Below are 57,195 nucleotides of genomic sequence, written 5' to 3'. Positions count from 1 at the left end.
GCGGCGCAGCACTACCTGGCGACCCGCAGTGACGGTTCGCGAGATCAGCCAGCCTGCCGTTTCGACGTGATTGCTTTCGACAGCGGCCGGCTTGTCTGGCTGCGCGACGCGTTTCGCGCCGACGAAGTCTGACGCCTTGCGCGGAGAACGCGTGTGAGTGCGATAAACTTGCGCTCGCGTGCGGGCCGTGAGGCAACGCCGACAACACAGTAACAGCGCATTACGCAATGCTTTTTGCGCTCGGGCACTGCGTTGCCGGCGAGGTTCATCGGCATAACGCGACTTCTCAATACGACTTCACAACACGGCCGCGCAGTGCGGTCCATTCGCGGTAGAAGATAGAGACTCGATGTCAGTCGAACGCATTCAACAACACTTCCGCGACAGCGCGGCAGTCAAACTCGAAGCCCTCGAAACCCTGTCGATGCCGATCGCCGCTGCGATCGACACGATGTTCGCCGCGCTAGCCAACGGCAATCGCATTCTTGCATGCGGCAACGGCGGCTCGGCGGCCGACGCGCAGCATTTCGCAGCAGAGCTGATCGGCCGGTTCGAGCGCGAGCGGCCCGGCTTGCCGGCAATCGCGCTGAGCACCGACACGTCCGTGCTGACCGCCATCGCCAACGACTATTCGTTCGAACAGATTTACTCGAAGCAGGTCTGGGCGCTCGGCCAACCGGGCGACGTGCTGCTTGCGATCACCACCTCGGGCAACTCCGCGAACGTGCTTGCCGCGATCGAAGCCGCGCACGAGCGCGAAATGATCGTGGTCGCGCTGACCGGCAAGGGCGGCGGGCGCATCCAGGAAGTTTTGAGCGATACGGACATTCATGTATGCGTGCCGTCCGACCGGACCGCGCGCGTTCAGGAAGTGCACTTGCTGACCATCCATTGTCTATGCGACGGCATCGATGCCATGTTGCTGGGCGAAGACTGAGACTGATTCCGAAGGAGAGCTAGTTGATGAGCGTATTCCGCATCAAGAAGACACTGGTGAGAACCGTGCTGGTGGTTGGGTTTGCGGCGGGGCTGTCGGCAACGTTGCAGGGCTGCTTTCTTGCCGTCGCCGGCGCGGCGGGCGGCGGCGCGCTGGTGGCGACCGACCGGCGCACGCTCGGCGCGCAGACCGAAGATCGCGAGTTGCAAGTGAAGGCGATGTCGCAGATCAGCCAGAATTTGCCTGATAGCGCGCATGTCAACGTGGCGGTGTTCAACCGCCGTGTGCTGCTGACGGGCGAGGTCGCGGGCGACGCGTCGAAGCAGCGCGCCGAGAGCATCGTGCGCGGCTTGAACAACGTCAATACGATCGTCAACGAACTGGCGATCATGCCGGCCAGCTCGTTCTCCTCGCGTACCAACGACACGTATCTTGAAACGCGTGTGAAGACCGCGCTGATCGCCGAGAAGAATATTTCGGCGAACAACTTCAAGGTGGTGGCCGAGCGGGGCTCCGTGTATTTGATGGGGCTCGTCACGATGGATGAAGGCAATCGCGGCGCCGACGTCGCGAGCCGCGTGCCGGGTGTCGTCCAGGTCGTGAAGGTGTTCCAGTACATTCAGCCGCAGGAAGCCGCGGCGGCGGCCACTGCGGCAGCCACGGCACCGGTTGCCGCTTTGCAGCCGGATGCGGGCGAGCCGACGGTCGGCGCGATTCCTGATTCGTCGGTGAGTGCGCGGCCGTTGGAGCAGCAGGCGCCTGCGCCGGTCAGCAATTCGAACTCGGTGCGTCCGGGTAATCCGAAGGCTGCGCCATGAGACGTGGTGTTGTTGTCGCCGCCGCGTTGATGGTCGGCGCGGTGGCGGGTCTCGTTGCGACGGCGGCATGTGCTGCTCCCGATGCGCAGCGCGGGAGGACGGTCGCCACTGCGAATGCCTGTATGGGATGTCACGCGGTGGACCGCAAATTGGTCGGTCCGTCGTTTCAGCAGATCGCCGCGAAATACAAGGGCGATGCGCAGGCGCAGGTGAAATTGGCTCGCAAGGTGAAGGAGGGCGGCTCCGGCGTGTGGGGCATGATTCCGATGCCGGCACATCAATCGATGAGCGATGCGGATATTCGTGCGGTGGTGGATTGGGTGTTGGCAGGGGCGCCAGAGAAGTGATCCGGAGGGTGTTTGCCAGGCGTTGGGGCTTGGCAAAAGAGAAAATGGCTGTGCTAGAATTGTTCGCACGTTGGGGGGGTAGCTCAGCTGGGAGAGCGTCGCGTTCGCAATGCGAAGGTCGGGAGTTCGATCCTCCTCCTCTCCACCAATAAGATTTGTTCAAACGCAAAAACCGGCTTTTAGCCGGTTTTTGCGTCTCTACCCCAAGCTCGCAAAGCTAAATCTAGCCCCCAAGCATCCAGCCTACGTCCTCTGCAATAACCCCATCCCCACCCCCCCACCCGAAACCCGAAAAAACGCCACCGCCTCATTCAACTGCTGCCCCTGATCCTCCATCGACCTCGAAGCCGCCGCCGCCTCCTCAACCAGCGCAGCATTCTGCTGCGTAACATTGTCCATCTGCGTAATCGCCAGGTTCACCTGCTCGATCCCACGGCTTTGTTCGCTCGACGCTGCCGCGATCTCCGACATGATGTCCGTTACCCGTGCGACGGCGTGCGTGACCTCGCTCATCGTCTTGCCCGCTTCACCGGCCAGCGTCGACCCGTCGCGAATCTTGCCGACAGAGTTGGCGATCAGATCCTTGATCTCCTTCGCCGCGCTCGACGATCGCTGAGCCAGGCTTCTGACTTCGCTCGCGACCACCGCGAAGCCGCGTCCCTGTTCGCCCGCGCGCGCGGCTTCGACCGCCGCGTTCAACGCCAGAATGTTCGTCTGGAACGCAATGCCTTCGATGATCCCCGTGATGTCCGCGATCTTCGTCGAGCTATCGCTGATGTCCTGCATCGTGTTGACCACCTGGCCGACCACCGCGCTGCCTTTCTGCGCCACCGACGAAGCATTCGCAGCAAGCGCGCTGCCTTGCTGCGCATTGTCGGCGTTCTGTTTCACGGTGGACGTGAGCTGCTCCATGCTCGACGCCGTTTCCTGCAGCGACGCGGCTTGCTGCTCGGTACGCTGACTCAGGTCCATGTTGCCCGCCGCGATCTGGCGTGCCGCGCCCGCGATGCTGGCACTACTGTCGCGCACGCGTCCAACAATCGCCGTCAACCGTTCGTTCATCTCACGCAAGGCGCCGAGCAGTTTGCTGGTCTCGTCCCTGCCGTCGACGACGATGCGCGTGCGTAGATCGCCTTGTGCCACGGTGCGCGCGACATCGATCGCGACGCGCAGCGGCCCGGTCACCGCGCGCGTGATCAGCACGCATGCGCCGATCGCGAGTGCGACCGCAGCCAGGCTGATCGCAATCAGCAGATTGCGCTGGGTCTGGAAGTGCGTCGCGTAGTTGTTGATCAACTGTTCCTGTCGGCCGTGCGTGTAGTCGGCGTATGCGTCGGTCGCGCGGACCAGCGCGGCAAGCAGCGGCCGGCACTGCTCGTCCATCTTGACGATCGCGTCGTCGCGCTTGTTGTTGAGCGCGAGATTGACGATGTCGGTTGCCACCGGCCCGTACGCAGCCTCCACGCGATTGATCCCGGCGACGAGGCTGCGCGCTTTGTCCGACGTGTCGGTCGCGGTCGCAATCATCTCGTTGAGTTTTTTCAGATTGGCTTGCACGTCTTCGTGCGCACGCATCACGTCGGCTTTCTCGATGTCGATATCCTGAGGTTTGGTCACGAGCACCAGATTGCGCGCCGCGATTGCGCGGCGGTCGACGGCAGTTCGCACCTGCATCGCCATCTTCGCGCGTGCGTTGATGCCGCGCACGAAGCTCGAAAAGCCTTCGGTCGAATCGCTCAACGCCTTCAGGGATAGGCCGCACACCACGACGACGATGAGTGACAGCATACCGAACCCGGCGATCAGCTTGTTTTTGATGGTGAGGTGCTTAAGTGTCACGATTTTATTTTCTCCAGTAACGAAACGTGAAAGCGTTCGCATGGACTCTCAGGTCCGGGTAGGGAACGTCTATCTGGCCGTCGAACCCCATGGCGGCCTTGCGCGTCGATCCCAAGACTGATTGCCACGCGCACCATTAACCGCAGCGCATTGACATCAGCCAAATGGGTACCCCATCTACTGGATATCGGACCGAATGAAGCCCGACTGAAGGGAGTCGGGTATTTGCTCATAACCTTGCACGCGATCACCGAAGAAAAAGGAATTTTTGCTACTTTTCGCGTACTTAGGCGCGTGATGAAAACATCGGGTTGTCGAATGTCATTTCATGGCGACCGCAGTAGCCAGACTATGAGTCTTACGCGGAAATCCGAAAAAAGCTTGGCCGGCACGGCGTTCATCGTTATGATTGAGCAATCACTCATTTAATGCCGTCAATTGAGGCAAACCCAGCATGGCCCGTCCGAAAAGCGAAGACAAACGCAACGCCATCCTTGCGGCCGCCGCCGAGGTGATCGCCGAACAGGGGCTGGGCGCGCCCACCGCGCGTATCGCGAAGCTGGCGGGGGTGGCCGAAGGCACGCTGTTCACTTACTTCGCCAACAAGGACGACCTGCTAAACGCGCTGTATCTGGACATCAAGGCCGAACTGCGCGACGTGATGATGAGCCGCTATCCCAGGCATGCGAGCGTGCGGGAACGTGCGCACTATGTATGGAACCAGTTCGTCGATTGGGGCGTGGCGCAGCCGCAAAAACGTCGTGCGATGGCGCAGTTGAGCGTGTCGGAGCGCCTCACCGACCATACGCGGGCCACCGGCATGCAGTCGTTCGCCGATATCCACGACATGATTCAGACGAGCGTCGCGAGCGGCGCGTTGCGGGATCATCCCCCGGCTTTCGTGTCGGCGATCATGAGCGCATTGGCGGAAACGACGATGGACTTCATCGCACGGGAGCCGGCTGACGCCGAGCGCTATCGGGAGGCTGGCTTCGACGCGTTCTGGAACGCGATCGTTCGGCACTGAAGTTTTTTTGAGCAGTTAATGAGTGATTACTTACTCAATAAATGGAAAGGAGTACAGTATGGCCAAGGTCTGGTTGGTTACCGGTAGCGCCCGCGGACTCGGGCGCGAAATTGTCGAAGCCGCTTTGCAGGCAGGTGAGCGGGTCGTCGCGACGGCGCGTGATCCGCGTCGGCTGGCGGATCTGTCGGCGCGCTATGGCGAGCGGGTTTGCGCGCTCGCGCTCGACGTCACCGATCCGCAGGCTGCGCGTCACGCCGTGCAGATGGCGGTCGACACATTCGGCCGGTTGGACGTGGTGGTCAACAACGCGGGCTTCGGTCACCTCGCGCCGTTCGAGCAAACCACCGACGACGACTTCCGCGCGCAGATCGACACCAATTTCTACGGCGTCGTGAACGTAACGCGAGCGGCGTTGCCGGTTCTGCGGCAGCAGCGGGCCGGCCATATCATCCAGATTTCGTCGGTGGGCGGGCGCGTGGGGATTGCGGGGCTGAGCGCGTACCAGGCCGCGAAGTGGGCGGTCGGGGGCTTCACTGAAGTGATCGGCCAGGAGCTCGCGCCGTTCGGCGTCCATGTCACCGCACTGGAGCCGGGCGGCATGAAAACGGAATGGGGCACCGAGGCGGCCGGCGCGACGCCGGAATTATTGCCGGACTATGTGCCGTCGGTCGGCGCGGTGACGAAGATGTTGCAGCAGTACGTGGGCCACGAAACCGGCGATCCGGCTAAGGTCGCACAAGTCGTGCTGAAGCTCGCATACCACGACGCGTTGCCGGCGCATCTCTTGCTCGGCAGCGACGCATTGCATTTCTGCGGTGAGAGCGACAAGGCGCGCGCCGCGAGTGCCGACGCGTGGCGCGCGGTCAGCGCGGCGACGGATTTCTCCGCGCCGGCGCCGCTGCCGGTTTTTCCCGGCAAGGCATCGGCGTAAGCCTGAGCCCGCCGGCCCCAACGCAACCCGAGGACGAACGAGATGACGAGCTGGACCACGGCGGACATTCCGCCCCAGAACGGCCGGCGGGCGGTGATCACCGGCGCGACCGGCGGGCTGGCTCTGGAAACGGCGCTGGCGCTGGCATTGCCGTGCGCCTGTGGGACAGATCGGAAGCATTGACCAACACGCGCTGGACCGGCGCGACTCTGGAGCACGCATCATGAAGGTTCTTATTTTTGGCGCGACCGGCATGGTCGGGCAGGGCGTATTGCGCGAATGTCTGCGCGCGCCGGACGTCGAGGTGGTGCAGACCGTGGGACGCACGCGTAGCGGCCAACTCGATCCACGCCTCGTCGAAGTGATTCAGCCGGACATGATGGACTATCGCGCGATGGACGCGTCGCTCACGGGGTTCGACGCGTGCTTCTTCTGCCTCGGTGTTTCCTCGGCGGGGATGCGGGAGGCGGACTACACGCGGCTCACCTACGATCTCACGATGGCGGCCGCGCAAACGCTCGCCCGGCTCAATCCGCAGATGACCTTCGTCTACGTGTCCGGCGCGAGCACCGACAGCACCGAACACGGCCGCAGCATGTGGGCGCGAGTGAAGGGACGCACGGAGAACGCGTTGCAACGGCTGCCGTTCAAGGCCGTGTATCTGTTTCGTCCCGGCGTGATTCAACCGCTGAACGGCGCGCGTTCGAAGACGCGTTCATACCGGTTGTTTTACGCGCTGGCGAAGCCGTTCCTGCCGACGCTCCGCGCGTTGTTGCCCAACCTGGTGCTGAGCACCGAGGACATCGGGCTCGCGATGCTGGCGGTCGCACGCAATGGCGCGCCTAAAGCGGTGCTCGAAACCGCGGACATTCGCGCGCTTAGTCGCGGGGCATCCGCGCCCGCGCTCGATTTGCGCGCGGGTTGATGCATCATCGGTAGCTGCGGGCAAAGCTGACTCCGCGCGGTGTTGCATGCTCATGCAACACCACGGCACACGCCATCCCCAGACTTTCTTCGCTCCGCCAACCCCATCCGCGCAAGCTTCTCGCCACGCTTGCCAGGCCCAATAGCACTCCGTACACTCGCGCGTAATTCCCGGACCACGCCCGACCACGCGCCGTCCGGCACCCATCCCCGTCACGCCGAACAGAGGAGAACCCCCGCCATGGCCGATTCCTATTTCCCCCGCTGGCGCCGCCAGTCCGCTGCGGCCGAGGGCAGCGTCGTCGGTACCGACGAGCGCCTCGCCTGGCCGCAAATGTTCGCGATGGGCATTCAGCACGTCGTCGCGATGTTCGGGTCGACCGTGCTGGCCCCGTTGCTGATGGGCTTCGATCCGAACCTCTGCATCTTCATGTCAGGCATCGGCACGTTGCTGTTCTTCGTGCTGGTGGGCGGGCGCGTGCCGAGCTATCTCGGTTCGAGCTTCGCATTCATCGGTCTCGTGATCGCGGTGACGGGGTACGGCGGGCATGGTCCGAATCTGAACATTCCAGTGGCGTTGGGTGGGATCATCGCGTGCGGCGTGGTGTACGCGATCATCGGTCTGATCGTGTCGGCGGTCGGCACCCGCTGGATCGAGACGCTGATGCCGCCGGTCGTGACGGGCGCGATCGTCTGCGTGATCGGTCTGAACCTCGCGCCGATCGCGGTGCGCGGCGTGAGCGGCAGCAACTTCGATTCGTGGATGGCGCTCGTCACGGTGCTGTGCGTGGGCGCAGTCGCGGTGTTCGCGCGCGGCATGCTGCAGCGCTTGCTGATTCTGATTGGCCTGCTGATGGCGTACGTCATTTACGCGATCGTCACGAACGGCCTCGGCATGGCTAAGCCGATCGATTTCTCAGTCGTCGCGAACGCTGCGTGGTTCGGCATGCCGCACTTCACGGCGCCGGTCTTCGATCCGCACGCGATGGCCCTGCTCGCGCCGATCGCGGTGATCCTCGTCGCGGAGAATCTCGGCCACATCAAGGCGGTGAGCGCGATGACCGGCCAGAACCTCGACCGCTACATCGGCCGCGCGTTTCTCGGCGACGGGCTCGCGACCATCGTGTCCGGTTTTGCGGGCGGCACCGGCGTGACGACCTACGCGGAAAATATCGGCGTGATGGCCGTGACCAAGATCTACTCGACGCTGGTGTTCGTGATCGCCGCGGTGATCGCGCTGGTGCTGGGCTTCTCGCCGAAGTTCGGCGCGGTGATCCAGACCATTCCGGGACCGGTGCTGGGCGGCGTGTCGATCGTCGTGTTCGGGCTGATCGCCGTGACCGGCGCGCGCATCTGGGTCGTCAACAAGGTGGACTTCTCCGATAACCGCAACCTGATCGTCGCCGCGGTGACGCTCGTGCTCGGCGCGGGGGACTTCTCGCTGAAGCTCGGCGGTTTTGGCTTGGGCGGGATCGGCACCGCGACGTTCGGCGCGATCATTCTGTACGCGTTGCTGCGCAGGAAGCCGACGCAAGGGCCGGTGGCCTGATTTTCATTCGTCGATAGGCGCTGGCTGACGCAGCGAGGCGACCTGCGTCGCTTAGCGCCAGGTGGCCAGCGGCGCCGGCTTCATGTGTCATCTCATGACCGGGAAAAGCCGGGGCCTCGCCTGCCGCAAAACTCGCTCTATTTTCTCCGCGCCGTCAGCGCCGTCTCCGACAAATCCACCTCGCGCATCAGCTTGTTCCACGTCTCGTCGTTGATCTCCTGAGTCTCGCGCAACGCGAGCAATGCCTTGCGCTCGGCGCGCATGGCCGCCAGCTTCATTCTGAACTCAAGCGCATCGGCGCGGCGTGCCAGTTCGCGTCGCTCCTGCTCGTCGTCGAGCGTGGCGAGGCGGCGCCGGTACAGATCCATCACCCGCGCGGTCACGTCCGCCGCATACGCCGATTCCGATTCATCCAGATCCGCGCACTCCTTGTCGTGCATCTCGTCGACCGCGCGAATCGCGGCTTGCGCGGCCATCGTGCGGGCGAGTGCTTCCTCGGCGGCATGCGGGTCCTTGCCTCGCCGCCAGCCGCGCAACAGCACCGGCAGCGCGCCCACTGCCACCAGCAGCGACAGCAGGATCACACCCGACGCGATGAAAACCGCCAGATCGCGGCCCGGCAGCGGCGAGCCATCCGGCAGCGACACCGGCAGCGACAGCACGCCCGCCAGCGTCACCGCGCCGCGCACGCCGGCCACCGTCGTCACCGAGACCATGCGTAAGCCCGGCACCGCGTTCGTCACGCCTTGCTTCGCCGCGCCGCGGCTCGCGAACCAGCGCAGAAACCACACCCACACGAAGCGCATCGCATACAGCGCGGCCGCGACCGCCGCGATGTAGCCGATCAGCAGACCGACCTGCGCGTCGCTGGTCTCGTGGGCGTCGAGCAGGGCCCGGCCGAGAATGTGCGGAAACTGCAGCCCCAGCAGGATGAACACCATGCCGTTGAAGACGAACTCGATCATCGTCCACGTGCTCGCGGCGCGGATGCGCGACGCCACCGAGCCCGCGTTCGCCACGGCCGCGTAATTCATCATCATGCCGGCCGAGACGGCGGCGAGAATGCCCGACCACTCGAAACGCTCGGCGGTCAGATAAGCGGCGAACGGAATCAGCAGCGTCATCACGACGCCGGGCGCGGGGTCGCCATCTTCGCTGAGGTTCAGAAAGCGCGTCGACACGAAGCTGAACAGTGCGCTCACCGCCGCGCCGACCGCGAGACCACCCACCGCGATGATCACGAAACTGAGCGACGCTTCGCGCAGCGAGAACACGCCGGTCAGCGCCGCGGCAATCGCGAACTTCAGCGCGACCAGGCCCGAGGCGTCGTTCATCAACGCCTCACCCTCGAGAATATGCATCAGCCGGCCAGGAATCTTGTCCTTGCCGACGATGCCGGAGAGCGCCACCGCATCGGTCGGCGACAGCACGGCGGCGAGCGCGAACGCGACCGGCAGCGAGATCTCCGGCACCAGCGCATGCACGAAGTAGCCGACTGCCAGCACCGTCATGAATACGAGGCCGAGCGCGAGCATCAGGATCGCGCGGCGCGCCATGAAGAACTCGCGCTTGGGAATGCGCCAGCCGTCCGCGAACAGCAGCGGCGGAATGAACAGCACCATGAAGATTTCCGGATTGAAGGTGACGTGCAATCCGAGTTTCGGCCAGGCGAGCAGCGCGCCGATGGCGATCTGCACGAGCGGCAGCGGCAGCTTGAACGGCAGCGTGCGGGTGAGGACGCCGGAAGCCGCGACGGCAAGCAGGAGAATCAATACGGTGAAGACTATTTCCATCGGTCTGTGGGTGCGGATATAACGGGGTTTCCTGGAGACTTCGACGCGGCCGCTCGACGCGGGCTCCGCGCAGCGTTCACGACACGCAGAGCCAAAGTGTAGCCCGATGACGCCTTGGGTCATTACGAGCGCGGCGTGAAGGCGGCGCGGCGGCGAGCGAGCAGGGCGGTGAACATGGCGGCACACACGGTGGCAAGCACGGGGGAAATGCGGCCCGCGCAGCGGCAAGCTCGGTGGTAACGGCAGCGGCAAACGCGGTAGAAAACATGGCAACAAACGCGGCAACAAATGCGGCAACAAGCGCAGCAACAAACGCAGCAACAAACGCGGCGGCAAACCCAGCCCCCACTGCAGCAACCGCCCCGCGCAACCCACTCACCTCGCCACGCACCTCAACGGTGCGCCTCACGCCCACGTCCGGCGCATGAACCCTTGCACCGGTGCAATCTTTCGAACAAATTTCAACCGAATGTGCGCCAGCGTGCGCATGGAGCTTGCTTAAGCAGTAGCGATGACGCACATTTGAAAAGCGGCGCCGAGGTATTTGTTTCCGAGTTCGGACCGGGCCGGCTATTGCGTGAGAGGACTGCATGACGATTGCGCAACAGGATAGGACGGCGAGCGTGCCGCATGGTTTCGACGTCGAGGTAGCGTCGGGCCTCCAACGTTATTCCGTACAGCACGGCGAGCTGACGCTCACCAGTGTGTTTCAGCCGATCTTCAGCCTGTCGCATATGCGGGCGGTCGGCTACGAAGGGCTGCTGCGCGCGCACGACGCGCTCGACCGCGCCGTGTCGCCACTCGACGTGTTCGGTGAAGCCGCGCGCCTCGGCGACGTGATGCAAGTGGATCGGCTCGCCCAGACGCTGCATCTGGAAAACTTCAAGGTACTCGGCGCCGAGCGCGAGTGGCTGTTCCTGAACGTGCATCCGGGCGCGCTCACCGATCCGTATCATTCCGCGGCGTTGCTCGCCAGTCTGAAACGGCTCGACCTGCCGCCGCGGCGCATCGTGCTCGAAGTGCTCGAACAGAGCGCCGAAGACCTGGAGCGGCTCGCCGAGGCGGTGCGCCAGTTCCGTGAGCGCGGCTTCCTGATCGCGCTCGACGACTTCGGCGCGGGCCACTCGAACGTCGAACGGATCTGGCAGTTGAATCCCGACATCGTGAAGCTCGACCGCATCATGCTGTCGCACGCTGCGCATCGCGCCGATATGGCGACGATTTTGCCGGGGCTCGTCGCCTTGCTGCACGAAGCGGGCAAGCTCGTGCTGATCGAAGGCGTGGAAACGGAGCATGAAGCGCAGATGGCGCTCGCTTGCAATGCCGACTTCGTGCAGGGCTTTTTCTTCGGCCGGCCAAATCCCGGCGCGGTCGATCCGGTGCACGCGGTCGCCTGCATTGGTGAGCTGACCGAGCGTTATCGCGATCAGGCAGAAGCACGCGAGCGCCGCAACGCGAGCCGGCTCGCGCCGTATTTGCGCGCCTTCGAGCGCGCGGCGGAGCGGCTTGCCGCCGGTGAACCGCTCGAGGAAGTGTGCTGGAATTTCCTTGCGCTCGACCACGCCGCACGCTGTTTCCTGCTCGACGCGAAAGGCCGGCAGGCGGGCCGCAACGTTGTGCTGCGCGCCGATCGCGCGGCGCATGAAACGCGCTTTTTGCCGCTGGCCGACGCGCAAGGGGCGAACTGGCTGCGTCGCCCGTATTTCCGCGATGCGATCAATGCGCCGGAACGCGTGCATGTGACGCGCCCGTATCTGTCGATCAACGAGGCGTTGCCGTGCGTGACGCTGTCGGTGGCAACCCGTGTCGGAGACCAGACCTGCGTGCTGTGCGGCGACATCGACTGGGTGGACGAAGAGCGCTTCTGAGATGATGTCGTTTTTAACGACACCTGGCTGCGCTCATGTCCGTTCTGCTCGAAGTCATTGCCACCACCGTTGCCGATGCGCGCGTCGCGGCGCAAGCGGGCGCCGATCGTCTCGAACTCGTCACCGCGATGGGCGAGGGCGGCCTGACGCCGAGCGTCGGCCTGATCGAAGCAGTGGTCGCGGCAGTCGCGATTCCTGCGGCCGCCGTGCCGGTGAACGTGATCGTGCGGCCGCATAGCCGCTCGTTCGTGTACGACGCCGACGACTACGCGGTGATGCTGCGCGACGTGCGCGCGGTCAAGGCGGCGGGCGCCAACGGCATTGTGATCGGCATGCTGAACGCTGACGGCACGATCGACCGCGAGGGACTCGCGCGTACGATCGATGCGGCCGATGGCATGGCCATCACCTTTCATCGCGCGTTTGACGAAAGCCGCGATCTGCGCGAAGCGCTCGACGTGCTGCTCGGTTTCGACACGGTGACGAACGTGCTGACGTCGGGCGGCAAGCCGTCGGTGCTGCACGCGCAAGCAACGATTCGCGAGATGGTGCGGCAAGCTTCCGGCTCGCCGTGCACGGTGCTGGCCGGTGCGGGTTTGACGGTCGATGCGGTTGCCGGATTCGTGAGCGCAACGCAAGTTGAAGCGGTGCATTTCGGATCAGGCGTGCGCGTGGGCGGCAACGGCCTCGCACCGGTCGCTGCGGAAAAAGTCGCGCGAGTCAGGGCATTGCTGGATGCGAGTCCGAGCGCCGCGTGAGGTGGATGACGCGAGGGCATCGTCACCTCAGAGGGCAAAGAAAAGCCGCTTCGAGATTGCACTCGAAGCGGCTTTTCTCATTCACATTGCACGACGGCGTATAGCGCCATTGCAAGGCTACTTCGACTACTTCGTCACCACCACCGGAATGCCGCGCAACTGTCCCGCGCCCTTCATCTCTTCCAGCGACTTCTTCACCGCTTCACCCGTCGCCGGATCGATCTGCAAGCGTGCCGCCAGATCACGTTCGCCGCGCTTCACGCCGGCCAGATTCGCCAGCTTCACGTGACCATAGCCGCGCACACGCGCATGCAGATCGGCGAGCTTCGCGACGTCTTCCAGATTGTTCGCGCCAAGCCTGGTGAGCGCGCGCAGCAACGTGGTTTCGTAATCGCCCGCGAGTTCGCGCTCCATCCTGCGCTCCAGCGTGCGGCCGAACGGATCGAGCGGCGTGCCGCGCAGGCCGCGCCATTTGGCGAGCATGCCGAGCACCGGCCACATCCATTGACCGAAGGTTTTCTTGGTCGGATTGACACCCGGTTGCGCGCGCGTGAGCGTCGGCGGCGCGAGGTTGAACTTGATGCCGAAGTCCTTGCCCGCCACGCCTTCGAATTGCGCTTCGAGCGCTTCACGGAACGCGGCATCCGTATGCAAACGCGCGACTTCGTATTCGTCTTTCACCGCGAGCAGACGATAGAACGTCGTGGCGACCGCACGCGTCACGCGCTCGCTCGTCGCATCGACGGCGGTCTCCGCGCGGCGTGCCGCGTCCACCAGCGTGCGATAACGCTTCACATACGCCGCGCCGCCATAAGTCTGCAGACGTCCCTCGCGATGCGCGATCAGTTCGTCGAGCGTATCGACGCGCACGGTCTGCTTCGCCGCGTGCCGCGTCTGCCACAACGATTCGAGCGCGGCCGGATCTGCGGCGGCCAGCCGGCCGATTGAAAACGCCAGTTGATTCATCGTCACCGCGACGTTGTTCAATTCGATCGCACGCATCATCGCGGCGAACGACACCGGCACCAGACCCAGTTGCCAGGCATAGCCAAGCATCAGGATGTTCGCGCCGATCGTGTCGCCGAGAAAACGCGTGGCGAGCGCCTGGGCGTCGCACGTCGACATGCGCTCGGCGCCCGCCGCGTGACGCATCTTGTCGATCAACGCGTCGGCGTGCAGCGTCGCGTCCGGATTCTGCACAAAGGTCGCGTTCGGAATCGCATGCGTATTGACGACGATGCGCGTGCGGCCATGACGCACCGTTTGCAATGCATCGGCACTCGCGCCGACCACCATGTCGCAGGCGAGCAGCACGTCGGCCTGTTGGGTGTCGATGCGGACCTGGTTGAGCCATTCGTCGCGCGCGGCGAAGCGCACGAACGACAGCACCGAGCCGCCTTTCTGCGCGAAGCCCATGAAGTCGAGCACGGAAGCGCTCTTGCCTTCCAGATGCGCGGCCATGCTGATCAACGCGCCGACCGTGACCACGCCCGTGCCGCCGACGCCCGTCACCAGAATGTCGTACGGCGCGGCGTCGAGCTGCGTCGCGGGCATCGGCAGCGCGTCGACGCGAGCGGCCAGCGCCGGCGGATCGAACGCGGCGCCCGCGGCTTTTTTCAGCTTGCCGCCTTCCACCGTGACGAAGCTCGGGCAAAAGCCGTTCACGCACGAATAGTCCTTGTTGCACGACGATTGATCGATGCGGCGCTTGCGTCCCAAGGCCGTTTCAAGCGGTTCCACCGATAAACAATTCGACTGCACGCCACAATCGCCGCAGCCTTCGCAGACTTCCTCGTTGATGAACAGACGCTTGTCCGGATCGGGGAATTCGCCTTTCTTGCGGCGACGCCGTTTTTCCGCCGCGCAGGTCTGGTCGTAGATCAGCACGGTGACGCCGTCCGTGTCGCGCAACTCGCGCTGCACGGTGTCCATTTCACTGCGATGGTGGAACGTCGTGCCCTTTGGAAACAGATCGTGGTGGCCGTCGTATTTTTCCGGCTCGTCGCTGACCACGACGAAACGCGACACGCCTTCGGCTTCCACCTGACGCGCGATCTGCGGCACCGAGATGCTGCCGTCGACCGGCTGACCGCCCGTCATCGCGACCGCGTCGTTATAGAGAATCTTGTACGTGATGGTGGTTTTCGCGGCGACCGCCTGGCGAATCGCGAGAATGCCGGAATGGAAGTAGGTGCCGTCGCCGAGATTCTGGAACACGTGGCGCGTTTTCGTGAACATCGAATGCGAGGCCCAGTCGACGCCTTCGCCGCCCATCTGGATCAGGCCGGTGGTATCGCGCTCCATCCACGAGGCCATGAAGTGGCAGCCGATACCGGCTTGCGCGATCGACCCTTCCGGCACCTTGGTCGACGTGTTGTGCGGGCAGCCCGAGCAGAAGTACGGCGTGCGTTTCACGCTGTCCGCTGCGTTCGAGAGGATTTGCGGCGCGACGAGATCGACGACGCGTTCGCGGCGATCGAGCGCGGGTTTGTGCTTCGCGAGCCAGTTCGCGAACACCGGCAGCACGCGCGACGGCCGCAATTCGCCGAGCGACGACAGCAGCAGGGTGCCGTCCTCGGCATGCTTGCCGACGATGACCGGCCGCGCGCCTTGCGTGCGGTTATACAGGTAGTCCTTGATCTGCTGCTCGATGACCGGGCCTTTCTCCTCGATCACTAGCACTTCCGACAAGCCGGCTACGAACGTGTCGATGCGCGTCATCTCCAGCGGGAACGACAGGCCGACCTTGTAGATCCGCACGCCGGCCGCTTCCAGATCGGCGACCGTCAGATCGAGCCGGCGCAGCGTTTCCATCAGATCCAGATGCGCCTTGCCGCACGTGACGATGCCCACGTTCGCGTGCGGGCTCGGCGCGATCCATTTGTCGATGCTGTTCACGCGCGCGAAGTGGCGCACCGCGTCGAGCTTCGCGTGCATGCGCGACTCGATCGTGAGGCTCGGCAGATCGGGCCAGCGATTGTGCAGGCCGCCGGCGGGAACGGTGAAGTCCTGTGGAACGGCCCAGTCGGTTTGCAGTGCATCGAGATCGACCGTCGAGCCCGATTCGACCGTTTCGGAAATCGCCTTGTAGCCGACCCACGCGCCCGAGAAGCGCGACAACGCCCAGCCGTACAGGCCGAATTCGAGCATGTCGGCGATGTTCGACGGATTCACTACCGGCATGTGCCACGCCATCATCGCGAAGTCGCTCTGATGCGGCATCGACGACGACACGCAGCCGTGGTCGTCGCCGGCCACCACCAGCACGCCGCCGTGCGGCGACGAGCCGTACGCGTTGCCGTGCTTCAGCGCGTCGCCCGCGCGGTCGACGCCGGGGCCCTTGCCGTACCACATCGCGAACACGCCCTCGACGGTGCGTTCGGGGTCCGCTTCGACCCGCTGCGTGCCGAGCACGGCCGTGCCGCCGAGTTCTTCGTTGATCGCCGGCAGAAAGCGGATATCGCTTGCCGCGAGCAGTTTGTTCGCTTTCCACAACTGCTGGTCGACCATGCCGAGCGGCGAGCCGCGATAGCCGCTGATGAAACCGGCGGTGTTCATGCCGCGGGTCTTGTCGAGTGCGCGCTGCATCAATGCGAGGCGCACTAAAGCCTGGGTGCCGGTGAGGAAGATTCGGCCGCGCGTCGCGGTGAGATTGTCCGACAGCTTGTAGTCGGCGAGAGCGGGTGTGCCGTCGATGGGCAGACGAGCGGTCATGGGTGAGTCTCCATGCAAGGTGATTGCTGTTTTGCATCCGCGCGCGAGGGTAGGGACCACAAAGGCACGCTGCGGAAGAGACTCTATTTTTTAGCGCCGATTAGAGAGAATTTTTTCTACTTTGATGATTAAGCCGCAAGCAGGCGCGACGAGCCGCGCTTTTTAGCGGGTCTTTGAGAGGGATCTGCCACGCGGCGGCGCGGTTCGGGTATGCCCTGGTGCATTTCGGGTGCTGTCGGCGCTGCCGGATGCGCGCTTGTTGCGACGCTTATCGAGCCAATTAGCGAGCCAATTATCGAGCCGCGGCTTTGACGGGGCCGTTCGCGCCAATGGACGCCGCATCGAGCGGCACGATCTCATCGAAGTGCGAATAGTCGATATGGGTCACGCCGTCCTTCTCGCTCATGATGTCGACGAAACGATGCTGCCAGTAGATCTGATCGCAACGCCACGTGTGGCGCGCCTGCATGGTTTGCGAAGTCGATTCGTCGACCCCTTCGAACGTGAGCAGCAGCGACGTGTCGCTCGCTTCGAGCGTCGCGGCGGTTTCGCCGAACAGCGGACTGCTTTCGTCGATGATATGCATCACCGACCAGCCCAGCTTGAACACCGGATGCTGATCGCGCACCAGCGTCAGGTCGTAGAGCTTGCGCAGCGTGAATCCTTCGGCGGAGGTTTCCTCGCGCATGATGCGCAGCCGCGCGCGGGCCTCGGCAATCACGTTCTGACGCGCGTTGGCGGCGCGCACCATCAGCGTCATGCGGCCGTCGAGCGGACGGACGACCGCGTAGCGCGCGAACATGATCTTCGCGTGGGGACGCGAAAAGCGCGCGAAGATCAGCCCCGTCGCCAACGCTATGCCGGACATGCCGACGAAGATTTCCAGCGTCGCGATCCAGTGTGCGTAGACGGTTTGCGGGTGCATGTCGCCGTAGCCGACCGTCGCGAGCGTTTCGACGCTAAAGAAAAATGCGCCGCCGAAACCCGCCGGATACTGATTGGCGATCGGCGCGCGGCCAAGCATGTAAAGCGCGGCGAACGTCATGTTGAGCAACATGAACAGCACCGCGAGCGAGACGAAAAACGTCGGCCAGGGCACCACCAGCGCGCGGTGATAGAGGTCCTGCCAGAACCGCGTGGGCATGCCGTGCGCGATGATCACGCGATCGTCCAGACGGAGTTCACGGCTGCCGCGCGCACGACGTTTTGGCGCGCTCGGTTCGGGCTCGCCGATGCCGGAAAAACGGTCTGACGATTCAGTCGCCATCGCATGCTCGTAGGATGAAAACGGACAAAGCGTAGCACGGTGACGCGGCGGGAGAAGGGATCAGGCGGCGACGAAGGAGGGGCTATGTTGTGGGTGTTCGTGCGCGGGTGATGCACGCAGCGGTACTCACGGGGGGGGGCGTGCAGCGACGTTCGTGCTTGTGTCCGTATGGCTTGCACTGCACGCGTGAGGTAGATGCAACGCATTCGGCTGCACACTCGCGCGGACACCGCGCAACGCGTTGCCAATCCGCGCGACACCAGGTGGCGAACGACTCGTCCCATCAACCAGACAACCAACGCGCCCCGCTCGGCGCGAGGCTACGGAAAAGCGTGCGGCTTGGGAATACCCGCACCGTGCTCGATATCGTCGACAGCCTGCTGGTGCGCGGACGCCACCGCTTCGGCTTCATCGGCATAGCCGTCGTCGCCGCCGACCGTGGTCCACGCCTTGACGGCTTTCTCGCGATGACGGATTTCGTACTCCGCATCCCAGCGCGCGCCGTTGAGTTCGAGAGGGCGGACGTGTATCGAGTACACGCCGTAGAGGAAGAGCTGTTCAGCCATGAACGCCTCCATCCGGTTGATTCAGCGTGGCGCCGCGCGACAGACGCGGCGCCGGTCTGCCTAGAGTTCGATTTCCCCGAGGATGCGGTGAGCGAGCGCTTTGGCTTCCTCGAGGGCTTCCTCCGGCGTCGACGACGTCGCGTCCACTTCGTAGAGCGTGGTTTCCTGATCGACGCTCTCGTCGCCTTCGTCGCGCGCGAGCGTCACTACGCCCTGCCAGGTATCCTGGCCGATGTCCCTTATCGAAGCCGTCGCCGTGTAGATGCCCTTGGTGTAGGTGATGTCATCCATGGCGTCGCTCCTTCTTCCAAAGGTTTCGGATTTTTCATCGTAGCACGATGACGGCGCTTCGGTTCTGTGCTCACGCGGCGCGCCCTGTCCGTGACAATGCACGCCGCGCAAGGCAGGAAAATTACAGCAGTGCGACGACCTCATCCAGCGATGGCGCATGCGCGCCGGCATGCCGGCAAGCGGCCGCGCCGGCCGCCAGCGCGAACGCCAGGTGCTCGGGCCACGCGCGCTGGGGAGCGGTCATCAGGCTGAACAGCAGTCCGCCGATCGACGCGTCGCCCGCACCCACCGTGTCGGCCACTTCGACCCGCGGCGGGCGCGCCTCGGTCACCGTCGCGCCGTCGATCACCATCGCCGACTCCGGTCCGCGCGTCACCATCACGGTGGCGGCCGGGTTCATCGCGCGCAACTGCGCGAGGGCGGCGGCTTCGTCGTCGGTCTTGAACAGCAGGCGCAGATCCTCGTCGGACACCTTGATCAGATCGGCGAGCGCCGCCATTTTGCGCAGCGTCGGCTCGTAGCCGTGCTCCATCAGATTGCGGTAGTTCGGATCGAAGCTGATCTTCACGCCGTGCGAACGCAGTTCGGCGGCCAACGCGGCGAGCGTGTCGCCGAGCGGTTGCCGTACGAGGCTGATGCAGCCGAAGTGCGCCCACTTCACCTGGCCGATCCAGCCCGCCGGCAAATGCGCCGGATCGAACGCGAGGTCGGCGCCGTTCTCACCCATGAAGAAGTACGCGGGCGGATGGGTCTGATGCACGATCGCGAGCAAGGGTGGCCGCTCCACGCGCTGCATGAAGCGCATGTCGAGACCTGCGGCGACGCTCGCGTTCCACAGCTCGTCGGAGAAGTTGTCGACCCCGAGCGAGCCGGCGCACGCGGTCGGCAAACCGAGCCGCGCGACGCAGCGCGCCACGTTCCAGCCGGCGCCGCCGGGACGCGACAGCCATTGCGAGGCGCCGGTGCGCACGAGATCGGTGAGGATGTCGCCGGCCGACACGAAGAGAGGGAATTCGGCGCCTGGGTTCGGATTGCTCATTTTGTCTTCTCCGCTGAATCGGACGCGGCGGCCGTGGTGGCCGTGGCCTCGCCGCCGTCGGGCAGCGCGTGAGCCAGCACCTCGTAGCACGCGCCCATCGTGTGATAGTCGGTCTTGCCGGCCGGGCTTTTTTCGTCGCTGTACTTGCGGTTGTCGCAGGTGAGGATGCGATACCACGCGCCGTATTTGTGATCGACGAAGTGCGCCCAGCTATAGCGCCAGATCTCGTCGTACCAGTCCCAGAAGCGTTCGTTGCCGGTGCGCTTGCCGAGCAGCGCGGCGGTCGCGAAGGTTTCGGCCTGGACCCAGAAGTACTTGTCGTGGTCGCACACGGTGCCGTCCGGGCCGAAGCCGTAATAGAGGCCGCCGTGGTCCTCGTCCCACGCGTGGGTCATCGCGGCGTCGAACAGTTCGATCGCGCGCGGCAGCAGCCACGGCAACGGCCGGAAGCGCTCGAGAATCAGCAGCAGCTTCGCCCATTCGGTCTGATGCCCCGGCTGGAAGCCCCACGGACGGAAGATGTTCGAACTGTCTTCCTCGTTGTAATGCCAGTCGACCGACCAGTCCGCGTGAAAGTGCTCCCACACGAGACCCTGCGACAGCTTCGCCTGCCGCAGCGTGATATTCGACGCGACGCGTTCGGCGCGATCCAGGTAGACGAGATGGCCGGTCGCTTCATGCGCGGCCAGCAGCGCCTCGGTGGTGTGCATGTTGGCGTTCTGCCCGCGATACGAGCTGACCCGCCATTCGGGCGATGCCTCATCCGCGTAGAGACCGGCGGCGGCGTCCCAGAAGCGGTGCTCCATCAAATCGAAGGTCGCGCCGATCATCGGCTTCGCTTCTTCGATACCGGCCATCGCCGCATGCGAATACGCGAGCAGCACGAACGCGAGGCCGTAGCAGTGGCGCGTCGCATCGAGCGTGCGCTTCTTGCCGTCGTGCCATTCGAGCTCCCAATCGTAGCCCTCGTGCTGCGCGTCCCAATGCGCTTCGCGCAGAAACCGCAGGCCGTGGCGCGCGTATTCCAGATGCTTGGGGTCGCCGAACTGGCGATATGCCATCGCGTAGTTGAAGACATAGCGGCAGCTGCTCACGAGGTGCCGCGTGGTTGTGTCGTAGACCGAACCGTCGTCGCGGAAGAAGTGGAAGAAGCCACCGCTCGGATCGAGCACGTTCGGCGCGTAAAAGCGCAGCGTGTCTTCTACGTGCGCGAGCAGGAAGTCGCGGCTGCGGAAACTGTCGACGGGCGGCACGGCGGTGTCGTTGGCGGGATGAAGTGCGGGATGAAGCGGATCGGGTTGCGTCATGGCGTTTTCACCAGAGTACTGGCGCGGGCAATGAGTTGAACGGGCAAGCGGACTTCCAGCTCGGCGGGTGCGTCTTCAAGCAGCAGTTCGACGCCGCACCGGCCGAGCGCTTCCTTGTCGACCGACATGGTCGACAGCGGCGGCGTGGCATGGGCGGCGGCGGGAATGTCGTCGAAACCGATGATCGCGATGTCTTCGGGCACGCGCAGGCCGCGTGCGAGGCACGCGCGCAGCGCGGCGAGCGCGGCGGCGTCGTTGTAGGCAAACACGGCATCGGGGTGCGGGCCGGGCGCGTCGAGCAGCCGGTGCATCGCGCGCGCGGCGCCGCTGTCGGGATCGACGCCGGCGTCGATGGTCACTTCCAGCGACGGGTCGAACAGCATGCCCGCTTCGAAAAACGCCTGCCGGTAGCCGAGCGCGCGCTGCGCGATGCTGAAGTGCGCGAGCGAACCGCCGATGAACGCGACGCGCTTGCGCTGCTGTTCGAACAGATGCCGCATCGCGAGCATGGCGCCTGCGGCGTTGTCGAGATTCACTGAGCGCAGGCCGGGCGCCCACAGATCGATCAGCACGAGCGGGCGTTGCATCGCCACCAGCGTGGTCAGCGTCTCCGGCTCGACGAAGCCGGCAATGGCCACGGCGTCGGGCGCGTGCAGACGCATCTGCTGGATCACGTCTTCGGTGGGACCCGCGGTCAGCACGGACGGGACGATGCCGCGCTCGCGGCAGGCGTCCTCCACGCCGTGCAGCACATGCGAAAAGAACGGACTGACGGCGAAGTTGTTGTGCTGACGGTGCAGCAGGAAGGTCAGGCGGCGAATGCGCGGCCGCAACTGGGCGGCGTCGTAACCGAGCTGCCGCGCCGCGGCGACGACGCGCTCGCGAGTGGCCTCGGACAGACCCGGCTGGTTCTTCAGGGCACGCGAAACGGTGCCGATCGACACGCTCGCCACGCGGGCGATGTCGCGGATGGTGGTGGCCATCGAATGAAGCGGCCGCAGGCTGCGCCGCACGGTGTTTGGGTTCGGGCGATTGTATAGTAAAACCGTGCTAAAACAGCTTGGCGCACCTTGCCTGGATACCCGTGAATACCCGTAGATGTTGACGTTGGCCCGAAATATGCTGTTTAGTAAAATTAACTAAACAAGGTCCGCTTTCGAGCGCGTGCATGAAGCGCGCACCATCAGTCTGCATATTCGGGCGCGGCCTCGGCTTCGGCTTCCGCTTGGCGCCGCAGCAGCGCCGCGCTTTCATCGGCATCGATCAGCACGAAGCCGCTTGTCTCCAGCTTCGCGCGGCGCTTGGCCAGCGCCGCGACCGACGCGATCTGCTCGCTGGTATAGAGCGACGCGCCGGCGGCCGGCTCGACGCGCACGCAGCCGATCGCCATCGTCACGAAGCCGAAGAAGGTCGGATTGCCGCGCCGGTCCTCGCCGTGGATGCCGCCGGCCAGGCGGTCGGCCGGCGCGTAAAAGCGTTGCGCGCCCTCGTTGAAGAGGTGAATCGCGCGCAGCACGCGCTCGCGCCAGTCTTCGCTCTGGAACAGGATCAGGAAGTCGTCGCCGCCGACGTGCCCAAGGAAATCGCGCGTGGGGTCGCACACGTCGGCGAGCACGGCTGCGGCGAGTTTCAGCACTTCGTCGCCTTGCCAGTAGCCGTACTGGTCGTTGAACGGCTTGAAGTGGTTCAGATCGACGTAGCACGCGTAGAAGCCGGCGTCATTGCCGAGGAGGCGGCCAATGTGCGAACTGATCGGAATGTTGCCCGGCAGGAAGGTGAGCGGGTTCGCGTAGCGCGCCGCTTCGATGCGCACCTCCGTGACCGCGCGCACCAGATTCTCGCCGGTGCCGAGGCCCGCGTATCTGCCCTGGTCGGTGATCACGAAGCCGTCGGCGAGGTAGCGCTGGTCGTCGCTCGCGAGCAGCTTGGCCATCTGCTCGACGGTCATCGATTTCTCGATCACCACCGGCGACGCGTTGGCAAACTGCATGCACGGGCGCTTGCCGAACAGCTCGCGGTGGTAAGGCAGCGCGTAGCGATCCATGAAGCTGCGCCGGTTGATCAGGGCGACCGGTTCGTCGTGTTCGACCACCGCGACCGCGTGCAGATCGGGCAGACGGTTGAACAGGTCGAGCACGTCGTTGTTGGTGGCGTGGCGCGGCAGCGCGGGCGCCGGCACCAGCATCTTCTCCGATGCCATGCCGCCCGAAGGCGACGCGCTGCTCACCGTGCGCGTGGTCTCCGGAAATACCGCGATGTGGCCGGCGCGCAGCGCGTCGCGGGCGTCGTCGGTCACGTTGCGCGCCGGCCGCGCATGCGGACGGCCGAAGAAAAACCCCTGTCCGCAGCCGATCCCCATGTCGCGCACCACGATCAGGTCCGCTTCGTTCTCGATGCCCTCGGCGACGAGCCGCGCCCCGCTCGCCTGCGCGAAGTGCTGCATCGCGCGCACGGCCTCGAACTTGAGCGGATCGCAGGCGATGTCGTGAATGAAGAAGCGGTCGATCTTCACGACATCCGGTTGCAGACGCACCCACAGATTCATGCTGGCGTTCGCGGTGCCGTAGTCGTCGAGCGCGAATTGCGCGCCGGCGGTGCGCAACGCCGTAATCACCGGGACGAAATTGCCGACATCCGGAATCGCGCTCTGCTCGGTCAGCTCGATCACGATGCGCCTCGGATCGACGCCGCGATGGCGCAGCAGGGCGAGCGTGTCCTCGCGCGCGTCGGCCAGCTGGCGGATCGCGCCCGCGCTGAAATTGAGGAACAGCTTGCCGTCGAAATCGAGTTTGGCGAACGCCTCGATGCAGATGCGCGCCGCGGCGCGTTCGAGTTCGATCGCGCAGCCTTCGGCGAACGCCTGCGAAAACAACGCGAACGGCGTTTCGAGCGGGGTGCCGGCCGGACCGCGGATCAGGCCTTCGTAGCCGAGGATCGCGCCGTGTTCGAAATCGATGATCGGCTGGAAGACGGCGGACAGATCACGCCGGGCGATCAGCTCCTCGATGCGCGGCGCAGCGAATCGGGATGGCGGACGAAGTTGCATGGCAGGAAGGCGTAGCGATCGATGTTCGGCTTATCGGCGCCTCTGGCCTCGAATTAAGTGAACTTTTAGTGACGCGTGGCACCGTGGCGGTGCGTGTCGCGCGCTTCCTGGCCGATGGCGGATCCGCGGCATCTGGCCAGGAATCCTCCTATGCCATCAGGCCGAGGCGACAGCGCCCGCGTTTGCGCGTGAAATAACAAAAAAGCCGCACGAGGCGGCTTTCTTCGGAACGACGCTCAGGGAGGGCGCTTATGAATGTCCTGTTTGCATTGCGGGCGTATTCACCGGCGCGCGACGGCGGCCGCGGGCCGCTCGCGCGAGGCGACCAGTGTTTCGCCGCTGGTGTCGCGCGCGCCCCAACGCTGCGCGAGCGCGGCGCACACCATCAGCTGGATCTGGTGGAACAGCATCAGCGGCAAGACCACCGCGCCCACCGCGTGCGAGGCGAAGATAACCTTCGCCATCGGCACGCCGGCGGCGAGGCTCTTTTTCGAACCGCAGAAGATGATCGTGATCTGGTCCGCGCGGGTGAAGCCGAGCCGCTTGCTGACGAAGATCGTCACGGCCAGCGCGAGCGCGAGCAGCACGACGCAGACGAGCAGCAGGCCGCCAAGCGCGGACAACGGGATCTGGTGCCACAAGCCTTCGGTGACGGCCTCGCTGAACGCGCCGTACACCACCAGCAGGATCGAGCCCTGGTCGACGAACTTCAGCACGCCGCGATGACGCTCGATCCATTTGCCGATCAGCGGGCGCAGCAGTTGTCCGGCCACGAACGGCACCAGCAGTTGCAGCACGATGTTGCCTACCGTATGCCACGGCGACGCGCCGCTGGCGCCCGCCTGATTGGTGACGACGACACTCACGAGCGCAGGGGTGATGAAGATGCCGAGCAGGCTCGAGGCCGAGGCACTGCATACGGCAGCCGGCACGTTGCCTTTGGCGATCGACGTGAACGCGATCGACGACTGAACCGTCGATGGCAGCGTGCAGAGGAAGAGGACCCCCGCATAGAGCGCCGGCGTGACAAGTGGCGAAAGGATCGGCTTAAGCGCGAGGCCGAGCAACGGGAACAGCGCGAACGTGCTGAGAAGTACCACCAGATGAAGACGCCAATGCGTCGCCCCCGCAATGATCGCTTCGCGTGAGAGCTTGGCGCCGTGCAGGAAGAACAGCAGGCCGACCGCCACGTTGGTCACCCAGTTGAACCCGACGGCGGCCTGGCCGTGAACCGGCAGGAGGCTGGCGAGGATCACCGTGCTGACGAGGCACAGGGTGAAGTTATCGGGAAGCAGTTTCGGGCGAGCCATGTCGGAATCTCGATTCGGTGGTGCGGAATGGCACGGAGTGCGCGTGTGAGGGCGCCGCCTCCGGCTATGGGAAACGGCTATTGTTGTTGAAAATCGATTGAAAAAGCAAATTCATTTGCCGAATTGATTAATGATCATCGTGCATCAAAAAGTTTTGGCAACAGCGGTGGCCGGTGCCGAGGGGGCAGTAGTCAGTATTGGCGACGTGGATTGATTGGTCCATGCGGATTTGACAATCGGGTCCAGAAAACTTGGCGTTGATTCGTCATGCCAACGGGTTCGGGAAAACCCGCAAACGTCCCGCGCGCAGGCCGTTTCGATGCTTTCGTGCAAGGGCTGTGTCGCAGAAAAACGTCGCAGTAACAAGGTGTTACATCCAAGGATGAGGCCTAACACTTTTTGGCTCGACACCCTTTGCCCACGCCCATAAATTACGGTTCAAAGGCCGTCGGGATATCCGGGCGCTGCGGCAGAAACGCGGCGTCTTTGGCAGTCCCAGAACAAGTCCATCGCAGCTCGAACGGTGGTCTTCAGGCAAGTCTTCGGGCATGAGAGTCACCAGGTGGACGGGTTGTCGAGAACGAAGCACTGGGCGTTAGGCGCGGTCATCGCTGCGCTGTGTTCGTTCGCCTATGCAAAAGCGCCGGGAATGCCGCACGGCGGTGGCGTCTCCGGATACTCGCATGCTGCCGCGGACTATACGAGGCGGGCGGACGCAGGCAATGGCGAGCGCCACCAGGGCGTCCCTGCGGCAAGATCCGGCCGTGACTCGTTGGCCGATCGCAACCTGAGCGTGCCCCACGGCGGCGCGAATTTCGCGGGCGGCAACTACGCTGACGGCTTCGGCATCTATCGCCCCGCTATGCGCCGCGCCGGCGGACCGGCAGGTTATTCCGGCGATGGCCGCGGCCGCATGCAGTACGCCGGCGCCATTACGCCGGTCAGCGCCGAGTCGCGCGGGGTGCCGCGGCCGCCGCAAAATGCGCCGGTGCGCGGTGGTTCGATTCGTGCCGACGTTGCCCGCTACAACGAAGAGCGCGGTTCCGCTCGTGCGAGCCAGCGTCAGGCAGACGATCCGCGTCAACCGGAAGGCTCGCCGTATCGTAATTAGCGGTTGGCGACTCTGGCGGCCCCCCGCTGAGGGCGCCGGCGAACCGGCGGCTGAGGGTTGTCGAACTCGCGCCGAAGGTGGCGCAACGCTGCTTTCCCGTCCCGCAGGATATCGTCCCGCACCCCGCACCCCGCACCCCGCACCCCGCACCCCGCACCCCCCGCAGCTAACATCCGCCGTTCACACCGCGTACCTGCGCGTCTTCCTCCGGCCCATTCCCGACGCTACCCACCAATGTGACGTATCGACGCCACACTTTTTTTGAAAACGCTCGGCAGGCAAGCTGCTCCCGTCGTCAAATTCGGGGCAATTTCGCTGCGATGCGTCATCAGCATGTCATTTGACGTGTGACGCCCGGTCCGGCGCCGCGCCAGTACCGCTTTGCGTGATGCGCCGAGGCAGCCGACGGAGACCCGTGGGCGCGTCGGCAGCCGGGCCGTATCAGGCCGATAAGCGACAAAACTAATCAGACCGATATACCCGCAATAACCAGCGATATTTTTGTTCATAAAAATGGTCCGCAAAGATGGTCGTCGCCCAGATTGGCTCGATGACCGAACGGACAACAACAATGGTTCGCGCGAGCGCCCCCTTTCGCACGGCCACCCTTTTGACAAAGACTTGGAGAATCCATGAAAACAAGCATCAGCAGTGCGCTGAAGACCACCCTCAAGGCAACCGCGTGTGCCGCTCTGCTGGCCAGTGCATCGTCTGCTTTTGCGCAATCGAGCGTGCAGCTTTACGGCCAGGTCGACGAATGGGTCGGCTCGCAGAAATTCCCCGGGGGCAAGACCGCAGTGGTGGTGTCCGGCGGCGGCATGTCGACATCGTACTGGGGCATGAAGGGGGCTGAGGATCTGGGCAACGGCTACAAGGCGATCTTCGCGCTGGAAGGCTTCTTCCTCGCGCAAAACGGCCAGTACGGCCGCTTCACGGGCGACACGATGTTCTCGCGCAATGCGTACGTCGGCATCGAATCGCCGTACGGTACGGTGACGGCCGGCCGCCTGACGACGCCGCTGTTCGTGTCGACGATTCTGTTCAACCCGTTCGTCGATTCGTACGTGTTCTCGCCGATGGTGTATCACACGTACCTCGGCCTCGGCACGTTCCCGACCTATGACACCGACCAGGGCGTGACCGGCGATTCGGGCTGGAGCAACGCGGTGTCGTACTCGTCGCCGAACTTCAACGGCCTGTCGGCGACGGCGATGTACGCGCTCGGCAACACGACGCAGACCGGCGCGAAGAAGTGGAGCGGCCAGGTGCTGTACTTCCACGGCCCGTTCGCGGCGACCGCTGTGTATCAGTACGTGAACTTCAACAACGTCCCCGGCGACCTCGGCAGCTTCGAAACCTCGGGCGTGCCCGGCCTGCGCAGCCAGAGCGTCGCGCAAGCGGGCGTGTCGTACGACCTGAAGTTCGTGAAGTTCTACGGCCAGTACATGTACACGTACAACAATCAGCAGGTCACGAGCTGGCACGTGAACACCGGACAAGGCGGCGTCACGGTGCCGTTCGGCCCGGGCTCCGTGATGGCGTCGTACGCCTATTCGCGCAACGGCGGCGGCTCCAACCAGACCCGTCAAACGGCCGCGATTGGCTATGACTATCCGCTGTCCAAGCGCACGGACGTGTACGCGGCGTACCTGTACGACCACATCACCGGCCAGTCGAGCGGCAATACCTACGGCGCAGGCTTGCGCGCGAAGTTCTGAGCGTCTGAGGCGACCGGGGCGCGCCGCTTGTGCGGCGGCCCGTCTGGTTGCTGCACTTCAGCAGAGCGCAGTAGGGCGACATCAACGGCAAAGCCCGCTTCCTCCCGGAAGGCGGGCTTTGCCGTTTTCTGAGCTCCGTATTTGCGCGGGGCCCCGCCAGGCCGGCGCCCCGATATGGGTTTGCGCAGGTTGTTCACTCGCCTCCCCGGCTTCGCATCGCGCGACTTTGCCGACCATCTTTTGATAAACCCGGCAGAATGGAGTCGATTGATTCCTGAAGCGAGCGATTGAGATGGATACCCTCGTCAGCATGAAAGTGTTCCGCCATGTGGTCGAAGTCGGCAGCTTCGTCGGCGCGGCCGAGCGCATGGAGATGTCGGCGGCGATGGCGAGCAAGCATGTGATGCACCTCGAACAGCAGCTCGGCGCGCGCTTGCTGAACCGCACCACGCGGCGCGTGGCGCCGACCGAGGCGGGCCGCGAATACTACGAGCGGCTGAGCCAGGTCCTGAACGAACTCGAAGAGGCCGAGCAGGCCGTCGGCGCGGCCAGCGTCGTGCCGCAGGGGCGGTTGCGGGTGTCGTCCTTGTCGGCGTTCGGCTTGAGCCACGTGATGGCCGCGGTGGCGGACTACGCCGCGCAGTATCCGCAAGTCACTGTCGACATGACCTTGTCCGACCGTGTGGTCGAACTGATCGACGAGGGTTTCGATGTCGCGATCCGGGCTTCGCCGGGCGGCATGAAGTCGTCGTCGCTGATCGCGCGGCAGATCGCGACCGCACACCTCGTACTGTGCGCGTCGCCGGCGTATCTGCGCCGGCACGGCACGCCGAAGAGCGTCGCCGATCTCGCGAACCACAACTACCTCCAGTACGCGGGCGTCTCGGCGCTTGAACTTGCGACCGGCGATGCGTCGCCGCGCGTGCGTCTGTCGGGCAATCTGATCGTCAATCATCTGGAGGCGCAGCGCGTGATCGTGCTGCAAGGCGCGGGCATCGCGATGCTCGGCACCGAGGTGATCGGCGACGATCTGGCCGCGGGACGTCTCGTGCCGCTGCTCGTCGACGACGTGCCGCCGCGCGAGCTGCCTATTCACGTCGTCTATGCGAGCCGCCGGCATTTGTCGGCGAAGGTGCGCTCGTTCGTCGACTTTCTCGCCGAGCGGTTCGCGAATGAGTCGTTGTGGCCGTCGCTTGAGCAGATCAAAGCGTTGGCGGTGCGCTAACGAAGGTATTGGCGGCACGGGAGTTGGGGGCGTTGCGAATGGCGGCGAGCCGCTGCCCTCATCGCACTCAGAACCGCCGCCGAAGCGGCCCAGGCGCCGCGACCCATTTCGTTATACTGGTTGCCAGCACCCATACGCGTAACGATCTGGGGGAGACATGACCGATCTGTCCACGCCGCAACGCGCCGGCAGCCACAAGCTGCCCGCCGGTCGCCGCCTGCGGTTTGTCACCGCCGCTGCGTTATTCGACGGTCACGATGCGTCGATCAACATCATGCGGCGCATTCTGCAGGCGAGCGGCGTCGAGGTGATCCACCTCGGCCACAACCGCTCCGTCGATGAAGTCGCCACCGCCGCGCTGCATGAAGACGCCGACGGCGTCGCCGTATCCAGCTACCAGGGCGGCCATGACGAATACTTTCGCTACCTGGTCGATCTGCTGCGCGCGCGCGGCGGCGAGCGCATCAAGGTGTTCGGCGGCGGCGGCGGGGTGATCGTCCCCGAAGAGATCGCCGAGCTCGAGCGTTACGGCGTCGAGAAAATCTATTCGCCGCAGGACGGGCAGCGGCTCGGCCTGCAAGGAATGATCGACGATATGATCGCGCGTTGTGCTGAAGGCGCGCGCGTGGTTATCGCCGCAGGACAGACGCCGGTTGCCGAGTGGCTGGCCGATCTGTCGAACAGCGCAGCCACCCACATCCCCACGTCGCTCACCTTCCGCCGGCTCGCACAACTCATCAGCGCATTCGAAGCAGGCAGCGTCGACCCTGCCGGCCGCGAACAACTGTCGGCCCTCGCAAAACCCGCCGCGACTCCCATCCTCGGCATCACTGGAACGGGCGGCGCCGGCAAATCGTCGCTCACCGACGAACTGATCCGCCGCTTCCGCCTCGACTACGGCGACGCCCTCACGATCGCCGTGCTCGCGATCGATCCGTCGCGCCGCAAGTCCGGCGGCGCACTGCTGGGCGACCGCATCCGCATGAACGCAATCGGCGACTGGGGCGGCGGCGCGCGCGTCTACATGCGCTCGATGGCGACGCGCGAAGCGTCGAGCGAACTCTCCGACTCGCTGCCCGACGCGCTGATGCTGTGCAAGGCGGCGGGCTTCGATCTGATCGTCGTCGAGACGTCGGGGATCGGGCAGGGCGATGCGGCGATCGTGCCGTTCGTCGACGAATCGCTGTACGTGATGACGCCGGAGTTCGGCGCGGCAAGCCAGTTGGAGAAGATCGACATGCTCGACTTCGCCGGCTTCGTCGCGATCAACAAGTTCGATCGCAAAGGCGCGGCGGACGCATTGCGGGACGTCGCGAAGCAGGTGCAGCGCAATCGCGCCGACTTCGCCACGCCGCCCGACGCGATGCCGGTTTTCGGGACGATCGCCTCGCGCTTCAACGACGACGGCGTGAGCGCGTTGTACAGCCACGTTGCCGAGGCGCTGCGCCGGCATGGTTTGCGTTCGGGCGGGGGACGCCTCGCGACGCCCGAGGGCCTGCGCTTTTCGAGCGGCCGCAACGCGATCGTGCCGCCAGCTCGTGTGCGCTATCTGGCCGATATTGCGCAGACAGTCCACGCTTACCGCGCGCGCGCCGACGCGCAAGCGCGCATCGCGCGCGAGCGTTGGCAGCTTGTCGAGGCGCGTCGGATGCTTGGGGAGGCGGGCGAAGGGGCGGGGGCTTGCTCGGCTGCAGGAGCAGGAGCCGATGCGGCCGCAAGAGCAGAAGCCGTGACAAGCGCAGCCTCGCGCGCTAGTCCAGCCGCCGGTACCAACGCAAACACAAGCGCCGCCGCAAACGCCGCTGCCGGCACAAGCGCGCAAATCACCCCCGCCGCCCTCGACCCCCTGATCGCCCGACGCACCGCCGCCCTCGGCGAACGCGAGCGCCAACTCCTCGACAGCTGGCCACAAACCGTGGCCGCCTATTCCGGCGCCGAACATATCGTGCACATTCGCGAACGCGAAATCCACACCGCGCTTACCGTGACGACGCTCTCCGGCTCCGAAATCCGCAAAGTCGCGCTGCCGAAATTCGTCGATCACGGCGAAATTTTGCGCTGGCTGATGCTCGACAATCTGCCCGGCTATTTTCCCTTCACCGCCGGCGTGTTCCCGTTCCGCCGCGAGAACGAAGACCCGACCCGCATGTTTGCCGGCGAAGGCGATCCGCAGCGCACCAACCGCCGTTTCAAACTGCTCTCCGAAGGCATGCCGGCCAAACGTCTTTCGACCGCCTTCGATTCGGTCACGCTATACGGCGAAGAACCGCACGAACGCCCGGACATCTACGGCAAGGTGGGCAATTCAGGCGTGTCGGTCGCGACCCTCGACGACATGAAGGCGCTGTACGACGGCTTCGACCTATGCGCACCGGAAACCTCGGTGTCGATGACGATCAACGGCCCCGCGCCGACCCTTCTCGCGATGTTCTTCAACGTCGCGATCGATCAGCAGGTCGCGCGCATGGAGCAGCAGCAAGGCCGCCCGCTTACCGACGACGAACTCGCCGCGACCCGTCGCACGGCATTGGAAAACGTGCGCGGCACCGTGCAGGCCGATATCCTGAAGGAAGACCAAGGCCAGAACACCTGCATCTTCTCGACCGAGTTCAGCCTGAAGGTGATGGGCGATATTCAGGCGTATTTCGTCGAGCACGGCGTGCGCAATTTCTATTCGGTGTCGATCTCCGGCTATCACATCGCCGAGGCCGGCGCGAATCCGATTTCGCAACTCGCCTACACGCTGGCCAACGGCTTCACCTATGTGGAGGCCTATCTGGCGCGCGGCATGTCGATCGACGACTTCGCGCCGAATCTGTCGTTCTTCTTTTCAAACGGCATGGACCCCGAGTACACGGTGCTGGGCCGCGTCGCGCGCCGCATCTGGGCGGTCGCGATGCGCGAGCGCTACGGCGCGAACGAACGCAGCCAGAAGCTCAAATATCACGTGCAGACTTCGGGCCGCAGCCTGCACGCGCAGGAGATCGACTTCAACGATATCCGCACCACGCTGCAGGCGCTGATTGCGATCTACGACAACTGCAACTCGCTGCACACGAATGCCTTCGACGAGGCGATCACCACGCCCACCGAAGATTCGGTGCGCCGTGCGGTGGCGATCCAGTTGATCATCAACCGCGAATGGGGGCTCGCGAAGAACCAGAATCCGAATCAGGGCAGCTTCGTGATCGAGGAGCTGACCGATCTGGTGGAAGAGGCGGTGCTGGCCGAATTCGACCGGCTGACCGAACGCGGCGGCGTGCTCGGCGCGATGGAAACCGGCTATCAGCGCGGGCGCATTCAGGACGAATCGATGCTGTACGAGCATCGCAAGCATGACGGGTCGTATCCGATCGTCGGCGTCAATACGTTCCTGAGCGCGCATCCCCATGAAGCGCCGCAGCCGATCGTACTGGCCCGTTCCACCGATGAGGAAAAACAGAGTCAGCTAAAGCGTCTGCACGCATTCCAGGCGCGGCATCGCGAAGCGGCGCCCGCGGCGCTCGAACGCCTGAAGCGCGCGGTGATCGATGATGAGAATGTGTTCGCCGTGCTGATCGACGTGGTGCGTGTGTGTTCGCTCGGACAAATCACGCATGCGCTGTTCGAGGTGGGCGGGCAGTATCGGCGGAATATGTAGCCGGGTGTTCGCATCGCCTGCGCTGCGCTCGACAGTTTGAAGCGAACCGCAGCAACGGAGCGCGCCGACGCGCTCCGCCAGGCCGCGCCTTAGCGCGACGCTTGCCGCCCGATCCCCAGCCGCGCCTTCGCATCCTCGTATTCACGCGACAAACGCAGCACCAGTTCGCCGACGCTCGGCACATCGTCCATCAGGCCGACGCCCTGGCCCGCGCCCCAGATGTCTTTCCACGCCTTCGCCTTGTCGCTGCCGAAGTTCATCTTGGTCTTGTCCGATTCCGGCAGCGCCTCCGGGTCGAGCCCCGCGTTGACGATGCTTTCGCGAATGTAATTACCGTGCACGCCGGTAAACAGATTCGTGTAGATGATGTCCGACGCCGTGGAGCTGACGATCGCCTGCTTGTAGCTGTCGACCGCATGCGCTTCCTTCGTCGCGATGAAACGCGTCCCCATGTACGCGAGGTCCGCGCCCATCGCCTGCGCGGCGAGAATCGAGCCGCCGTTGGCGATCGAGCCCGACAGCACGATCGGGCCGTCGAAGATGCGCCGCACTTCGCCGACCAGCGCGAACGGCGAGGTCGTGCCCGCATGGCCGCCCGCGCCGGACGCCACCAGAATCAGACCGTCGACGCCCGCTTCCAGCGCCTTCTGCGCGTGGCGCAGATTGATCACATCGTGCAGCACGATGCCGCCGTAGCTATGCACGGCATCGACGATTTCACGCGCGGGCGCGCGCAGGCTCGTAATGAAGATCGGCACCTTGTGCTCGACGCACACGCGCACGTCGTGCTCGAGCCGTGTATTCGACTGATGGACGATCTGATTGACGGCGATCGGCCCGATGATTGCGTCGGGATGGGCCGCCTTATGGTCGGCGAGTTGCGTCTGGATCTGCGTGAGCCATTCGTCGAGCAATTCGGCCGGGCGCGCATTGAGCGCCGGGAACGAGCCGACGATGCCGGCCTTGCATTGGGCCAGCACGAGTTCGGGATAGCTGACGATGAACATCGGCGAAGCGACGACGGGCAGCGCAAGGTTTTGCAGGACGGCGGGCAATGCCATAGTGCGAGTCTCCTGTTTTAGGCGGACCGGTGCAGCGTTGAGCGCCCGGCGTTTGATGAGTTTAGCGGCACATGGCCCACGGTGTATCGAAGCTGACGCGCGTCACGCTGCGGTGTCAACGGACATGTGTCGGGCCAGGCCACCAGACTATTTAAGAACGATCGTTCGATTATAGGCGAAGCGCGTTGCCCGCGCCCGACAGCTTCGTGCGGAACAGTTGGAAGGAGTCTTCAGGTTCTATGTTTGAGTGGGTTATCCCACCCCGCACGGACACATTGGGCTTCTACAATGCAGTCACTCACAAATCACAAAAGAGAGACGCCATGGCCTTCGAGAATTTCACGCCTTTTCGCGTCGCCGTGGGCGATGTCGATATTTTCGGAGTGAAGGGCGGAGCAGGGCCGCCTCTGCTGTTGCTGCACGGCCATCCGCAGTCGCATCTGATCTGGGCGCGCTGCGCCGCGCAGCTCGCCGAACACTTCACCGTCATCGCGACCGATCTGCGGGGCTATGGCGCGTCGGGCAAACCGCCGAGCGACGCGGCACACCTGCCGTATTCCAAACGCGCGATGGCCGCCGATCAGGTTGCCGTGATGCGGCACTTCGGGTTCCAGAAATTCCTCGTCTGCGCGCACGATCGCGGCGCGCGCGTCGCGCACCGGATGGCGCTGGATCATGCCGAGGCGGTCGAGCGTCTGATGCTGCTCGACATCGCGCCGACGCTCGCGATGTACGAAGCCACGGACCGCACGTTCGCGACGCTCTATTTCCACTGGTTCTTCCTGATCCAGCCGGAGCCGTTGCCGGAAACGTTGATCGGCGCGAATCCGGCCGCTTATGTCGATGCGGTGATGGGCAGCCGTCACGCGGGTCTCGCACCGTTCGAGCCCGCTGCACTCGACGCTTATCGCGCGGCGCTCTCGCAACCGGGCGCGGTGCACGCGATGTGCGAGGACTACCGCGCGTCGGCGAGCATCGACCTCGAGCACGATCGGGCGGACATCGAGCGGGGTAACAAGATCGGCTGTCCGCTGCGCGTGTTGTGGGGCGACAAGGGGGTGATCGAGAAGTGCTTCGACGCGCTCGCCGAATGGCGTCATGTGGCGCGCGACGTGAGTGGCCGTGCGCTGTCTTGCGGGCATTACATACCCGAGGAAGCGCCGGACGAACTGGTCGCCGAAATGCTGTCCTTCTTCGAAGCGGTCGAGCGGTAGCGTCAAGGTAGGCCGGCTCGCCCAACGTAGCAAGGCCGGCTGCATGTCTCGTTCAACCGAGCGGCGGCAGGCGGCGCGCGATCGGCGTCGACTTGACGATCGCGGTGCTCGTCTCCGCGCGCTCGGTGACTTTCGACAGAATCTCATCGAGCTGCTCGATCGAATGCAGGACCAGGCGGCAGATGAAGCAATCGTCGCCCGTCACCTTGTCGCATTCGACGAACTCCGGAATGCGCCGGAGCACCTCCTCCACCAGATGCAACTGACCGGGTAAGGGCTTCACGCGCACGATTGCCTGCAGCGTGAAGCCGAGCGCGCGTGGATCGATCTGCACCGTGAAGCGCTCGATCACGCCTTGTGCTTCGAGCCGGCGAATGCGTTCGGCCGTACTTGGCGCCGACAGTCCCACGACACGCGCCAGTTCGCTGACCGGCTGGCGGGCGTCCTGCGCGAGCGCGGCAACGAGCGCCCGGTCGGTGTCGTCGAGCGCGGCGGGCGTGGCAACGGCAAGGCGTTTGCTCATGATGGCCTTCGATTATTAGGTGAACTCCCCGAAAGTCTTAAGTTTAGCCATGTATTCGCGCTGTCGGATTAATTACACTGCTCCTCATGAAAGTATCAATCCGGGGATCGAATCATGGCTTCAAACGAAATTCGCCGCGGGGCCGCGGAGATGACCATGGCGATGCTGATGTCCGGCACCATCGGCTGGCTGGTGGTGTCGTCGCAGCAGAGTCCGTTCAATGTGGTGTTCTTTCGCTGTATTTTCGGCGGCGCGACGCTGGCGCTCGTCTGCGCGGTACTTGGCCTCTTCAGGCGCAAGCTGTTCTCGTGGAAAATGTTCGGCCTCGCGCTGCTCGGCGGCGCGGCCATCGTCGTCAACTGGGTGTTGCTGTTCGCCGCGTATTCACGCGCGTCGATTTCGATGGCGACGGCCGTCTACAACACCCAGCCCTTCATGCTGGTCGCGCTCGGCGCGCTGGTGTTTCGCGAGCGTATCAGCGCGTCGACGCTCGCGTGGCTGGCGGTCGCGTTCATCGGCCTCGTGTTCGTCGTGAAGGTCGAGCCGGCGGTGCTGGCGGTGCCGGGCCAATACCTCGTCGGGGTCGCGTATGCGGTGGGCGCGGCGGCGATGTATGCGGTGTCGTCAATCATCACGAAGCGGCTCAAGGGCACGCCGCCGCATCTGATCGCGTTGATCCAGGTGTCGCTCGGTGTGGTGATGCTCGCGCCGTTCGTGCGCTTCGATGCGCTGCCGACGAGCGCCTCGCAATGGTTCGAACTGGCCGTGCTCGGCGTCGTCAATACCGGCCTCATGTACGTGCTGCTGTATGGCGCGATCCAGAAGCTGCCGACGTCGCTGACCGGTGCGTTGTCGTTCATCTATCCGGTGGTGGCGATCATCGTCGATCGGATCGCGTTCGGGCAGACGCTCGCATGGATCCAGGTGCTCGGCGCGGTGCTGATTCTGCTGGCGGCGGCAGGCGTCAATCTTGGCTGGCGTATCGTGCCGCAAAAGCGGCTCTCGTCGACTTGATCGACCTCATGCCGATGCCGGCAGTCGCAATGCTATGGATTCCAGAATAACAGCGAGAGGCGTGATTGTTCGTATGAGCGGATCAATGGCGCGTAAGCCGCGACTACATGGGCTTCAAGGTCGACGTGTAGGCGGTTTAAGAGGCAGTGTCAAACTTCTGTAGGGAAATCACCGATGCGGTCAAAAAACCGCGACGCGTATCATTCATAGCGACGCTGATCACGTCCGACAGAATTTCCGCCGCTCGCCTTGACTGTCGAGCGGCTTTCTTTTTGTGGTGACGGTTTTGTCGGCCTTACGCTTGCAGGGGTTTTCTGCACGAGCGTTTGCATCAGCCCTGACGCGCGATGATGCGCGTGCCATCCGTCTCCAGCGAGCCGTTCTTCGCGGCCAATTCCCCGACGATATCCTTCACCAGCGCCGGCCACTCGCTCCTCGGCTTGAGCATCGACGCGGCGGCGCGCATCACGGCCGCGTCGTCGAGCATCTGCAGCAGCTTGTCGACACTCATCGTGCGCACTTCGAGCAGCTTGAATACGATCAGCACCTTCAACGCGTTCCTCGCGTTGCGCGCGGGATCGGCACGCAACCACGCGACCCGCGAAAAAGCGCGTTCAAGCGCCTGTTCGACATTCGTGAACGGCGCGCCGTGGCCGGGGATGACGACGCGCACGTCGAGCCTCGCAATCGCGTCGAGCACGGCCTGTTCCTCGGCAAAACCGCTTTCGCCTTCGAGCTCCGGAAAGATCACCCCAAAGCCGTTTTCCCACAACGCGTCCGCGCTGATCAGGATGCGCTCGTGCGCGCAGTACAACATCAGCGAATGCGGATCGTGACCGGGCGCGCCGAGCACTTGCCAGTCGAGCTCGCCGAGCCGCAGGTGCGAACCGGGCGCGATCGTCCCGGTGAAGGTAAAGCGCTCGCAGGTCTGACCCGTTGCGCGAAAGGTAAGGCGCGCTTCGTCCCAGGCGCGCACGGCATCGGCTTCGGAGGCAGGGATCACGGTGCGGCACGGCCACGTCGCCTGCAACAGCGCATTGCCGCCGCAGTGATCCGAATGCAGATGCGTGTTGACGATCAGATCGAGCGGCCGCGCGCCGAGCGCTTGCCGCACCAGCGCGACGGTTTGCGGCGCATGCGTCGCATAGCCGGTATCGACGAGCGCGGCACAGGTCTCGTCGAGCAGCAGCACGTTGTTCGATGACAGCCAGCCGCGTTCGAATACGCGGACCGATTCCGGCAGCGTGATCATGATGCGGGGCTCAGCGCTTGCCCGGACGCTTCGGGCTTCGGCATCACGAGAATGGTCGAATTGCCCACCAGCACCGTCTCGCCGCGCTGATTCACCACCGTGCCGTCCAGATGCGTCAGATCGCCGTTCAGGCTCGGCTTCCAGTAAGCGTCGCGCACGCGCCACCGGATGGTCAGCGTGTCGTGCGCATGCACGGCCTTCTTCAGCTTGATATCGAATTCGAGACCGAGCGGTTGCGCGTAGGTCGAAAAATGCGTCGCCAGCAGCGCCATGAAATGCGCAGTCGGCTGCGTGCCCGACGCGATCAGGCCGCCGAAGCGGCTTTGCGCGGCATAGGCATCGTCGTGATGCAGCGGGTTGAAATCGTTGACGAGCGTGGCGAACGACTTCACCGAATCCGCCGACAACTCAAGCGTCGAACTGAACGTCTCGCCAATCGTGACGATGCGCGGCGCAGTGGTCATCGTTTCGCCCTGATCCGCGTGTTGGTCTGTGCATTGGCCTGGCTCGCCATGAGCTGCGCGTGACGGCCCTCGATCGCGTCCCACACCGCGCGCTTCGCGTCGTCGTCGAATAGCGACCAGCCGGCGATCTCGTCGATGGTGCGCAGGCAACCTTCGCACCAGCCGGTCGACGCATCCATCCTGCACACGTTGATGCAGGGCGACGGCACGGCGCCGTGTTCGTCTTCGTCTTCGTGATCGAGGCTCGCCGTCATTGCGTCAGGCCGTCTCGCGCAGCGCCACATCCACGACCGGCGCGCCCGTCAGCGCGATCAGTTCCTGCGCCGTCAGATTGAACACCGCATGCGGATGACCCGCGGCGGCCCACAGGCTGTCGAGCGTGAGCAAATCAGCGTCGATCAGCGTGACCGGCTCGGTGGCGTGGCCGATCGGGCAGACACCGCCGATTGCATAGCCGGTTTTCTCGCGGACGAACTTCGCGTCCGCGCGGCCGATCTCGCCGACCTGCGCGGCCACTTTCTTTTCGTCGACGCGATTCGCGCCGCTCGCGACCACCAGCACCGGCGCATCGTCGTCGCGCCGGCGAAACAGGATCGACTTGGCGATCTGCGCGACCGAGCAGCCGAGTCCGGCGGCGGCTTCGGCGGAGGTCTTGCCGGTTTCCGGCAGCATCACGACGCGCCCTGAGTGACCGCGTTCGCGCAGCAACAGCGCGACGCGGCGCGCCGAATCGGGCAGCGCGGTGAGATCGTCGGATTCGAGGGACACTTGGTCAGTCATCGTTTCAGGTCCTGATGGATGGGTGAATGTTGCGAGTGAAGCCACACGCCCTCACACACAATTAGCCGCTTCGCTGCGCGCCTTCGCCTTCGCGAGCAGCGCCTTGCCGGCGCGCGAGACGTTGGGCTTGCCGATCGACGTCGAAATGAAATCGCCGATCGCCACGACTTGCGCGAGATCGATGCCGGTCTCGATGCCGAGGCCGTTCATCAGATACAGCACGTCTTCGGTCGCGACGTTGCCGGTCGCGCCTTTCGCATACGGGCAGCCGCCGAGCCCCGCCACCGACGCGTGATAGATCTCGATGCCTTCCTGCAACGCCGCGTAAATATTCGCGAGCGCCTGGCCATAGGTGTCGTGGAAGTGCCCCGACAGACGCTCCCGCGGAAACACACGCGTCACCGTTTCGAACACTTCGCGGGTGCGCTTGGGCGTGCCGACACCGATCGTATCGGCGATATCGATCTCGTCGCAGCCGAGCGCCGCGAAGCGTTCGACCACGTCCACCACCGACGCGACCGGCACCTCGCCCTGATACGGACAACCAAGCGCGCACGACACGCTGCCGCGAATCCGCACGCCATGCTCCTTCGCGGCCTGGGCGACCGGCGCGAAACGGTCGATGCTCTCCGCGATGCTGCAATTGATGTTCTTTTGCGAGAACGCCTCGCTCGCGGCGCCGAAGATCACGATCTCGTCGGCACGCGCGGCAAGTGCGCCTTCGAAGCCGCGCAGGTTCGGCGTGAGCACCGAGTAGATCGTGCCCGCGCGGCGCTCGATGCCGGCCATCACGTCGGCGCCGTCGGCCATTTGCGGCACCCATTTCGGCGACACGAACGAGGCCGCCTCGATATTGCGAAAACCCGCCGCCGACAGGCGATTGATCAACTCGACCTTGATCGCGGTGGGCACGAAGTCTTTCTCGTTCTGCAGCCCGTCACGCGGACCGACTTCGACGATTTTCACTTGCTGGGGTAGGGCCATGATCTGTCTCCAGCCGCGCGAGGCGGCGCTTCGTCCATTCAATTCGAAGGTGTCAGTATCCGCGTTCGAGATTCACTACGCCGCTCACGGTGTCGCCGCGCATGAGCGCGCCGATTTTCCGCGCGACCTGCCCGACGCTTTCCTCGCGCAATGTCAGCGCGGACACGTGCGGCGTGATCGTGATGCGCGGTTCCTGCCAGAACGGATGCCCGGCGGGCAACGGTTCTTCGCGGAACACGTCGAGCGTGGCGGCGGCGAGCTGGCCGCTTGCGAGCGCGTCGAGCAGATCCGCTTCGACCAGATGGCCGCCGCGCGCGACGTTGATCAGATACGCGCCGCGCGCGAGCTTCGCGAAGGTTCGCGCGTTCAGCACGTCGCGTGTCTCCGGCGTATGCGGCAGCAGATTCACCAGCACCTTGACGCCGTCGAGAAACGCGTCGAACTGTGCTTCGCCCGCGAACGTCGCGATGCCGTCGAGCGTCCGCGCGCTGCGGCTGTAGCCGCGCACCGGCATGCCGAACGCGGCGAGCGTTTGCGCCACGTGCGCGCCGAGCACACCGAGTCCGAGCACGCCGACCGTGAAGGTCTCGCGCGGATGCGGATCGAGCACGGTCCAGCGGCGTTCGTTTTGCAGCGCTTGATATTCATCGAAGCGGCGCAGATAGCGCAGCACCGCGTGCGTCACGTACTCGGCCATTTGCGGCGCCATGCCGGTGTCTTCGAGGCGGATCAGCTGGGCGCTGCGCGGCAGCGTGCCGGGATGCTCGTGTTCGAGCGCGAGGATGGCATCGACGCCCGCGCCGAGATTGAAAATGGCGCGCAGGTGGTCGCGGCCAGCCAGCATCTCACGCGGCGGACGCCAGACGACCGCGAAATCGGCCGGCGCGGTGTCGCCCGGCTGCCATTCGCGCAACTCGGCCTCGGGCAGCGCGTGGGCAAAGTCGTGCAACCACGCGGCGGCATCGGCATGCGGCATGTAGAAGAGGATCTTCATATGGTCCGCCAGGCGCCTGCGTGGTCGGGTCCGGTGACGGCAATGCCACGGTGCGACGGCTGCGGCGCTTCCGACGACGCTTGCTGCATGGGGCCTCCTCCCTTTATGGATAGACCTCATTCTACTTTTTCGAGGCGGATCGCGCGCGTTTGCGCACGGCCGTGCCGCTTCGTTTGCGTGCGCTTGCCGGGGCGGCCCGCATGGACCCGAGCATTTGCGCCATAACCAAAGCACAAAAACTTGGTTCGCCCGCCCGGCCCCCAGCGCGAGAATGACTCCCCAGATTCCCGCAGCGAGGCACACCTATGCTTTCATGCATCAGATCGACATGGCCGCCGCGTCTCGTCACCGTTCCCGGCCTGCACGGCAGCGAGGGCGTGCATTGGCAAACATGGCTGGAGCGGCAATTCGCGCGCTCGTTGCGCGTCGAGCAGGCCGACTGGGATGCGCCGGATATCGCGCTGTGGTCGAAGTCGCTGCGCGATCTGCTCGCGCGTGAACGCGGCCCGTTCGTGCTGGCCGCGCACAGCTTCGGCTGCCTCGCGACCGCGCATGCGCTGCAGCAGGCGTCGTATGCGAACGACGTCGTCGGCGTGTTGTTCGTGGCGCCCGCGAGTCCGCAGAAGTTCGCCTTCGCGGGAGCGTTCGACGCGCGCCGTCTCGGCGTGCCGTCCATCCTGATCGGCAGCGAAACCGATCCGTGGATGCCGCTCGCCGGTGCGCGCGATCTCGCGCAGCGCTTCGGCAGCGCATTCGTCAATCTCGGCGACGCGGGGCATATCAACACCGCCGCCGGTTTCGGCCCGTGGCCGCGCGCCAAATATTTCGTCGATACGCTCGTGCATTGCGCGGCGCCGCTGCGCTTTCGCGAAGAGACGTTCGAAGCGGCGCAGCATGCGTTCGTGTGAACCGGTAGCCCAGTAGCCACGGCACGCGGCGACGCGCCAAAGCAGCGCGCCATCGGCCAGGTAAGCGATCCGTTAGAATCCCGCTTCACGCCGCACGCTCGTGTGGCCACGGAATTTCATCATCGATAAACGGGGACAAGCATGGCAGGCAAGACGGGGATATCGCGCTGGCTCGCAGCCGGCGCGACGGCGATCACGCTCGCGCTGGGCACCGTGCCGGCGGCGCACGCGGATACATCGCTGCTCAACGTGTCGTACGACGTGACGCGCGAGTTGTACAAGGACATCAACGCGGGCTTCATCGCCGCATACAAGCAGAAGAGCGGCACGACCGTGTCGATCCGCCAGTCGCATGGCGCGTCGAGCGCGCAGGCGCTGTCGGTGCTGCAAGGCTTGCAGGCCGACGTCGTGACGATGAACCAGCCCAATGACATCGACCTGCTCGCGGAGAAGGGCCAGCTGGTGCCGGCCAACTGGCGCGCGCGCCTGCCGGACGACAGCGCGCCGTACACCACGACGATGGTGTTCCTCGTGCGCAAGGGCAACCCGAAGCACATCAAGGACTGGGACGATCTCGCGAAGCCCGGCGTGCAGGTGGTGATCGCCAATCCGAAGACGTCGGGCAACGGGCGCTATGCGTATCTGGCCGCGTGGGGTTATCGCAAGCAGCACGGCGGCACCGACGCGCAGGCGCTCGATTTCGTGAAGGCGATCTTCAGGAACGTGCCGGTGCTCGACACCGGCGGCCGCGGTGCGACGACCACGTTCACCCAGCGCGACATCGGCGACGTGCTGGTGACGTTCGAAAACGAAGTGTCGTTGATCAGCTCGGGGGTGGGCGACGGCAAGTTCGAAGCGGTGTATCCGTCGGTGAGTCTGCTGGCGGCGCCGCCGGTGTCGATCGTCGACAAGGTGGTCGACAAGCGCGGCACGCGTAAGGAGGCGCAGGCATATCTCGACTATCTGTGGTCGCCGGCCGCGCAGGAGATCATCGCGCAGCATCACCTGCGTCCGCGCGACAAGAACGTGCTGGCCAAGCATGCGGCCGAGTTCAAGCCGATCAAGACGTTCACGGTGGAAGAGATGTTCGGTAGCTGGCAGAAAGCGCAGCAAACCCATTTCTCCGACGGCGGGACGTTCGATCAGATCATCGTCGACCGGAAGTGATGCTCTGACTCGAAGTTGAAAAGCCGCCTGTTGTGCAACAGGCGGCTTTTTTCATGTGCGTGCGCATCATTGCGCACGCCGCATCTCACACTTTCAGTTCGGCGCGCTGTGCTTATCGCAGCCATGCTCGCAGTCGCTCTGATCCAGCGGCATCTGCTGCGCGGCCTCGGCGCGAATGCCCAGGCGCGCCAGCAGCTTGCGGTCCGCTTCCGCTTGCGGATTGCTCGTGGTGAGCAACTGGTCGCCGTAGAAAATCGAATTCGCACCGGCGAGGAAGCACATCGCCTGCAACGCTTCGTCCATCTGCTCCCGCCCGGCCGACAGACGCACCATCGCCTTCGGCATCGTGATGCGCGCAATCGCGATCGTGCGCACGAATTCGAACGGATCGATCGCTTCGGTGCCGGTCAGCGGCGTGCCTTCCACCTGAACCAGGTTATTGATGGGCACCGACTCCGGATACGGTTCCATGTTCGCCAGTTGCGCGATCAGCCCCGCGCGTTCGCGGCGCGATTCGCCCAGCCCGACGATGCCGCCGCAGCACACGTTGATGCCCGCGTCACGCACGCGTTCGAGCGTGTCGAGTCGATCCTGGTACGTGCGCGTCGAAATGATCTGGCCGTAGAACTCCGGCGAAGTGTCGAGATTGTGGTTGTAGTAGTCGAGGCCCGCTTCGCGCAGCGCCCGCGCCTGATGCGTTTCGAGCATGCCGAGCGTCACGCAGGTTTCGAGGCCCATCGCCTTCACGCCGCGAATCATGTCCTTGATCGGTTCGAGATGACGGTCCTTCGGATTGCGCCACGCCGCGCCCATGCAGAAGCGCGTCGCGCCGTTCTCTTTCGCGACCTTGGCGGCGGCGAGCACTTCGTCGACCGGCATCAGCTTGTCGGCTGCAAGGCCCGTGTCGTGATGCACCGACTGCGGACAGTACGCGCAATCTTCCTCGCAGCCGCCGGTCTTGATCGACAGCAGCGTCGACAGTTGCACGGTGTTCGCGTCGAAATGCTCGCGATGCGTTTGTTGCGCGCGGAACATCAGGTCGTTGAACGGCAGTTCATACAGCGCGACGATGTCGGCGACGCGCCAGCGCGCGAGTTGCTTGCCGGCGGTCGGGGCGGCGTTGGCGTTGGCGGCGGCCGCGTCGGCTTGCGTCGGAGTGATGTTCAGTTGCGTCATGGGGTCGATCCTCATGGATGGATAGATGGGGTGTGGTTCAGCGCTGCGCGTGGCGCAGCGTCTGCAAAAGCCGGTCGATGTCGAGTTGATCCGCCGCGAGTTCGGGCGCGGCCGGATTCAGATGCGGCACGATGCCGAGCAGCGGCGCGTCGTAGGCGCGCGCGAGATGCTCGCGGATCGATGCGATGTTTTCGTCAGGGAACGTCATGTCGGGATCGACGCGATTGGCGACCCAGCCGGCGAGCGTGAGTCCGCGCGCGGCGATCGCTTCGGCGCTCAGCAGTGCATGGCTGATGCAGCCGAGGCGCATGCCGACCACCAGCACGACCGGCAGCTTCAGCGCGACGGCGAGATCGGCGGTGTCCTGGGTGGCGGTCAACGGCACGCGAAAGCCGCCGACACCTTCCACGACGACGATCTCCGCGCGCTGCACGGCCTGTGCATGGCACGCGACGATGTGATCGAGATCGAGCGTGACGTTTTCCAGCGCGGCCGCGATGTGCGGCGCGGCCGGTTCCTTCAGCAGATACGGCGTGCGCAGCTCGGGCGGCAGCAGCACGTTCGACGCGGCGTCGAGCTGATCCGCGTCTTCGTTATGCAGCACGCCGTTCAGTTCGAATGCGCCCGCGGCGATCGGCTTCATCGCGGCGGCTTGCAGGCCTTCGCGAACGAAGCCGTGCAACAGCGCCGAAGAAACGAAGGTCTTGCCGATTTCCGTATCGGTGCCGGTGACGAAGAACGACAGTGCAGGCCTGATGGTGTTCACGTCGCCGCTCATGCCGCTTGCGCTCCGAGTTGTTGCAGGCCCGCTTCGAGTCGGTCGAGATCGGCGTGCGAGTGCGCGGCCGACAGCGAAATGCGCAACCGCGACGTGCCGGCGGGCACGGTCGGCGGACGGATCGCCGGCACCCACAGGCCCGCGCGATCGAGCGTGGCCGCGATGTCGAGCGTGGCGTCGTTCGCACCGATGATGAGCGGCTGCACAGCCGTATGCGAATCGACCGGCAGCCACGGCGTCGCTTTGAGCATCACTCGCGTGCGTTCGATCAATTGCTGAAGATGCGCGCGGCGCGCATCGCCTTCATCGCCGCCGATGATGCGCAGGCTCGCCGACACCGCATGCGCGGCAGCCGGCACCGACGCCGTCGTGAAGATGTACGGACGCGCACGCTGCACGAGCCATTCGATCACGGTCGCATGCGCCGTGACGAACGCGCCCGAGACGCCGGCGGCCTTGCCGAGCGTGCCGATCGAAATCAGATTCGGCGAGCGCAGCGCGGCTTGCGCGATGGCGCCGCGGCCTTGCGGACCGAGCACGCCGAAGCCATGCGCGTCGTCGACGATCAGCCACGCGCCGTGCCGCTCCGCGAGTTCGAGCAGGCGCGGCAAGGGCGCGATATCGCCGTCCATGCTGAACACGGTATCGGAGACGATCACCTTCACGTCCGCCTCCGACGCGTCGAGCATCGCGCTCAGCGCGTCCATATCGCAGTGCGGATAGATCTGCACGTCGGCGCGTGACAGGCGCGCGCCGTCGATTAGCGACGCGTGGTTCAGCGCGTCGGAGAACAGCGTCGTGCCGCGGCCCGCGAGCGCAGTGAGCGTCGCGAGATTCGCCATGTAGCCCGTGCTGAAGTAGAGCGAGCGCGCGTTATCGACGAAGCCGCCGGTGAATGCCGCGAGATCGTCTTCGAGCTGCGCATGCGCGCGTGAGTGGCCGCCGAGCAGATGCGAGCCGCCGCTGCCCGCACCATACAGACGCGCGCCTTCGGCGATCGCCTCGATCAGTTGCGGATGCGCGGCGAGGCCGAGATAGTCGTTGCTGGCGAAGCCGATCATCGCGCGGCCGTCGACCGTCATGTGCGCGGCGCACGGCGTGTCGGCGGTGCGGCGGCGGCGGCGCAGACCGCGTTCGTCGAGTTCCTTGAGCCCTTCGGTGAGGGTGTCGAGCAGGTGCATCAGCGGACCTCCGCGAGCGTGGCGTCGAAGGTTTCGCGTGTGCGCGAGGCAAGCAGCGCGAGTTCTTCGTCGTCGAGGATGTAAGGGGGCATCAGATACACGGTGGTCCCGATCGGGCGCAGCAGCAGTTCGCGCTGCAACGCGTTTTCGAAGAAGCGGCGCGAGAACGTTTTGGCATGCAGAACATCGTCGATCACCGCGTCGAACGCGAAGATCGTGCCGCACTGGCGCAGGTTGCGGACCTGCTCATGCGCGGCGAGCGGTGCGAGCGCGGCTTTCAGCGTCGCGGACTTGAGCGCGTTGGCGGCGAGCACGTCGTCGCTCGCGAACAGATCGAGCGTGGCGAGCGCCGCGCGGCACGCGAGCGGATTGCCGGTGTACGAATGCGAGTGCAGGAAGCCGCGCGCGGTGTCGTCGTGATAAAAGGCCGTGAAGATTTCATCGCGCGACAGCACGATCGACAGCGGCAGGTAACCGCCGCTGATGCCTTTGGATAGACACAGAAAGTCCGGCCAGATACCGGCTTGCTCGCACGCGAAGAAAGTGCCGGTGCGGCCGCAACCGACGGCAATTTCATCGGCGATCAGATGCACGCCGTACTGATCGCATAACGCGCGCAGGCCGGCGAGATACGACGCGTCGTGCATCGCCATGCCGGCCGCGCATTGCACGAGCGGCTCGACGATCAGCGCGGCGATGCGGGTGGAGCGCGCTTCGAACAGCGAGCGGACGTGATCGAGCGCGCGGCGCGCGACGTCGGCGGCGCTTTCGCCGGGCTGCGCGAGGCGCGCATCGGGCGAGGCCACGACGTGCGCGTGCCGGATCAACGGATCGTAGGCGTCCTTGAACAGCGCGACATCGGTGACGCCGAGCGCGCCGATGGTTTCACCGTGATAGCTGTTGGCAACGCAGACGAATTCCTGCTTGTCGGCGAAACCTCGGTTGCGCCACGTGTGAAAGCTCATCTTCAACGCGATTTCGACGGCCGATGCGCCGTCCGAGGCGAAGAACGCGTGGCCGAGCGTGTTGCCGGTGAGTGCGCCGAGGCGCTCCGCGAGTTCGATGGCCGGCTCGTGTGTGCAGCCGGCGAGCATGGCGTGTTCGAGCGTATCGAGCTGGTCTTTGAGCGCGGCGTTGATGCGCGGGTTCGCGTGGCCGAACAGGTTGACCCACCAGGAGCTGATCGCGTCGAGATAGCGATGGCCGGCGCGATCGTAGAGCCACGCGCCTTGACCGCGCGCGACGGGCACGAGCGGCAGGCGCTCGTGGTGCTTCATCTGGGTGCAGGGGTGCCATACGGCACGCAGGCTGCGGGCGACCCAGTCTTCAGGGGCGACGGGCGAGGGGGCTGATTTTTCCAAAACGGTACTCCGAGGTGCTTTTCTTGCGCGCTGCGCGGGGTGGCTTTCAGGCCGTTTCAGGCGTGCCGTGCGCCACTTTTTTGGCGCTGCGCGCGGCCTTGGCGAGCGTGCGGGGTCGAGATTAGCGGTTTATTTCGTGCTGTGCACTAGCGGCAAATTGGCTGTTTTTGCCTGCGGCGCTGGGGTTTGGCGCTGTTCGGTGCAGCTGGTTTGCGTTCGTCGCGGAAGGTCGCCGTTCGGCGGAGTTGGCGACGGCAAAGTAGTTGGGGGGTATGGGTGGGAATCTTGGGGTTTTTTGCCTGCTCGGCGCTTTGGGGGTGCTTTTCGGGTGTTGGCCTTTCCTTGAATTCACGGTGGTCTATTAGCGTTGCCCCTGTGCGGGGCGGCACCTACTTTCTTTGTCCCCCAAGGGGACTTCCTTCGGGGCGCAGCCGCAAAGAAAGTAGGCAAAGAAAGCGGCTTCACACCGCTAATTCTTAAGCGGCCCCCCTGGCTTGGAGGGGGCAGTGGACCATCTGGAATCCGTGTCCCCGCACACTCCGCGTGAGTGATAAAACAGTCATTCTTCCGGCGACGCTTCGCGCGCCGACGCGGTCATTCCTAAAACCGCGAGCTCATTTTTCCGGCGTGTGCGCCTTCTGAAGCCTTGAAGGCCAGCCCTTCATGTGGCAGTTGTATGGCATTCGCTTTTCTCGTCCGGCCGCCCCCTTTCCAACACGCCTCGTTTGTGCCACCCCGCAAAGGCGAAGCCGATAGCCCCACCGCACACGAACGAAGCCGCTGGTTTCCCACGCAGACCCATCCGCAACGCACGCAGTGCGGAGTGGGAGCGGATGACGGCTTTGTCACTAGCGCGGAGTGTGCGGGGGCACCGATTCCAGATGGTCCACTACCCCCTCCAAGCCAGGGGAGCCGCTTATGAGCTGGCGGTGTGAAGCCGCTTTCTTTGCCTACTTTCTTTGCGGCTGCGCCCCGAAGGAAGTCCCCTTGGGGGACAAAGAAAGTAGGTGCCGCCCCGCACAGGGGCAACGCTAATAGACCACCGTGAATTCAAGGAAAGGCCAACACCCGAAAAGCACACCCAAAGCGCCGCACAGGCAAAAAAACCCCCAGCCTTAATTCCGACTAGCAATAGCCCGCCGCCCATCGGCATCGCCGCCGCCACCGCCATCGGCGGAACCCCGCCCCCCATCAGCCGTCTGCGAAGACTGCTGCCCCCAAACCACAGAGTTGTCCACCGCATACAACCGGCAAGGATCCGAACTCTGCTTCTGGCAGTTGGCAACTGCAACCGACATCGGATCATCCCCGCCTTCAGCCCACGACCACGCGCCCGAATCCGATACGGCAAACGCGCGGCTAGGATACTGATGCAGGAAATTCCGATAACCATTGCGCCCGCCTTCATCGACGAAGGGCACGGCGTCCACCGCGTCGACGGCAGCGAAGCCGCTCGGCTTCGGCGCCGACGGATCGGCCACCCGATACTGCACGCCCGTGGGCATCCCCACGCGGGCAAGGAACGCCTCGACAGCCGGCCACCACACATGCACGCCATCGCGGTCACCAACTAGCCGATGCGCGTCGTTCTTGTAGTTGCCGAAGTCCACCATCTTCGCGCTCGCGCCATGCGCGCTGTACGCGGCATACATGCCGGCCACCAGCGGCGCGTTCCAGACTGAATCGTTATCGCCGTACATCCACAGCGACGGCACCGTGGTCTTCTCGCCATACGCGCCGAATGCGTGCGTCAGGTTGCTCTGCCAGTCGGTACAGGCATCCTGCCGCAAGCCGCCAGAGAAATTGATCAGCGCCCGCACGCCCGGCGCCGCCTCGGTGCCGTAGGCCATCGTTGCGAGACCGCCGTGCGAGGTGCCAGCCACGACGATATGCGCCGCGTCCACATACGGCTGCTTCGACATGTAGCTGATCGTTGCCGCGACGTCGCCGGCCTGGCCAATGCCATTGCGTTCGACGTCGCAACCGTCCTGCTCGTACACGCCGTCCGAATGACCAAAGCCCTGGCGGTTCGGCGCGACCACCACGTAGCCGCGACGCACGAACTCGCGTGCGAGCGGCAACGGGTTGCTGCGCTCCTGCGTATGCGGATCGCCGGGAATCTTGCCGTGGTTGAACACGATCATTGGGAACGGGCCAGCGCCGTCCGGTTTGTAGATCGTCGTTTCGAGCGTGATCGTGCCGGCGGCGTCCACCGGCACGCGGATGATCTGTTCGTTCAGACGCGCGGTGGGCAGGTAGACGTCGTCGTCGAGCGCGATGCGCGGCACGTGTGCGCGTGCCAGCGGTCCCGCCTGCGAGTCGGCGTGCGGGGCTGCGTACGCCTCACCGAGCGGATCGGCGTGCGCGACTGCGACAGCGCACGTGGCCGCTGCACAGATCACCGCACACTTCGTCAGAACCTTGCTGAACACCATTGACGCACCTGCCTCGAAGACCTGCCCTGAACACCGTGATGTCCGCTCGCCGATTTGGTTGCTGACGTTTTCCTTTCGTCCGCGTTTTCGACAAACAAAAACACACTCGCGTATGCAGTGCGCCAAGCACACGCATGCCAATCGAGATCGCACGGGATGAACCCAAACGGCCGACGCGACCCCACGCGCCGATGATGAGCGCCACACCTGCTGCCCGGAGCCGCCGCCGCACCCACACTGTCTGGTGAGCGGCAGGGCTTCGTGCGCATTTTGCGGAGCTGGTTCGACCGACTCTCGCAACGTGACGTCATGAAGCTACGGCCTCATCCTGGCACGACAATTTTGTTTTGTGCAATCAAGGAGAACCCGCGCCGAAAAAATTGCCGCTCGTGTTTTGGGCTAATTTCAGCGCGGCTGAAAGGCCGCGCTCGCCGCGTAACTGCGTAGCGGCTGGACGAGGGCGGGATGATTGCCGGATCAAGCGACAGGCGGCTCGGCACGCGGGCTGTGGTGCCGGGCCAACACGAAAAAAAAGCCCTGCAATGAGGGCCTTATTCGATCGCGGCGCAATGCGTGCCGCTGCATCGTGAAAGATCGCGAAAGGTTCGCGTGCCGCGCACTACTCGCTGACGTCGCCGTCGACATAGCGCCAACGTCCGTCCTCGCCGCGCACGAAGCGGCTCAATTCGTGCAGCCGGTGCGCGCGGCCGCCCACCTTGTACCGCGCGACGAATTCAACGGTTGCGTGATCCGCGTCGGTTTCGGCGAAGGCCTTGATCTGCAGTCCGAGCCAACGCGGCGCGTCGGGCGCTGTAGGGTCCGCATCGAGATCGGCGGGGCAGGTGTGCGGCGCCCAGGTGGCGCGCAGATAGTCCGTCGCGCCGACAACATACGCGCTATAACGCGAGCGCATCAGTTCGAGCGCGCGCGGCGCCGCTTCGCCACCGTCGATATAGCGGCCACAGCATTGCGCGAAGCGGGGCGCTTTGACGCCGCTGCGCTGCCCTGGCGCCGTGCCGCCGCAGGGGCAGTCGGAAGGTCTTTGCATCGACAAAATTGGTTTATTCATTAAGCGTTCAATCAAGACCGCGTGCGATCAATATTTTCTGGATGTCGCTGGTGCCTTCGTAAATCTGGCACACGCGCACGTCGCGATAAATCCGCTCGACCGGGAAGTCGCTCAGATACCCGTAGCCGCCATGAATCTGCAGGGCTGCTGAACAGATCCGCTCGGCGGCTTCGGAGGCGAACAGCTTGGCCATCGCGGCTTCGGTGAGGCACGGCTGACCGGCGTCTTTCAACGACGCGGCGTGCCAGATCAATTGGCGCGCGGCTTCGAGTTGCGTCGCCATGTCGGCGAGACGGAACTGCACGGCCTGGTGCGAAAAGAGCGGTGCGCCGAAGCTCTCGCGTTCCTTCGCATAGCTCAACGCTGCCTCGAACGCGGCGCGCGCCATGCCGACACTTTGCGCCGCGATACCGATGCGCCCGCCTTCGAGCCCCGACAGCGCGATCCGGTAGCCTTCGCCCTCTGCACCGATCAGATTCGCGGCGGGCACGCGGCAGTCTTCGAACACGATCTGCGCGGTATCCGACGAATGCTGGCCGAGCTTCTCCTCGACGCGCGCGACGATATAGCCCTTCGTGCTGGTCGGCACGATGAACGCGCTGATGCCGCGCTTGCCTGCCGCCTTGTCGGTCACCGCCATGACGATCGCGACGTCGCCGTTCTTGCCGCTCGTGATGAACTGCTTGACGCCGTTCAGCACGTACGCGTCGCCATCGCGGGTGGCGGTGGTGCGCAGCGCGGACGCGTCGGAACCGGCTTGCGGCTCGGTCAGGCAGAACGCGCCGAGCATCTCGCCGCGCGCGAGCGGCGTGAGCCAGTCGCGTTTCTGCGCGTCGTTGCCGTAGCTCAGCAGGATGCTGCACACCGGGCAGTTGTTCACGGAGATTGCCGTCGACGTGCCGCCGTCGCCTGCCGCGATCTCTTCGAGGATCAGCGCGAGCGCCAGCGCATCCATGCCGGCGCCGCCGTACGCTTCGGGCACCAGCACGCCATAGGCGCCGAGTTCGGCGAGTTGGCGGTGCGCCTCGCGCGGAAAGGTGCGCTCGCGGTCCCACGTGGCCGCATGCGGCGTGATCGCGTCGCGCACGAAGGTGCGCAGCGCGTCGCGGACCATCAGGTGATCCTGATCAAGCACCATGGCGCGGTCTCCTCACCAGTCGAGTTGCGTGCCGTCGTATTGATAGAAGCGGCCGTTGAACGCATCGCGTGCGCCCGCAGCCTGCGCGAGCACGTCACGCATGCCGGCGACGCTGCGCGCCGGGTCGATGGCGGCTTGCGCACCGCCCATGTCGGTGCGCACCCAGCCGGGATGCAGCGACACGCAGGTCGCGCGCCTTGCCTCCAGCGACGCGAGCTTCAGCGCGTCGTTCAGCGCCGCCTTGCTCGTGCGATACAACCAGCCGCTCGTGCCGCTCGGCTCGGCGATGCTGCCCATCTTGCTCGAGATGACCGCAAACACACCGCCCGCTTCTTCGACTAGGGGCAGCAGGATCGGCATCAATTGCATTGGACCGCGCACGTTGGTGTGCATCACGTGATCGAAGTCTTCGGCGGTGATCGCCTCGACGCCTTCGGTGCGCGGGCCGTACACACCCGACACCAGAATTGCCGCATCGAGCCGTTCGCCGTCGAGCTTCCAGCCGAGCGCGGCGATGTCCTCGGGCGCGGTCACGTCCACCGCAAAAGTCTGCGCGCCGAGTTCGTTCAGCGCATCGAGCGCGGCGCCGTCGCGCGCGGTGGCGAGCACGCGCCAGCCGCTGTGCCGGTACTGCCGGACGAATTCCTGGCCGATGCCACGCGACGCACCGACGATCAATACTGTCTTCATCGAATACCCCAGTTTTCAGGACGCCGCTTCAGATGCGGCGATTGCCACGATCCGCGCGTCAAACCAGTTCGACGCCCATCGCCGTCGCTTCGCCGCCGCCGATGCACAGTGTCGCGACGCCGCGCTTCAGGCCGCGCCGCTTCAGCGCGCCGATCAGCGTGACGAGAATGCGCGCGCCCGATGCGCCGATCGGATGGCCGAGCGCGCAAGCGCCGCCGTTCACGTTGACCTTCTCGTGCGGCAAACGGTGTTCCTTCATCGCGGCCATGGTCACGACGGCGAACGCTTCGTTCACCTCATAGAGATCGACTTCGTCAGCGCGCCAGCCGTTCTTCTCGAACAGCTTGCGAATCGCACCGACCGGCGCGGTGGTGAACTTCGCCGGTTCCTGCGCGAACGTCGAGTGGCCGACCACGCGCGCGATCGGTTCGACGCCGAGACGCTTCGCCGTCGATTCGCGCATCATCACGAGCGCGGCGGCGCCATCGGAAATCGACGACGAATTCGCCGCCGTCACCGTGCCGGTTTTGCTGAACGCGGGCTTGAGCGTCGGAATCTTGTCGAGGTTGGCCTTGAACGGCTGCTCATCGTGATCGATCGTGACTTCGCCCTTGCGGCTCGCCACTTTCACCGGTGCGATTTCCCACGCGAAAGAGCCGTCTTCGTTCGCGCGCTTCGCACGGTTGAGCGACTCGACCGCGAACGCGTCCTGCGCCTCGCGCGTGAAGTCGAACGACGCCGCGCATTCCTCGGCGAAGGTGCCCATCAGACGGCCTTTCTCGTACGCGTCTTCGAGACCGTCGTAGAACATGTGATCGATCACCTGGCCGTGACCCATGCGCATGCCGCCGCGCGCCTTCGGCAGCAGATATGGCGCATTCGTCATGCTCTCCATGCCGCCCGCCACGATCACGTCGACCGAACCGGCGGCCAGCATATCGTGCGCGAACATCGCCGCGCGCATGCCGGAGCCGCACATTTTGTTGACCGTGGTGCTGCCGGTGCTCAAAGGCAGGCCCGCGCCGAGCGCGGCTTGCCGCGCGGGCGCCTGGCCGAGGCCGGCGGGCAGCACGCAGCCCATCACCACTTCGTCGATCTGGTCGGGCTTGAGGCCCGCGCGCCGCACGGCGGCTTCGATCGCCGCCGAGCCGAGTTGCGGCGCGGTGAGCGATGCGAAGTCGCCCTGAAATGCCGCCATCGGCGTGCGCGCGGCGCTCACGATGACAACCGGATCGGCACTCGCTTCGGTTCGCTTTTCAGTCATGTCTGTCTCACTCATGTTTTAGCTCCTTGATCACACCTTCGACGATGGCCGGCACGTCGCCGAGCTGCGCCGCGTCCGCGGCGACCACGTCGTTGTCCGCGTTGCGCGGGCCGCTCGCCGACACGGCGGCCACGCACTCCTTGTAGGTTGCTTCGAGCGTGGCCGCGTCGCTGATCGTCATGCCGAGGTTGCGGATCTTGCCGTCATGCACGCCGTACGCCCAGCCGTGCACGGTCAGTTCCTGGCCGCGCGCCCACGCGTCGTTGACGATGGTGGTGCGGCACACGTTCACCACCTGTTCGATCGTATTCAGTTCCACGAGCCGCCGATGCCGCGCTTCGCCGAGCGGCCATTCTTCGATCAGCGCGGCGTGCTTCGCGCGCACGTCCTGCACGTGCGCGAGCCAGTTGTCGGCGAGACCCACGCGGCGGCCGTGCAGCGCCGCGCCGACCCCAGAGCAGCCGTAGTGGCCGACCACCATGATGTGCTTGACCTTCAGCAGATCGACGGCGAACTGGATCACGGACAGACAGTTCAGATCGGTATGCACGACCACGTTGGCGATGTTTCTATGCACGAACACTTCGCCCGGCGGCAGGCCGATGATCTGGTTCGCCGGCACGCGCGAGTCCGAGCAACCGATCCACAAATACTCCGGCGCCTGCTGATGCGCGAGGCGGGAGAAGAATTCGGGGTCTTCGGACAGCTTGCGGGCCACCCACGCGTCGTTGTTGTCGAACAGATGCGAGAGCGGATGGGAGGAGCTTGAAGCGTTTGTGTTCATGGTGCGTCTTGGTGGTTTTTCGACCGCTTGACCGGTCGAAGTCGTTACATAAAGTTCGGACGAGACATTCAACGAGGCGGGCGGCGCAGGCTTCACGCCACGCGCACGCTGCGCTCGTCAGGTGGCGCGTGCGGTGCATCCGGTGAAGCGGATGCCGATGCATCGGCAAAGCGTTCCGGATAACGGATGCAGAAGCGCTCGTGGCTGTCGTACGGGAAAAAGTCGGGCAGTTCGCCTTTCAATAGATGATCCTTGTGCCGTTGCCATAGCGCAGGATCGAAGAAGTCCGCGTGGTGCTGCATGAAGGAGCGGCGCACGCGTGGGTCGCCGAGCAGAAACGTGCCGTACGTCTCCGGGAAAATGTCGTGGGGGCCGACCGAGTACCACGGCTCGCCCGACATTTCGTCCTCCTCGTTACGTGGCGCCGGCACCGCGCGCACGTTGCAGTCGGTCAGATATTCGATTTCATCGTAGTCGTAGAACACGACGCGGCCATGACGCGTCACGCCGAAGTTCTTGTACAGCATATCGCCGGGGAAGATGTTCGCCTGCATCAGTTCCTTCACCGCGTTGCCGTATTCCTTGATGCCGTGCTCGACGTCGTCGTCGTTGCCGGTTTGCAGGAACAGGTTCAGCGGCACCATGCGGCGCTCGATGTACATATGGCGGATCACGAGGTTCTCGCCCTCGTATTCGAGCAGCGACGGCACTTCCTTTTCGAGTTCGCGCACGAGCGCTTCATCGAGCCGCGCCACCGGCAACGCGACGCTCGAATATTCGAGCGTGTCGGCCATGCGGCCGAGGCGGTCGTGCCGTTTGACGAGCTGATACTTCGCCTGGATCTGCGCGCGCGTGGTGTCTTTCGGCGGCGGGAAGTTGTCCTTGATCAGCTTGAATACATACGGGAACGACGGCAGCGTGAACACCAGCATCACGAGCCCCTTGATGCCGGGCGCGATGATGAACGGATCGCTCGAATGCGACAGGTGATGCAGCAGGTCACGATAGAACAGATTCTTGCCCTGCTTCTGCAAACCCACCGACGTATAGATTTCCGCCTTCGGCTTGCCCGGCATGATGGTGCCGAGAAATTCGACGTAAGCGGACGGCACTTCCATGTCGACGAGGAAATACGAATGCGAGAAGCTGAAGATGATCAGCAGTTGCTCGCGCCTGAGCAGCACGGTGTCGAGCGCGAGCACGCCCGGCTTCACATGGCGCAGCGGCACGGCGAACGGCAGCAGCGCGTCGCCGTTGATGATCCGTCCGACGATATACGCCGACTTGTTGCGGTAGAACAGCGACGAAAGCACGTGAATCTGGAAGTTCGGCGCTTCGTCGAAGACGCCGAACGCGTCGTGGATCGTCTGCATCACGCAGCCGACGTCGCGCGTCAGGTCTTCGAACGGCGGGTCGAGCTGGAAGTTCGTGACGATGCGCTCGAGCGTCGCGGCGAGTCCGTCTCTCGCCGGGTAGTACGCGCGATAAGTCGGCTTCGCGGCCGGTTCGTCGTTCTCGATGTATTCGGTCGAGATGGCCGGGCGCACGAAAATGAAGTCGTTGTTGAAATACGAGCGGTGCAGGATCTTGCAGCACACCGAATTGAAAAACGTTTCCGCGCACTCAGGCTGGCGGTGCGTGGTCAGGAGACCGATGTAGTGCAGCTTGATCTGCTGCCACACTTCGCTGTCGATGTTTTCCGCGTCGTATTCGTCTTCGAGCAGTTCGACGCATTCTTCGACGCGCTCGTCGTAGGAGGTAATGCGATCGCGCGCGAGCCTTTGCAGGCCGTGCCAGTCGCCGGTTTCGAAGAGCGTCTTCGCGTGGATCGCGGCGTCGCGGAAGATCCGGTAATGGCGGTCGAATCCTTCGAGCATCGTCTGGGCGACGTCAAAGCCGATTTGCGACGACAGCAGTTTGGGGAAGTGATTCA

50 protein-coding genes and 1 tRNA gene (2 of these 51 running past the window's edge) are annotated in these 57,195 nt (G+C 64.6%); 20 read left to right on the top strand and 31 right to left on the bottom strand.

Annotated elements, in window-relative coordinates; genetic code table 11:
• From PQQ53_RS01065 to PQQ53_RS01045, 5 genes are all read left to right on the top strand, one after another.
• Window positions 1–132: the 3' portion of a YraN family protein gene (locus tag PQQ53_RS01065; protein ID WP_408139615.1), read on the top strand. 258 nt of this gene lie to the left of the window's left edge; only the last 132 of its 390 coding nucleotides appear in the window; its start codon lies beyond the left edge, outside the window; it ends in the stop codon at window positions 130–132.
• A 217-nt stretch (window positions 133–349) separates the two neighbouring features.
• Complete coding sequence (locus PQQ53_RS01060) at window positions 350–937, top strand: phosphoheptose isomerase (RefSeq protein ID WP_408323112.1); 588 nt, start codon at window positions 350–352, stop codon at window positions 935–937.
• A 26-nt stretch (window positions 938–963) separates the two neighbouring features.
• The gene (locus tag PQQ53_RS01055; RefSeq protein WP_408323111.1) at window positions 964–1,755 is read left to right on the top strand and encodes a BON domain-containing protein; all 792 of its coding nucleotides are present in this window, start codon (window positions 964–966) and stop codon (window positions 1,753–1,755) included.
• Window positions 1,752–2,102: a c-type cytochrome gene (locus tag PQQ53_RS01050; RefSeq protein ID WP_408139610.1), complete on the top strand. Its 351-nt coding sequence runs from the start codon at window positions 1,752–1,754 to the stop codon at window positions 2,100–2,102. Before PQQ53_RS01055 ends, PQQ53_RS01050 begins: the two co-directional genes overlap by 4 nt.
• A 72-nt stretch (window positions 2,103–2,174) precedes the next feature.
• A tRNA-Ala gene (locus PQQ53_RS01045) sits at window positions 2,175–2,250 on the top strand.
• A 95-nt stretch (window positions 2,251–2,345) separates the two neighbouring features.
• Here PQQ53_RS01045 and PQQ53_RS01040 read toward each other — a convergent pair.
• Window positions 2,346–3,941 carry a methyl-accepting chemotaxis protein gene (locus PQQ53_RS01040; RefSeq protein WP_408323110.1) on the bottom strand — a complete coding sequence of 532 codons (1,596 nt, stop codon included), beginning with the start codon at window positions 3,939–3,941 and terminating at the stop codon, window positions 2,346–2,348.
• Window positions 3,942–4,395: 454 nt separating this feature from the next.
• On the opposite strand from PQQ53_RS01040, the gene PQQ53_RS01035 reads away from it, so the two are divergent.
• From PQQ53_RS01035 to PQQ53_RS01015, 5 genes are all read left to right on the top strand, one after another.
• The gene (locus tag PQQ53_RS01035; protein WP_408149191.1) at window positions 4,396–4,968 is read left to right on the top strand and encodes a TetR/AcrR family transcriptional regulator; all 573 of its coding nucleotides are present in this window, start codon (window positions 4,396–4,398) and stop codon (window positions 4,966–4,968) included.
• Between the two features lie 58 nt (window positions 4,969–5,026).
• Complete coding sequence (locus PQQ53_RS01030) at window positions 5,027–5,899, top strand: oxidoreductase (RefSeq protein WP_408323109.1); 873 nt, start codon at window positions 5,027–5,029, stop codon at window positions 5,897–5,899.
• A 42-nt stretch (window positions 5,900–5,941) separates the two neighbouring features.
• Window positions 5,942–6,082, top strand: a complete 141-nt coding sequence (locus PQQ53_RS01025) for a hypothetical protein (RefSeq protein WP_408323108.1) — start codon at window positions 5,942–5,944, stop codon at window positions 6,080–6,082.
• A gap of 40 nt (window positions 6,083–6,122) precedes the next feature.
• Entirely contained in the window at window positions 6,123–6,824 is a 702-nt protein-coding gene (locus PQQ53_RS01020) for an NAD(P)H-binding protein (RefSeq protein WP_408149197.1), read from the top strand.
• 240 nt (window positions 6,825–7,064) lie between these two features.
• Window positions 7,065–8,372, top strand: coding sequence for a solute carrier family 23 protein (locus PQQ53_RS01015; protein WP_408149199.1), 1,308 nt, complete (start codon window positions 7,065–7,067; stop codon window positions 8,370–8,372).
• Between the two features lie 137 nt (window positions 8,373–8,509).
• Here the strand turns inward: PQQ53_RS01015 and PQQ53_RS01010 are convergent, their stop codons facing one another.
• Window positions 8,510–10,165, bottom strand: coding sequence for a Na+/H+ antiporter (locus PQQ53_RS01010; RefSeq protein WP_408323107.1), 1,656 nt, complete (start codon window positions 10,163–10,165; stop codon window positions 8,510–8,512).
• Window positions 10,166–10,755: 590 nt separating this feature from the next.
• Between PQQ53_RS01010 and PQQ53_RS01005 the strand changes: the two genes are divergently transcribed.
• Entirely contained in the window at window positions 10,756–12,033 is a 1,278-nt protein-coding gene (locus tag PQQ53_RS01005) for a sensor domain-containing phosphodiesterase (protein ID WP_408323106.1), read from the top strand.
• A gap of 35 nt (window positions 12,034–12,068) precedes the next feature.
• Window positions 12,069–12,791, top strand: coding sequence for a copper homeostasis protein CutC (locus PQQ53_RS01000; protein WP_408156586.1), 723 nt, complete (start codon window positions 12,069–12,071; stop codon window positions 12,789–12,791).
• A 126-nt stretch (window positions 12,792–12,917) separates the two neighbouring features.
• On the opposite strand, the gene PQQ53_RS00995 is transcribed toward PQQ53_RS01000, so the two are convergent.
• From PQQ53_RS00995 to PQQ53_RS00955, 9 genes are all read right to left on the bottom strand, one after another.
• Window positions 12,918–16,505 carry an indolepyruvate ferredoxin oxidoreductase family protein gene (locus PQQ53_RS00995; protein WP_408323105.1) on the bottom strand — a complete coding sequence of 1,196 codons (3,588 nt, stop codon included), beginning with the start codon at window positions 16,503–16,505 and terminating at the stop codon, window positions 12,918–12,920.
• A 292-nt stretch (window positions 16,506–16,797) separates the two neighbouring features.
• Window positions 16,798–17,772 carry an ion channel gene (locus PQQ53_RS00990; RefSeq protein WP_408156590.1) on the bottom strand — a complete coding sequence of 325 codons (975 nt, stop codon included), beginning with the start codon at window positions 17,770–17,772 and terminating at the stop codon, window positions 16,798–16,800.
• Between the two features lie 320 nt (window positions 17,773–18,092).
• Window positions 18,093–18,338: a hypothetical protein gene (locus tag PQQ53_RS00985; RefSeq protein WP_408323104.1), complete on the bottom strand. Its 246-nt coding sequence runs from the start codon at window positions 18,336–18,338 to the stop codon at window positions 18,093–18,095.
• Between the two features lie 60 nt (window positions 18,339–18,398).
• Window positions 18,399–18,629 (bottom strand): hypothetical protein, encoded by a 231-nt coding sequence (locus PQQ53_RS00980; protein ID WP_408149210.1) that lies wholly within the window; start codon window positions 18,627–18,629, stop codon window positions 18,399–18,401.
• A 121-nt stretch (window positions 18,630–18,750) separates the two neighbouring features.
• A complete protein-coding gene (locus tag PQQ53_RS00975; RefSeq protein ID WP_408323103.1) occupies window positions 18,751–19,668 on the bottom strand; it encodes a carbohydrate kinase family protein in 918 nt (305 codons plus the stop codon).
• Window positions 19,665–20,975, bottom strand: coding sequence for an AGE family epimerase/isomerase (locus tag PQQ53_RS00970; RefSeq protein ID WP_408323102.1), 1,311 nt, complete (start codon window positions 20,973–20,975; stop codon window positions 19,665–19,667). Before PQQ53_RS00970 ends, PQQ53_RS00975 begins: the two co-directional genes overlap by 4 nt.
• Window positions 20,972–21,958 (bottom strand): LacI family DNA-binding transcriptional regulator, encoded by a 987-nt coding sequence (locus PQQ53_RS00965; RefSeq protein WP_408149216.1) that lies wholly within the window; start codon window positions 21,956–21,958, stop codon window positions 20,972–20,974. Before PQQ53_RS00965 ends, PQQ53_RS00970 begins: the two co-directional genes overlap by 4 nt.
• Window positions 21,959–22,158: 200 nt before the next feature.
• A complete protein-coding gene (locus PQQ53_RS00960) occupies window positions 22,159–24,021 on the bottom strand; it encodes an EAL domain-containing protein (RefSeq protein WP_408323101.1) in 1,863 nt (620 codons plus the stop codon).
• 281 nt (window positions 24,022–24,302) lie between these two features.
• Window positions 24,303–25,331 (bottom strand): bile acid:sodium symporter family protein, encoded by a 1,029-nt coding sequence (locus tag PQQ53_RS00955; RefSeq protein WP_408149220.1) that lies wholly within the window; start codon window positions 25,329–25,331, stop codon window positions 24,303–24,305.
• Between the two features lie 508 nt (window positions 25,332–25,839).
• Here PQQ53_RS00955 and PQQ53_RS00950 point away from each other — a divergent pair.
• A complete protein-coding gene (locus PQQ53_RS00950; protein ID WP_408149275.1) occupies window positions 25,840–26,442 on the top strand; it encodes a hypothetical protein in 603 nt (200 codons plus the stop codon).
• Window positions 26,443–26,666: 224 nt separating this feature from the next.
• Here PQQ53_RS00950 and PQQ53_RS00945 read toward each other — a convergent pair whose 3' ends face one another.
• Entirely contained in the window at window positions 26,667–26,951 is a 285-nt protein-coding gene (locus tag PQQ53_RS00945; protein WP_408323100.1) for a hypothetical protein, read from the bottom strand.
• A 123-nt stretch (window positions 26,952–27,074) separates the two neighbouring features.
• On the opposite strand from PQQ53_RS00945, the gene PQQ53_RS00940 reads away from it, so the two are divergent.
• The 3 genes from PQQ53_RS00940 to PQQ53_RS00930 all read left to right on the top strand — a co-directional run bounded on the left by PQQ53_RS00940 (window position 27,075) and on the right by PQQ53_RS00930 (window position 33,025).
• Window positions 27,075–28,160 (top strand): porin, encoded by a 1,086-nt coding sequence (locus PQQ53_RS00940; protein WP_408149224.1) that lies wholly within the window; start codon window positions 27,075–27,077, stop codon window positions 28,158–28,160.
• A gap of 292 nt (window positions 28,161–28,452) precedes the next feature.
• Window positions 28,453–29,385: a LysR family transcriptional regulator gene (locus tag PQQ53_RS00935; RefSeq protein ID WP_408323099.1), complete on the top strand. Its 933-nt coding sequence runs from the start codon at window positions 28,453–28,455 to the stop codon at window positions 29,383–29,385.
• A 157-nt stretch (window positions 29,386–29,542) separates the two neighbouring features.
• Window positions 29,543–33,025 (top strand): methylmalonyl-CoA mutase family protein, encoded by a 3,483-nt coding sequence (locus PQQ53_RS00930; protein ID WP_408323098.1) that lies wholly within the window; start codon window positions 29,543–29,545, stop codon window positions 33,023–33,025.
• Between the two features lie 89 nt (window positions 33,026–33,114).
• Here the strand turns inward: PQQ53_RS00930 and PQQ53_RS00925 are convergent, their stop codons facing one another.
• Window positions 33,115–34,086 (bottom strand): NAD(P)H-dependent flavin oxidoreductase, encoded by a 972-nt coding sequence (locus tag PQQ53_RS00925; RefSeq protein ID WP_408149229.1) that lies wholly within the window; start codon window positions 34,084–34,086, stop codon window positions 33,115–33,117.
• Window positions 34,087–34,409: 323 nt separating this feature from the next.
• Between PQQ53_RS00925 and PQQ53_RS00920 the strand changes: the two genes are divergently transcribed.
• On the top strand, window positions 34,410–35,300 hold the full coding sequence (locus PQQ53_RS00920) for an alpha/beta fold hydrolase (RefSeq protein WP_408156605.1): 891 nt from the start codon (window positions 34,410–34,412) through the stop codon (window positions 35,298–35,300).
• Between the two features lie 52 nt (window positions 35,301–35,352).
• Here PQQ53_RS00920 and PQQ53_RS00915 read toward each other — a convergent pair whose 3' ends face one another.
• Window positions 35,353–35,823: an Lrp/AsnC family transcriptional regulator gene (locus tag PQQ53_RS00915; protein ID WP_408323097.1), complete on the bottom strand. Its 471-nt coding sequence runs from the start codon at window positions 35,821–35,823 to the stop codon at window positions 35,353–35,355.
• A 114-nt stretch (window positions 35,824–35,937) separates the two neighbouring features.
• Between PQQ53_RS00915 and PQQ53_RS00910 the strand changes: the two genes are divergently transcribed.
• The gene (locus tag PQQ53_RS00910; protein WP_408156607.1) at window positions 35,938–36,837 is read left to right on the top strand and encodes a DMT family transporter; all 900 of its coding nucleotides are present in this window, start codon (window positions 35,938–35,940) and stop codon (window positions 36,835–36,837) included.
• A 331-nt stretch (window positions 36,838–37,168) separates the two neighbouring features.
• Here the strand turns inward: PQQ53_RS00910 and PQQ53_RS00905 are convergent, their stop codons facing one another.
• From PQQ53_RS00905 to PQQ53_RS00880, 6 genes are read right to left on the bottom strand one after another with little or no spacing between them, the layout of a single operon-like run.
• Window positions 37,169–38,089, bottom strand: coding sequence for an MBL fold metallo-hydrolase (locus PQQ53_RS00905; protein ID WP_408323096.1), 921 nt, complete (start codon window positions 38,087–38,089; stop codon window positions 37,169–37,171).
• A complete protein-coding gene (locus tag PQQ53_RS00900; protein WP_408323095.1) occupies window positions 38,086–38,553 on the bottom strand; it encodes a MaoC family dehydratase in 468 nt (155 codons plus the stop codon). The genes PQQ53_RS00905 and PQQ53_RS00900 overlap by 4 nt, the downstream gene beginning before the upstream one ends.
• Window positions 38,550–38,807 carry a DUF1289 domain-containing protein gene (locus PQQ53_RS00895; RefSeq protein ID WP_408323094.1) on the bottom strand — a complete coding sequence of 86 codons (258 nt, stop codon included), beginning with the start codon at window positions 38,805–38,807 and terminating at the stop codon, window positions 38,550–38,552. Before PQQ53_RS00895 ends, PQQ53_RS00900 begins: the two co-directional genes overlap by 4 nt.
• Window positions 38,808–38,811: 4 nt before the next feature.
• Entirely contained in the window at window positions 38,812–39,333 is a 522-nt protein-coding gene (locus tag PQQ53_RS00890; protein WP_408149243.1) for a YbaK/EbsC family protein, read from the bottom strand.
• Between the two features lie 51 nt (window positions 39,334–39,384).
• Window positions 39,385–40,317 (bottom strand): hydroxymethylglutaryl-CoA lyase, encoded by a 933-nt coding sequence (locus tag PQQ53_RS00885; RefSeq protein WP_408323093.1) that lies wholly within the window; start codon window positions 40,315–40,317, stop codon window positions 39,385–39,387.
• A gap of 52 nt (window positions 40,318–40,369) precedes the next feature.
• Entirely contained in the window at window positions 40,370–41,311 is a 942-nt protein-coding gene (locus tag PQQ53_RS00880) for a 2-hydroxyacid dehydrogenase (protein WP_408156622.1), read from the bottom strand.
• A 305-nt stretch (window positions 41,312–41,616) separates the two neighbouring features.
• Here PQQ53_RS00880 and PQQ53_RS00875 point away from each other — a divergent pair, with 305 nt between their 5' ends.
• On the top strand, window positions 41,617–42,219 hold the full coding sequence (locus PQQ53_RS00875) for an RBBP9/YdeN family alpha/beta hydrolase (RefSeq protein WP_408323092.1): 603 nt from the start codon (window positions 41,617–41,619) through the stop codon (window positions 42,217–42,219).
• A 141-nt stretch (window positions 42,220–42,360) separates the two neighbouring features.
• Window positions 42,361–43,386, top strand: a complete 1,026-nt coding sequence (locus tag PQQ53_RS00870) for a sulfate ABC transporter substrate-binding protein (RefSeq protein ID WP_408323091.1) — start codon at window positions 42,361–42,363, stop codon at window positions 43,384–43,386.
• 93 nt (window positions 43,387–43,479) lie between these two features.
• Here the strand turns inward: PQQ53_RS00870 and bioB are convergent, their stop codons facing one another.
• The 11 genes from bioB to aceK form a co-directional block, all read right to left on the bottom strand.
• Window positions 43,480–44,562 (bottom strand): biotin synthase BioB, encoded by a 1,083-nt coding sequence (gene bioB / locus PQQ53_RS00865; protein ID WP_408323090.1) that lies wholly within the window; start codon window positions 44,560–44,562, stop codon window positions 43,480–43,482.
• A gap of 37 nt (window positions 44,563–44,599) precedes the next feature.
• Window positions 44,600–45,328, bottom strand: coding sequence for a dethiobiotin synthase (bioD, locus tag PQQ53_RS00860; RefSeq protein WP_408149255.1), 729 nt, complete (start codon window positions 45,326–45,328; stop codon window positions 44,600–44,602).
• A gap of 8 nt (window positions 45,329–45,336) precedes the next feature.
• Window positions 45,337–46,521, bottom strand: coding sequence for an 8-amino-7-oxononanoate synthase (gene bioF / locus PQQ53_RS00855; protein WP_408149257.1), 1,185 nt, complete (start codon window positions 46,519–46,521; stop codon window positions 45,337–45,339).
• Entirely contained in the window at window positions 46,521–47,882 is a 1,362-nt protein-coding gene (gene bioA / locus PQQ53_RS00850) for an adenosylmethionine--8-amino-7-oxononanoate transaminase (protein ID WP_408323089.1), read from the bottom strand. Before bioA ends, bioF begins: the two co-directional genes overlap by 1 nt.
• Window positions 47,883–48,997: 1,115 nt before the next feature.
• A complete protein-coding gene (locus PQQ53_RS00845) occupies window positions 48,998–50,317 on the bottom strand; it encodes a dienelactone hydrolase family protein (protein ID WP_408323088.1) in 1,320 nt (439 codons plus the stop codon).
• A gap of 619 nt (window positions 50,318–50,936) precedes the next feature.
• A complete protein-coding gene (locus PQQ53_RS00840) occupies window positions 50,937–51,386 on the bottom strand; it encodes a YchJ family protein (RefSeq protein WP_408157405.1) in 450 nt (149 codons plus the stop codon).
• Window positions 51,387–51,393: 7 nt separating this feature from the next.
• Entirely contained in the window at window positions 51,394–52,524 is a 1,131-nt protein-coding gene (locus PQQ53_RS00835; RefSeq protein ID WP_408149265.1) for an acyl-CoA dehydrogenase family protein, read from the bottom strand.
• A gap of 12 nt (window positions 52,525–52,536) precedes the next feature.
• Entirely contained in the window at window positions 52,537–53,214 is a 678-nt protein-coding gene (locus PQQ53_RS00830; RefSeq protein ID WP_408149267.1) for an SDR family oxidoreductase, read from the bottom strand.
• A 58-nt stretch (window positions 53,215–53,272) separates the two neighbouring features.
• On the bottom strand, window positions 53,273–54,493 hold the full coding sequence (locus tag PQQ53_RS00825; protein WP_408157407.1) for an acetyl-CoA C-acetyltransferase: 1,221 nt from the start codon (window positions 54,491–54,493) through the stop codon (window positions 53,273–53,275).
• Complete coding sequence (gene can / locus PQQ53_RS00820; protein WP_408157409.1) at window positions 54,486–55,262, bottom strand: carbonate dehydratase; 777 nt, start codon at window positions 55,260–55,262, stop codon at window positions 54,486–54,488. Before can ends, PQQ53_RS00825 begins: the two co-directional genes overlap by 8 nt.
• A 92-nt stretch (window positions 55,263–55,354) precedes the next feature.
• Window positions 55,355–57,195, bottom strand: partial view of a bifunctional isocitrate dehydrogenase kinase/phosphatase gene (gene aceK, locus PQQ53_RS00815; protein WP_408157411.1) — the 3' portion only. 1 nt of this gene lie beyond the right edge of the window; only the last 1,841 of its 1,842 coding nucleotides appear in the window; the start codon is cut by the window's right edge — 2 of its three bases fall inside, at window positions 57,194–57,195; its stop codon occupies window positions 55,355–55,357.

The sequence above is a fragment of the Paraburkholderia strydomiana genome, assembly GCF_046030495.1.
Classification (GTDB): Bacteria; Pseudomonadota; Gammaproteobacteria; order Burkholderiales; family Burkholderiaceae; genus Paraburkholderia; species Paraburkholderia strydomiana_A.
This window is presented reverse-complemented; position numbering and strand designations above follow the sequence as displayed.

Bases quoted from the DNA above. Each gene is read 5' to 3' on its own strand.
- PQQ53_RS00930 (WP_408323098.1), top strand. From the start codon at position 29,543: ATGACCGATCTGTCCACGCCGCAACGCGCCGGCAGCCACAAGCTGCCC.
- can (WP_408157409.1), bottom strand. From the start codon at position 55,262: ATGAACACAAACGCTTCAAGCTCCTCCCATCCGCTCTCGCATCTGTTC.
- PQQ53_RS00920 (WP_408156605.1), top strand. From the start codon at position 34,410: ATGGCCTTCGAGAATTTCACGCCTTTTCGCGTCGCCGTGGGCGATGTC.
- PQQ53_RS01020 (WP_408149197.1), top strand. From the start codon at position 6,123: ATGAAGGTTCTTATTTTTGGCGCGACCGGCATGGTCGGGCAGGGCGTA.
- PQQ53_RS00825 (WP_408157407.1), bottom strand. From the start codon at position 54,493: ATGAGTGAGACAGACATGACTGAAAAGCGAACCGAAGCGAGTGCCGAT.
- PQQ53_RS00940 (WP_408149224.1), top strand. From the start codon at position 27,075: ATGAAAACAAGCATCAGCAGTGCGCTGAAGACCACCCTCAAGGCAACC.
- PQQ53_RS00840 (WP_408157405.1), bottom strand. From the start codon at position 51,386: ATGAATAAACCAATTTTGTCGATGCAAAGACCTTCCGACTGCCCCTGC.
- PQQ53_RS00995 (WP_408323105.1), bottom strand. From the start codon at position 16,505: ATGACCGCTCGTCTGCCCATCGACGGCACACCCGCTCTCGCCGACTAC.
- PQQ53_RS01015 (WP_408149199.1), top strand. From the start codon at position 7,065: ATGGCCGATTCCTATTTCCCCCGCTGGCGCCGCCAGTCCGCTGCGGCC.
- PQQ53_RS01030 (WP_408323109.1), top strand. From the start codon at position 5,027: ATGGCCAAGGTCTGGTTGGTTACCGGTAGCGCCCGCGGACTCGGGCGC.
- PQQ53_RS00835 (WP_408149265.1), bottom strand. From the start codon at position 52,524: ATGGTGCTTGATCAGGATCACCTGATGGTCCGCGACGCGCTGCGCACC.
- PQQ53_RS00890 (WP_408149243.1), bottom strand. From the start codon at position 39,333: ATGACTGACCAAGTGTCCCTCGAATCCGACGATCTCACCGCGCTGCCC.
- bioF (WP_408149257.1), bottom strand. From the start codon at position 46,521: ATGCACCTGCTCGACACCCTCACCGAAGGGCTCAAGGAACTCGACGAA.
- PQQ53_RS00960 (WP_408323101.1), bottom strand. From the start codon at position 24,021: ATGCAACTTCGTCCGCCATCCCGATTCGCTGCGCCGCGCATCGAGGAG.
- PQQ53_RS00935 (WP_408323099.1), top strand. From the start codon at position 28,453: ATGGATACCCTCGTCAGCATGAAAGTGTTCCGCCATGTGGTCGAAGTC.
- PQQ53_RS01035 (WP_408149191.1), top strand. From the start codon at position 4,396: ATGGCCCGTCCGAAAAGCGAAGACAAACGCAACGCCATCCTTGCGGCC.
- PQQ53_RS01000 (WP_408156586.1), top strand. From the start codon at position 12,069: ATGTCCGTTCTGCTCGAAGTCATTGCCACCACCGTTGCCGATGCGCGC.
- PQQ53_RS01050 (WP_408139610.1), top strand. From the start codon at position 1,752: ATGAGACGTGGTGTTGTTGTCGCCGCCGCGTTGATGGTCGGCGCGGTG.
- PQQ53_RS01055 (WP_408323111.1), top strand. From the start codon at position 964: ATGAGCGTATTCCGCATCAAGAAGACACTGGTGAGAACCGTGCTGGTG.
- PQQ53_RS00955 (WP_408149220.1), bottom strand. From the start codon at position 25,331: ATGGCTCGCCCGAAACTGCTTCCCGATAACTTCACCCTGTGCCTCGTC.
- PQQ53_RS00845 (WP_408323088.1), bottom strand. From the start codon at position 50,317: ATGGTGTTCAGCAAGGTTCTGACGAAGTGTGCGGTGATCTGTGCAGCG.
- PQQ53_RS00895 (WP_408323094.1), bottom strand. From the start codon at position 38,807: ATGACGGCGAGCCTCGATCACGAAGACGAAGACGAACACGGCGCCGTG.
- PQQ53_RS00975 (WP_408323103.1), bottom strand. From the start codon at position 19,668: ATGAGCAATCCGAACCCAGGCGCCGAATTCCCTCTCTTCGTGTCGGCC.
- PQQ53_RS00990 (WP_408156590.1), bottom strand. From the start codon at position 17,772: ATGGCGACTGAATCGTCAGACCGTTTTTCCGGCATCGGCGAGCCCGAA.
- PQQ53_RS00965 (WP_408149216.1), bottom strand. From the start codon at position 21,958: ATGGCCACCACCATCCGCGACATCGCCCGCGTGGCGAGCGTGTCGATC.
- PQQ53_RS00970 (WP_408323102.1), bottom strand. From the start codon at position 20,975: ATGACGCAACCCGATCCGCTTCATCCCGCACTTCATCCCGCCAACGAC.
- PQQ53_RS01025 (WP_408323108.1), top strand. From the start codon at position 5,942: ATGACGAGCTGGACCACGGCGGACATTCCGCCCCAGAACGGCCGGCGG.
- PQQ53_RS00985 (WP_408323104.1), bottom strand. From the start codon at position 18,338: ATGGCTGAACAGCTCTTCCTCTACGGCGTGTACTCGATACACGTCCGC.
- PQQ53_RS00925 (WP_408149229.1), bottom strand. From the start codon at position 34,086: ATGGCATTGCCCGCCGTCCTGCAAAACCTTGCGCTGCCCGTCGTCGCT.
- PQQ53_RS00905 (WP_408323096.1), bottom strand. From the start codon at position 38,089: ATGATCACGCTGCCGGAATCGGTCCGCGTATTCGAACGCGGCTGGCTG.
- PQQ53_RS01010 (WP_408323107.1), bottom strand. From the start codon at position 10,165: ATGGAAATAGTCTTCACCGTATTGATTCTCCTGCTTGCCGTCGCGGCT.
- PQQ53_RS00980 (WP_408149210.1), bottom strand. From the start codon at position 18,629: ATGGATGACATCACCTACACCAAGGGCATCTACACGGCGACGGCTTCG.
- bioB (WP_408323090.1), bottom strand. From the start codon at position 44,562: ATGACGCAACTGAACATCACTCCGACGCAAGCCGACGCGGCCGCCGCC.
- PQQ53_RS00870 (WP_408323091.1), top strand. From the start codon at position 42,361: ATGGCAGGCAAGACGGGGATATCGCGCTGGCTCGCAGCCGGCGCGACG.
- PQQ53_RS00875 (WP_408323092.1), top strand. From the start codon at position 41,617: ATGCTTTCATGCATCAGATCGACATGGCCGCCGCGTCTCGTCACCGTT.
- PQQ53_RS00830 (WP_408149267.1), bottom strand. From the start codon at position 53,214: ATGAAGACAGTATTGATCGTCGGTGCGTCGCGTGGCATCGGCCAGGAA.
- PQQ53_RS00880 (WP_408156622.1), bottom strand. From the start codon at position 41,311: ATGAAGATCCTCTTCTACATGCCGCATGCCGATGCCGCCGCGTGGTTG.
- PQQ53_RS00885 (WP_408323093.1), bottom strand. From the start codon at position 40,317: ATGGCCCTACCCCAGCAAGTGAAAATCGTCGAAGTCGGTCCGCGTGAC.
- PQQ53_RS01005 (WP_408323106.1), top strand. From the start codon at position 10,756: ATGACGATTGCGCAACAGGATAGGACGGCGAGCGTGCCGCATGGTTTC.
- PQQ53_RS00910 (WP_408156607.1), top strand. From the start codon at position 35,938: ATGGCTTCAAACGAAATTCGCCGCGGGGCCGCGGAGATGACCATGGCG.
- PQQ53_RS00900 (WP_408323095.1), bottom strand. From the start codon at position 38,553: ATGACCACTGCGCCGCGCATCGTCACGATTGGCGAGACGTTCAGTTCG.
- PQQ53_RS01060 (WP_408323112.1), top strand. From the start codon at position 350: ATGTCAGTCGAACGCATTCAACAACACTTCCGCGACAGCGCGGCAGTC.
- PQQ53_RS00945 (WP_408323100.1), bottom strand. From the start codon at position 26,951: ATGAACAAAAATATCGCTGGTTATTGCGGGTATATCGGTCTGATTAGT.
- PQQ53_RS00915 (WP_408323097.1), bottom strand. From the start codon at position 35,823: ATGAGCAAACGCCTTGCCGTTGCCACGCCCGCCGCGCTCGACGACACC.